Below are 56,362 nucleotides of genomic sequence, written 5' to 3' on the forward strand. Positions count from 1 at the left end.
AGGATGTTTACTTGACTGGCGTCGTCAGTTCTTTGTCAGTGCTATTAACGACAAATACCGCCAATAACTTTGCAGGTTTGGTTTTGCTCGCATTCCGACTTATAGAATGGCTAGCACCGGGAGCTTCTGACCAACTCTCACCAGCGCGATACACGTGTATTTCACCGTCATTGACCTTTGATTCGACTGAGCCCGATACCACGTACGCGTAAATGAACGCGGACTTCGCGTGCATGTGAGGTAACGAGCCTGCGCCAGGGGCATATTCAACTTCTACAGCCACAAGCGATTTACCCGGTAAATTGGGAATTGCTTGTTCAAAATTCGGTTTCACGATTTCGCCAGGACCATGGGCGTAAGAGCCAGCGCTGGAGAAGATTGCAACTGTTACACAAAATGCGGTCAAAATCGGGCGAGTCATCATATCGGGTGGCTCCGTTTGGTCTTTGCATCTTGTACCGTCGATGGTATGAATTGTAGAACCAAGATCCCCCACCTTTGTGTGTACCAAGAATATGAATTCAGATCTGCAGATTCAGCTTGATCGGACAGCAAAGCTTTCCCTTTCAGAACAAATTCGTATGAGTATCAGCAAGGCAATAGAGTCAGGCTTGCTCGCACCAGGCACTCGATTACCTTCGTGGCAGGACCTCGCCGCGCACCTCGGCGTGGCGCGCGGTACAGTTCAAGCAGCATATGAGCGGTTATCTGACGCCCAAATGATCGAAACATTCGGAGCCAAGGGCACACGCGTGGCACCACGCTCCCCTACAGCGATGGCTCAGCCGGAAGTACCGGAGCCTGGGGCTTTTATGAAAGCTTATGAGTGGATGAACTCTGGGCCGGCGATCTTTCAACTCGGCATTCCAGCGTTTGAAGGCCTACCAGAACAACTTTTCGCACGCGCTCGCTCGTCCAATCTGTTAAAGACCGGATCTTTCTCGTCATTGGTCTATCCCGATCCTAGGGGGGAGATTGAGCTGCGCCGAGAGATCGCGGGCTACCTCTCCATCGCCAGAAATCTCCATTGCTTCCCCGAGCAAGTTTTTATCACTTCGGGATACAGTTCTGGCTTAGGGCTTGCGCTGCGAGTGTTAGGTTTAGACGGTAAGAAGGTTTGGATGGAAGAGCCCGGATTCTTTCTTACCCGGAAGGGATTAGAGCTCGCACGTTTAAACATCATTCCGATTCCTGTAGATGCAGAAGGTCTCAACGTAAGCTACGGTATTGAGCACGCTGCGGATGCCGCGTTAGCCGTCCTGACGCCAGGTCAACAGGCGCCCTTGGGCTCGACTTTGTCTTTGAGGCGACGGCTTCAATTACTTGAATGGGCGGTCTCGAATGACGCCTGGATCATCGAAGATGACTACCTCAGCGAGCTCCAATTAGAAGGCCGGGCGGCCCCTGCCTTAGCGTCTTTGGACGAGAGTAAACGGGTTATCCACATAGGCTCTTTCAGCAAGACTGTTAGCCCGGGGTTGCGCCTAGGATTTGTTGTGGCACCAATCGAACTGATTACGACGTTCTCTGAGGTAGCCGCAACCCTTGCCCCCGCGCCCACACCTGTCATTCAACTGGCCACGGCTCAATTCATGCACGACGGTCACTACATTCGGCGCGTCCGTCGGCTCAAGCGATTATATTCTGCCCAGCGAGACACCTTATGCGAGCAGCTACGAGGGCGTGATGCCGAATGGGTTACGGCAGGCTTGGCGGTACTTCTCAAACTCCCCGACAGCATGCCTGACGTGCAAATCGTTCGCGAAGCGATGACCTTTGGCATGGCACCGTCGCCTTTGTCAGCGTGGTTCGCCACTCCTGCAGAGAACTCATCCGGCCTTTTGCTCGGGGTTGCCACAGCACCAGAACCGTACATGGCTAAATCGTGCCGTCAGTTGTTCGAGATCATCGAGCGATATCGCTAACCCGGTGTTCCAGGCGCCATATATGTGTACGAAGACGGATGCGCCACCGGACTCTCATGGATTGATATGAACGTTTTGGGTTTGCGCGACATTCAGCGCGTGTTAGTTGGGGGGCGCTTCATGCTGACTAGCTCCATCACCTCATGCCGATCATCTGCGGATGAGATCCCAACTGTCAGCCACTTCCCGTCAGTGTATGTGTGCGCCTCATCGTAGAGCTTGACCAATTGAGGGCGCCAGAAATAACGCCGCTCCTCAAACTTCTCTCGCTCTGCTCGCCCCAAGACCACTTGGACTGAAAGCAGCCTGTATCCCGGAATCACGGTGCAGAACGCTTTGGTTTTCTTGTAGCGCAAGACCCATCCACGTTTCTTGCCTCCATACAGCCACTCCGGCTCGAAAACGCCGGGGTAGGATAGGTCGATCCAGCTTAGCAGCTGCGTCCAATGCTCGAACGCCTCCGGCCCAACCCAGCCTCGAACAGTACTTTCATCTGGCGACGTCGATTTGCCGATGATCCTGTCACCAATCTCAGAAAACTGTTCAAGGTCACTCTCTTGCTGACTGCAATGCTGGTCTTGAAGTTTCATACATTTCCTGGTAGCGGAGTTCTGCGCAGATGTGCGCTTTCGCGTCGGACGAATGTCAATCGTGGATTGTTTCATTCATCTTTCTGTCGATTTTGAACCGCTAATGGTGCGGATTGAAGGACTAAGATCCTCCATTCCCATGTGTACCAAGGATATGAATTTAACCTGCAGATATCGCTCGACTGTTAAAGCATGCACCCGAGCACCGCAGCATGATGCTGGAGCACCGGGAGACATTGCTCACGTAACTCTTCAAGGGACAAGCGTGCCGAGAAAGTACTGATGCTCATCGCAGCGACCACCTTACCCTGGGCATTCCTCACTGGCACTGCCATGGAACGCATTCCCAACTCCAACTCTTCATCGGTAAATGCAACACCCTCGGTTCGAGCTCGCTGGACCCGCGTCATGATCACCGATGGGTCAACGATCATGTACGCAGTGGTCGGCGGCGGCGGATTCACCAGATAACGCTGGATGGCTTCATCGCTCAAACCTGCCAACAGTACTTGTCCTGTTGCCGAACCATACGCCGGCAAACGCGCACCAAGACGTACTCCAGTAGTCACGACTTTAGCTGTCTCTGCACGAGCAACAAATACAGACCAGCCATCCTCCAGCACTGCCAGGGAAATCGACTCTCCAAGAGCTTCGCGTGCCGACGCCAAATGGGGCTGAGCCAACTGCGGCAATGGCGCAGCATCGAGATAAGCCGCACCCAGACGCAAGAATCTCGGCGTGGGCCAGAAATGCTTGCCGTCATGGCTCAGGTAGCCAAGTTCCACCAGTGTGAGTAGGCAACGTCGAGCTGCAGCGCGGGTGGTATCGGTCAATCGAGCGGCATCCGTCACCGTTAATTGCGAGTGCTCCATTCCAAACACTTCGATGATCGCCAGACCTTTCGCCAGGCCCGACATGCCTTCCGGCGCGCGCACAGGCGCATCACCTGCCGGCGCATTTTTCTTGACAACCATAATTCGCAGGGTCTCTAATTGTTCGAGAAATGACACCTTGTTCGCTATTCGAACAAAAATAAAACCTCACGTCAACATGCAATTGTGGAAAAAGGCGTTTTTTTCTGCACCCATGAAGACTTGATCGGGAGAGAAGATGAACATTGTTACCGACCGCGAACCCGTAAAACTGACCTGGCCGGATGGCTTGACCCGCGTACCTTATTGGGCGTTCCAGAGCGACACTGTTTACAAGGAAGAGCAAACCAGACTGTTCCAGGGACCGCACTGGAATTACTTGTGCCTAGAAGCGGAAGTTCCTGAGATTGGTGATTACAAGACCAGTTTCATTGGCGAAACTTCGATCATCGTCACCCGCGACACCGACGGAGAACTCTACGCCTTCGAGAATCGCTGCGCACACCGCGGCGCTCTGCTCGCTCTGGATGACAGTGGCAACGCAAAGGACTTCACCTGCGTCTATCACGCGTGGAGCTATAACCTGCAAGGCGACTTGACCGGAGTCGCATTCAAGGATGGCATAAAGGGCCGTAGCGGCATGGCACCTTCGTTTTGCATGGAAGAACACGGCCCGCGCAAATTGCGAGTGGCATCTGTTCACGGCCTGGTGTTCGGCAGCTTCTCGGATGACGTACCCGATATCGAAGAGTATTTGGGCGATGAAATTCTCAGTCGCGTGGAACGTGTGCTCGGTGGACGCAAACCGGTTGTCCTTGGGCGTTATACGCAAATGCTGCCCAACAATTGGAAACTGTACATCGAGAACGTAAAGGATTCATACCACGCCAGCATCCTGCACTTGTTCTTCACTACCTTCGAAATCAACCGGCTGTCTCAACGCGGCGCGATCATTGTCGACGAGAGCGGCGGGCATCACGTCAGCTATTCGGCCATCGATCGCGAGGCCGAGCGTCAGGCAGAACGTGACGCCTCCTATGCCCAACAAAGCATTCGTTCCGATAGCGAATATCAACTGCAAGATCCGTCACTTCTAGAGGGCTTCAGCGAAGTCGGCGATGACGTCACGCTACAAATCCTTTCGATCTTTCCTTGCTTCGTACTGCAACAAATCCAGAACTCGGTCGCAGTCCGCCAGGTACTTCCACGCGGTGTGGAAACCACTCAACTCAATTGGACGTACCTGGGCTTCGAAGACGATACCCCTGAACAACACCTGACTCGCCTCAAGCAAGCCAATCTCATCGGGCCGGCAGGATACATCTCCATGGAGGACGGCTGTGTCGGAGGCTTCGTCCAGCGCGGCATCGCCGGCGCCAGCAACCATACCGCAGTGCTGGAAATGGGTGGGATAGACGCCGAGTCAAGTGATAGCCGAATTACCGAGGCCTCTATTCGCGGCTTCTGGAAAGCTTATCGCGCGGCCATGGATCTATAAGAGGGAATCGTTTGTGACTCAGAATATTTTTACTCTGATTAGTCAGAGCCAAGCTTTATATGCTCGTTGCATAGATGAAGGTCAACTTGAAGCGTGGCCTGAGTTTTTCCTGGAGAACTGTTTGTACACCGTAACCACCGCCGACAATTATCGGCAGGGTCTGCCAGCCGGCATGATCTGGGCAAATAATCGCGGCATGTTAGTTGACCGGATTTCCGCCTTGCGCGAAGCCAACATCTACGAGCGCCACAGCTATCGCCATATGCTCAATCAACCAGTGATTCTGGAGCAAAAAGACAGTCTGGTCCGTAGTGAGACTGCCTTTATTGTGCTGCGCATCATGCGTGACGGTACTACTGATAATTTTGTTTCCGGTCGCTATATCGATTGCTACCGGGTCGAAGACGACACCGCGATGCTAGCTGAACGAATCGTCGTGTGCGACAGCTCGCGAATCCACACCCTGCTGGCGCTTCCACTATGAGCAGGCCAACTCAGCGAATTCTCCTGAGTATCGGCGACCCCAACGGCATAGGACCGGAAATTGCCGTCAAGGCAGTTGCCGCGCTACAGGATGATCCGGAACTCAACCCGGTCATCGTCGGTGATCGTTTTGTTGTCGAACATTATATGCGGGGCATAGGTCTTCGCATCGAAGAAAATGACGGTAGTGCATCAGCAGAAGCAGGCGTCCTCCACCTGCTGCCAGTGCAAAACCTGTCGCCCGACGCCTTCATGCCTGGACAGCTGAGCGCCGATGCAGGGACAGCTACTGTGGCTTATTTGTCCGCCGCTGTAGCGTGCCTCGGCCAAGGTCTGGCGCGCGGCATTGTTGCGTGCCCACATAACGAAACTGCGATAAACAACGCGGGCATTAAATTCTCGGGCTATCCAAACCTGCTTGCGCGACTCGTCGGGGTCGAACCCGACCGTGTGTTTCTGATGCTGGTTGGCGCAGGACTTCGCATCGCCCATGCCACCTTGCATGAACGACTGGCTGACTCACTTGCCAGGTTGACGCCCGATCTAGTAGTGGCGGCAGGCCTCGCAGCGGCAACTGCATTACAGGCACTGGGCATCGCTAACCCAAGGATCGGTGTGTTCGGCATCAATCCCCATGCTGGGGAAAACGGACTCTTCGGTCGGGATGACGAACTGATAAACGTCCCAGCTATAGAACGCCTACGTCAGGCGGGCGTCGACACTCATGGCCCGCTCGGCGCTGATCTCATGCTTGTGCAGCGTGGCTATGACGCCTTCATTGCCATGTATCACGATCAAGGTCATATCCCGATCAAACTGCTCGCCGGTCGCAGCGCTTCGGCCTTATCAATTGGCGCCGGCTTGATCTTTTCCAGCGTGGGTCACGGCTCAGCGTTTGACATCGCAGGTAAAAACATAGCTGACCCGGAAGCTGTGATCCGTGCGCTGCACCTGGTCGGCGGAACAACATTTTCCAGCCAGAAGGACTTGCCATGACATTCGATGTAACCGTCTCCGGGACAGACATTACCTTCCCATGTGAATCCGATGAAACAGTACTGGACGCAGCCGAGCGCGCCGGCTATTCCATCCCATACTCTTGCCGAAAAGGAGTGTGTTCAACTTGTGAAGGTGGCCTTGCTGCCGGAGAGTTACAAGTACGCGGCCAAGGACTCGCACGCGGGCCAGCCACCGGCGTTTTGCTGTGCCAGGCACGCCCGTGTACGTCAGTTGAGATCACACCAAAACGCATCGTTCAGCGAGCGGCTCCCGTACGCAAGGTGATCACCACCAAAGTCCATCGCATCACCCGCCCCAATGCCGATGTAGTCGTGCTGCATCTGCGTTTCCCATCGGGTGTGCGCGCAAAATTCCAGGCCGGCCAATACCTCAAAGTACTGATGGAGGATGGTGACAGCCGCAACTACTCCATGGCCAATCCGCCCCATGAAAGCGACGGTGTGCAATTGCATATCCGCCACGTACCCGGGGGACGATTTTCCGAGGGGGTGCTGGCAGGATTGGAAAAAGGCCACGCGCTCACGGTGGAGTTGCCCTATGGCGAGTTTTCGCTGGATGAAGAAGTCGACCATCCCGTCATTCTGCTGGGCACCGGCACGGGTATGGCACCGCTCAAATCCATTATCGAAGACCAGATCAAGCGAGGTGGATCCAGACCCATGCATCTGTATTGGGGCGCTCGCAACAGCCAGGACTTGTACCTTGCCGACCTGCCCGCACAGTGGGCCAAGCGCCTGCCAGCGTTCATCTTCACCCCTGTGCTTTCCGAGCCCGAACCGGGTTGGTCCGGGCGAACGGGCTGGGTACATCGGACAGTACTCGAGGACTACCCCGACCTGAGTGCCCATCAGGTGTATGCCTGTGGTAATCCGATCATGACGACCGCTGCGCTCAACGACCTGACCGCCGAAGGCCAGCTTTCGCCCGACGCATTTTACTGCGATGCATTTGTACCTTCGGGAGAAATCCAACCGAAAATCTAGACGATCTCTCACCAATGCCTGCGTGACATAAAAACAACAAGGCCAAATGGCCGTGAGGATAAAAAATGTTGCCTGAGTCAAAGCCCTTGCAGTTACCGCAATTCGTCGATGAACGCCGAGTCAGTCCGTTTCAATACGGGGTCATTATCCTGTGTGGACTCGTCATGTTTCTCGACGGATTCGATACCCAGGCCATTAGCTACATGGCCCCGTATATCGCTCAGGAATGGAGTCTGTCCAAGCAGATGCTGGGACCGATATTTTCATCATCACTCGCTGGCTTGATGGTCGGCTATCTAGTATTGACCCCGCTGTCCGAACGTTTCGGGCACAAAAAAGCCATCATTGTCAGCACCATTGTTTTCAGCCTGTGCACCTTGGCTTCGGTCTGGGCAACCAACGTGACAGAACTGATGGTTTTGCGTTTTATCACCGGGATCGGCCTGGGCACAGCCGCACCAAGCGCCATTGCCATGACCGGCGAATACAGCCCTAAACGCCTGCGCGCCACCTTCGTGTTGGCAATTTACTGCGGCTTCTCTCTTGGGTTCATCGCGGCGGGGCTAGCAGCAGGTTGGTTCATTCCCCATTACGGATGGCGCTCGATGTTCTGGGTCGGTGCCCTGGCACCCTTGATACTGGTTCCCGTCCTGTTCCGCTTCTTGCCTGAATCCATGGTGTTCATGATCAAAAACAAGGTGCCACCGCAACAGATCCTGAATGTGTTTCGCAAAATAGATGCCAGCGTTAGTCAACAAAGCAAACCGGTCTTCGTGGTCGAGGCACTCGAACAAGGACAACACGGTGCGCTCGCAAGTCTGTTCACCCGGGATCGAATCATGGGCACCGTGCTGTTATGGCTAGTGTTCGCCATTAACCTCGGCGAGTTTTATGCGCTGCAAAGCTGGCTGCCCTCGATCATGACCGGCCTCAACTACCCGATGAGTACCGTAGTCATGGCCACCACGTTGACAACTGTCGGCGGTATTGCAGCGGCTTTCATCACCGGACCTTCGATGGATCGATTGGGGGCCTACAAAACCGTCGGCATTCTTTATCTGGTCGGTTTCGTGTTTGTCGCATTGACCGGGATGGCCTTCAATAGCCCCCTCTGGGTACTACTGAGTGCCAACTTTCTTGCCGGATGCTGCATCAGCGGCGGACAAAAAAGCCTCATCGCCCTGGCGGCGGTTTTCTATCCAGCGCCGATGCGATCAACAGGTGTCGGTTGGGCATTAGGTATCGGGCGAATCGGAGGGATCGCAGGCCCCATCGTGGTCGGCGCAGCACTAGGCATCGGCTGGTCACCCTCGGCAGTCTTTTATGGCATGGCGATCCCGATGTTGATTGCGGGACTCATCGTACTGTTTCTCGGTCGCCGTTATGGCAACAGCGATAAGGTTTAAACACCGCGATTAAGATAACCCGTTTCAACTGAAATCTACTCAAGGATGAGTACGTACTTAACTCACTAAAACAGCAGCAGCTGATTCAAAGCCAAGGCCGACATTTTTTCCAAGGCATCAATACGCCTTGTCCGGAATAACACCGTACAACTTCAACTTTATGTTGAGGCTTCACTGCGCGTACCCGCCTGCTTTATGAACAATAAAAATAGGAGCCAACCCGATGTCCCATCCCGCGATAAAGCGTTACTCACTACCGCTGACGATCATTATGGCCCTTGGCCAAATGTCCACATCAAGCGCACAGGCTACAGAGACTCAGGTCGCCCCCCCCTCCCCGCTGGAGAAGCTCCGCCCGCCTCGCCCCGGGCCGACCCGGTCACAAGAGGACTATCGTTTTCTCGATAATCCAGCGAAACGTACGGACCCGTTCGACGAATTGCGTTATCAGCGCCTGTCAGATTCTGCCTGGTTGCAGACAGGCGCCGAACTACGTTATCGCGCCGATGCCGTGGACCAACCGGTTTTTGGCTTGAAAGGCGTGAAGGATGACTCCTACTTAATGCAGCGCGCGGAAGTTCATGCCGATTTGCATGTATTCGATGACAGTCTGCGTACTTTTATCCAACTGGGAAATACCCGTGTTTTTGGCAAAGACTTGCCCAGCAAGTCCGATCAAAGTCGCAATGAAGTGCAACAAGCATTTATCGATGGCAATCTGCAATATCAAAGCGGCAAGTTGACAACACGTGTCGGCCGTCAGGAAATGGCCTACGGCAATCAGGTGCTGGTCACCTATAGGGAAACCCCCAACATCCGGCAAGCATTCGATGGCGTGCGTATGGGCTGGGCTGGAAGCAACGGCTTTAAGCTGGACGCGTTCTCCATGAAGCCTGTCCTTATAAGGGATGCTGGTTCGTTCAACGACGCCAGTGATCACAAAAAGAAATTCTACGGCCTCTACGGCACCTTACCCCTGTCTAGCGAGTTGAAGGTCGACCTTTATGCATTCGGTCTAGAAACAGAGCAACGCACGCTCGATGGTTTTACCGGGGAAGACAATCGCTACACTTTCGGCACGCGGTTGTTCGGTGGATGGGACAAGTTTGATTGGACCTGGGATTTGATGAAACAGACAGGGCACATCGCCGATGCCGACATCGACGCGTGGGCAGTGTCCAGTGATAGCGGCTATACCTTCGCAGGACCATGGAAGGCTCGACTGGGCTTTCGCATAGATGCCGCCAGCGGCGACAAGGATGGCGATCACAAGGCCGGGACATTCGACCCGTTATTCCCCAAAAACGCCTTCTATGGGCAGGCTAGCCTGACAACGCTATCAAACATCATTCTATTAGGCCCCACGCTACGGTTCACGCCATTCGACAAAGTTCGTTTCGAGCCCGGAGTGTTTGCCGCATGGCGCCAGAACAGTGATGACGGGGTGTACTTGCCCGGAATGGTGACCGTTCCTGGTACTACCTCTAGCAGCGGCAAACGCTTGGGCACCTTATATAAAGCCAACGCAAATTGGACACCTACCTCCAACATTACAGTTGATCTCGACTATCTGTTTTATGACATCGGTTCAGCAATCAAGAATGCCGGAGGCAGTAACTCCCAAATCGTGGTTCTACGTACCTCGTTTCGTTATTGAAAAGAATACAACTAGCAGTAAAACTCAAGAAGAAATAGCAAAAGCCGCAAAGAGCGGCTTTTGCCTTTCATCGTTAGCGCTCCTCACCGAGAAAACGCAACAGGTACTACGGTACAGAAAGAAGGATTCGACACAACGGGTTAAGCAGTTACTGCGACTGCGGTACCCTGTCGAACGTATCTGTTCGACAAGGCGTGTGGCAAACAAATTCGACGCCTATTGAATCTTTACATCTACAACGGCATAGTGTAATGAAGTGCATAGCTCTCCACCCCATCATTATTACTTGTAATTCCAGCATTAGAATAATGAGTCGCACGAATTCCAACCTCATGTCCGCCAGCAAAACGCACCCCCATACCCAACCGGTCCTCAAATTGAAAGGCACTACCGAGTTTGTTGTTTTCAATTTCGGTGCCGGAAAAGAAAGCCACGCCTACGCCTAACTCCATATAAGGTTTGATACTTTGCCCCGAAAATTCATAAACCAGTACAGGTGAGGCCGACAAGCTATTGTTACCAGCGGTCTCATCACCTTCCCAATAGGTGTACGCACCACTCCAATAGCCAGTTAAACGACCGACGTCGCTCTGCCACCAACTCTTGTCCCAATCGATTTGCAATCCCAAACGATAGGTCATGGTGGATTCGCCAGTTTGACCGACTGCGAACTCTAATCCAGCGGCTTGTGTGGCAATACTGTGTCCTATCAATGTGGCCGCAACCGCAGCCAGGTAAAACGAACGAGTCATTCGAAACCTCTTTTTTTTTTGGGATTTTATCCGATCTTATCGACTATCTGGCCGCCGAAGTCTTCTTGACACCAGTTACCCAACCGCAAGCGACACGAATGCAATCGTATTTGACACTCTCATTAAGGTATTTCAGAAACGTGCCAGATCGTGATTGCTCGCGACGGTTGCCATAAGGGAGAAATTTTCAGCACGCGTGCTTTTTTGGAAGAAGAAGCAGGTATATATAGCTGAAAGATAGTCTCATCAAACAACAACAAACGACAGGCCATTGTCCAGGCCAAGCATAGTCATATTGGAGATATAATAGCCCACCTACAAGGTATATGATTTATGTTTAGTTTTTTGTTAAATATAGATCAAATGCCCCTTCGCCACCACGACTACGAAATTCATAGTTAGCAAACATAAATTGAACACTCAAACTGATGATGGACAATACTTCCCCATCGGTGAAGCCTACTTCGCGAACGTGTATTAATTCCGCTTCAGTTACATGTCCGAAGGTATCAATAATTTGTTTTAAAAATCGCCCCCCCTGCACAAGACCAATAGCTGGCGAATACCGGGCGCTTTCCACTCGAAGTTCTCCGCGACTGTGTGTACCGAGGCACACTATGGCCAAGGCGATTGATTACTGACTCGCTTCTAGCAGGCGCACCACGTTGTTACTTAGCAGTCTGGGTATCGCTTTATCCTGGCAGCCGTCAGTCCTGAAGAGCAGTGTCAACTGGCATAAGCATTGCAACAAGTTGCCCATGAATTTTTACCACAAGCTTTGGGTCATTTAGGCTTTTTACTGAATCAGTTCAACGACTTTTCAAGAGCAGGCTAAACGGACAGTAAGTAGATCGGACACGGGCACTCAATCAACTGCCGCAGGCGACGTTGAAATAGTAAAAAAACACTGGCCACCTCACCTCTGACTAGCTTTAATGCCACCAACGCCTGAACCTTGCGAGCGCCAGCGATGAATTATGTAGAGCTGATTCAGCACCAAGCCGAAAGAGTTTTCGGTAACAAAGCAAAGGCTCAAGCTTGGCTGAATGAACCCAAGACAGCTTTCGGTGGCAGCTCAGCGGTCGAGCTTGCTCGCAGTGAAGCCGGCTATGCACAGGTGAAAGACGCGCTCGAACGAATCGCTCAGGGGTATGCGGGCTAGACGATGCAAGTGGCATCTACGAGCAGACGCCACAGCACTCATCTACTAAGGCTGCGTGAGGTCTGTCAAAGTGGATAATTCCCCGTGTACTCAGGTCATTATTTTGCTGTAAATGGGGGCGCAGGCGACATCATGCCCCGTCCCTGATAATCCAAGTTCCCAGCCCAGAAAGTCCTCTTGGTCGGCGTCATCCCCGCAACCATCCTGCAGCAGCCTGGATTGTATTGCGCGCAGCAGATGGACACTCACCCCTTGGCGCAAACTCACAAATCGCGAAGCGTCCTCTAACGAACTGAGTTCCCACGCCCTGTTGTGCAGTGACGCCCATAGCATCTGTATCGCTTCGCTTCCGACGCTCAATGCATGTACTCGTACCGGGGCGTCCAACCCGGGTTTGCGTCTGAAGTCATCGAGCGCATCACTCACCACAATACGGAGGTCGTCAGACGCGTAATGCTGCTGATCAAGCGACCAAACTGCCGCCTCAATGTCATCCAAAAACGAGAGCTCCGAACAGACAATGCAAGTGGTTGCCTAGGAGTGATTGATCCGTCAAAAACTTCGTCCTCCGCATTTTTCAAACGTGCCCTTCCATTTTATTTTAAATTTTAACCTCTGATCGGCTCTCCCAACATGGCTCACGCACCATTAGAATCATACGAACCTAATGTTTTTTTCACACATTGCCAAATTTTAAATAGTTGCGTTATCCGCTCAGCCAAGCCACACGCCAGTCCAACCAACTTGTATAACTTAGTTTTGAATTACGTCAACCCAAAAAAGTTTGCAAACAAAAAAATATCGTGCTAAATTTTTCATATAAATCAATAAAGGAGCTGGCAATGTCCTCTTACATAATTCACATCGAACATCGCGAAGAGCAAGATTTGGCTTGGGTTGAAATTAACGCACTAAGCCAAGAGTCTAAGTCGGCACGCCGCTGCCGCTTCCAAACCATCGGTTGGATTCTAAGCATTGTAGATACCGTGAACAAAAAAGTTGACCCAAGAATAATTGAAGACGTGGACTACGCTAAAAAAGCATTAACTAATTTCGCTAAAATGGACGAGGCCTCAGCAGATTTGCTTTTGAGCGCTCGTGACTGGAGACGGAGATTCGAAGCAGTTTGGCCGACACTCGATGACAAGGAGCGTGAACATGCTCTGCGTTATGACTACGATGACTGGGACAACTATTGGCCTGGATTCGACACGTTCAATCGCACTCTTTACGAACAATATTACATGCCACAGCCAAACGGTGCTGAAGAAACCACTACACCCTTATCTCTCTAGTGGCGGCTATCAACGGATACCTGAGGAGGGGAGCATCTCCAATTCGACGCCAGGAGCCAAGTCCCCCACTCAGTCCCGATACACCCCTTAGCTATAAAGGCTGAAGCAAACGGTTCAGCCTCGATTTAAGCCATGTTTAGCATAGGCCCAGCTCCAAGCAAGACTTTGCGATACCTCCCCGCCTCATAACGCCCCGCTTGTGCAGTACTGACAAGTGCGGCCGTTGCGGCCAAGCGATTACTCATTAAATTCGAATATCTGTTATTCGCAAATAGCGGATACCAAACACTCTACGACCGACTAAGTATGGTGATCACTTTTAGCGCCTTTCGATCAGGTGAAGTTGAGTCCTCGCTTAGGAAATCTCGTGACGTCGTCGTTCCGATCCTATAGCAATTGTCCACACCCGAAGCAGGCACTCAACTGCGCAGCGCCTCGCGCAATCAAGGCGGTCTGAAAATGAGCATTCATCAACAAGCGCTAGTCGTCGGAGCCAGCGGTATCATCGGTAACGCGGTGGTGGAGTCTTTGGTGGCAGATTCACAATGGATTGTCCGCGCACTGCGTCACAGTCTGAACCCGAGTGTTGGGTCAATCGACTGCGACCTGACTGACGCAGCAGCCACCTCGGCCGCACAGGCAGACGTTAGCGATATCACCCATGTGTTTTTCGCTGCCTACCAGCCCAACAGCAATGCCCTCATCGAGGCACAGACCAATGCGGCGATGTTGCGCAATGTGCTCGACGGTTTGAAATCCGCCGTCGCCAAAGTCCAGCGTTCAGCGTCCCTAGCAATGGTTGGTAAAAAACAGTGTATGGGTTTAGAACGGTCAGGAGTGAGTGCTGACCGGACGGTTACGTTCGTTTGATATGACAGTTCTCAATACACCGTGTATTTGGGTGCCTCCCGATTGGAAATGCCAAAGCGAATGCTCACCCGTTTTTTTGCACATCGACTGCTGGACCCGACTTACAACCCAATATCACGACTCAACTGATCCTCCTTCATTTCATCAGTACCTTGACCAGCGCTCACGAGGTGCCATTGAAGCTGGTATCTCAAATGCGCTCTTAGACGAGACCTGATTTCGACGTAGCTACCAGGAGGGCCTGCACAATATCCGTGACGTTCGAGCACATCGCGTAACACCTCAAAGCCAGTCAGACCGATGTCAGCCGCGTGCAGTCGATCGGATGGGTCAAATCCAGGAGCTCTCTTATAGAGGCTGACGGCATCTTCAATCAGCTTACGGAATACAGCTCCAGCACCTTGCAGCTGCGCCATTCGCCAGACAGTCGACTCCAAATCCCTGTTCATAACGTTTTCCAGCCACTATCGCGTGGTCGCTTGTGGGCCATAGTTGTCCGACGTGGGTATTTTTTAAAAAAAAATTAGTTGTTTGAAATCAAACCTGAAAGCAGCGGCTGTCGCCGCACAGTGACGATTTTGCCATGCCCAAGGGACAGCCATGCGCCTGTGTTCGACTCAATAAAGGGCAGGAAAGGCAAAAGCACAAACACCGTCAAAAGCGAAAAACCACACCCATTGCTCAACCTGATCGCCAAAAGCGGGGTCTTCGAGATCGCTGCTTTTTTGTTGTCCTCAAATATAAAGATCCGTCGCACAAAAAAAATTTCAAGGGGGCGAAACAAAATATTTTTTCTTCAAGCAAAAAATCGAAGGCGATATAGCCCTTATCAGGCTTTCGGCTTGGGCACTTCTTAGCCTCAGGAATGCAAAAAGCTGGGCATTTCGTTGGTACCAGCCCGATAAAAATTCTAGTCCCTTTTTTCGTCGCGCAAGTGCCAAGGGCGTGGTTACGTCGAGGGGGTGGGACGTAATCCCCGCCACTGGCGTCAAGGTTTATGGCTTTGATTCGGTGGGTTGCACCAGTGTCTCCTTATCATTGGAGAGCAACCAGGCGACGAGGGACGCGGGCTGGGAGGTGCTCGGATTGCGCGTTACCCGATGCAACTGACCTGGTTCCTCATACCACGCTTGTCCAGCTTTGTAGAGCTGCGGCGGCTGGCCGTCGAGCGCCGACTCAACTTCACCGCTCAGTACAGCAACAAACACATGCCCTGGATGTCGATGGGGAGTGGAAGTGGCACCGGGCGCGAAGTCGACACGAACGGCAGTGGCCTTCGCAAAAGTCTGTGGAGGCAACACAGCTTGAGCGATCGGAGTAACGATTTCATCTCCCGCGCCACCGCCATGAGCCAGGGCAACTGTACTGAACATGCCTACGAACGTTGCACCGATGACCTTCAACAGCAAGTTCATGATGTTTATTCCGGCTGCATTGCGAAGCCAACGCCAAAGCGATTCCAGGCGTTGATCGTGGCAATCACAAAGGTCAATTCCGCCAGCTCCTGGTCGTTGAAAGCGGCGGCGACTTCTTCGTAGATGTCATCTGGTGCATGAGTCGTTGCGACCAGCGTCAGCGTCTCGGTCCATAACAGGGCGGCGCGTTCCTGCTGATTGAAAAAAGGTGTTTCCTTCCAGGTACTCAAAGCTGCTAGGCGACGTAATGTTTCACCTTGGTTAACGGCATCGGTGGTATGCATATCAACGCAGTAGGCACAGCCGTTGATTTGGGATGCCCGGATCCGTACTAACTCCCGCAAAGCGAGAGGAAGCACCGATTCCGAAATGGCTTTTTCCAGCCCCATCATGGCCTTCATCGCCTGTGGAGCAGCTGCGTAATAGTTAAGGCGTTTTGAAGTCATTTCTTTATCTCCAGTCAACCGAAGGTTTCGGCTCTGAAGCAACTGTATTGGCTGAAACTAACGAGATAAACTGGGGCAAATCGACTTCATTGTGCGAGAACTCGGATAATCATGGCTTTTGATCGATTGGAGGCGATGCGTGCGTTCTGCCGAATCGTCGAAACAGGAAGCTTTACACGCGCGGCGCACGCATTGAACGTGGCGAAAACAACCATATCCGGTCAGATACAGGGCCTTGAGTCGCTGTTGTCGGTAAAGCTGTTGCATAGGACCACTCGAAGGGTAACTCCTACCACAGATGGTGCCGCTTACTATCAGCGTGCCCGCGCCGTGCTCGATGATATCGACGAACTGGAAGTGTCCATTTCGCAGAGTCGTACTGAGGCGCGCGGGAGGGTGCGAGTGGAGATGCCTTCTCCAGTCGGGACATGCCTCATCATTCCATCCCTACCTGACTTTTCGAAGTCGCATCCGAATATTCAACTGGACATCGGCTGTAGCGAACGCGTGGTCGATCTCGTGCAAGAGGGTATTGATTGTGCATTTCGAGGCGGGCCGATCACGGATGACGGACTGGTGTGCCGGCCGGTGGGGCAGATGCGCTTCTGCTTGTGTGCATCATCCACGTACCTCAGAAACACTCCCCCAATATTGAGACCTGAGGATTTAATGCATCACCGGTACCTTGGTTTCACATTTCCAGGTTCGGGGAAACAGCTGGCCCCAGTGCTGCGGAACGGGGGTAGAACGTTCGCGATTGATCAACTTCCGACAATGCGTTTTAACCATGGGGACGCTTACATGACCGCAGGCCTGTCAGGACTTGGAATTATTTCCGTGCCTCTGGCGCAAGCAAACCCGCACCTTCAGTCAGGACAGTTGGTATCGGTTCTACCTGATTGGATTTTAGGCGGCATGCCCATCAGTCTCGTCTATCCCTACTCGCGGCATTTATCAGCCAGGGTGAGGGTCTTTGCAGACTGGGCAGCAGCGCTGATGGCAAACGATCCTCATTGGAAGATAAACACATGACCGCCCAGTAGTTAGATGCAGCTCTAATCGGGCTCAAGCTTCGAACAGATGAACTTGCGCGGTAACTTGCCCCTGACAGGCTTGAGGTATGCACCAGATACAGCGCCGCCGCATCCAGCGATCCAACGTGTTTATTTAGCGGACGACGAGCCTTATCTATCGATCATTTAGCGCAGAGGCTTGCGAGAGTGAACGGGCGACTTCGCCGTAGTCGTTACACCATAATCCTAAAAGCAAGCTCGCCGAACGACCGCTATGGGTCCAGGCTGTATGAAAACACATTTTTATAACGATTCGGCCATGGGGGCATTTTGCGCAGGTTTTGAGGCACCATATGGTCTCTAGGAATCCAGCAGCACAATGCAGCTCGCAAACAAAATCAGGAAGAATGAATGCCTTCCCTTCGCGGCCTCGGTAGTATCTGCCAAAGTATTGCGCACCACTCTGCGAGCCGTCTGCCGTACGTTCACCTAAATCTGTTGCAAGCGCTCAAAGTAACCGGGGAGCCGATCGCGACGGTGGATCTACTGAATGCGCCCCCATACCCGACGGAGCTTCGCAGTCATCCCCACCTTCCCACCGCCCTCTCTTCATTACGTGATCGTTTTGAAACCGCTCTTGGCCGGCTCCCACCTGTCGTGAGCGGCAGAGGCTGGCCGAATTCTGCCGGTGCTGATCGGTAGCTAAGGGTCGACAGCTGCCCGCAATGATAGGCGGCAGATGAAAACGCTGACACTCGCCGGTATCTGCTGGCCCTTGCCACTTGAGGTCTCACCCCAGCGACGCTTTACAACAGAGTCTGGTCATCCTGATAGAATCGATCAGGTTATAGATAACACCCTTCTGAGAAATGGCATGAATACAGAATTGATGGAAGATGAGATGCGCCGGGCGCTATTCGGTGATCCTGAGCCCTCTGCGCCGGCAATTCACTCAGACGTGCAGGACACAGTCCCGGATGTTGTGATCGTGCAACCGGTGAAGGCAGCGAAGAAAAAGACAGTCTCAAAAGGCTTCACACCTAGGTTGAGAGTCACGCTCCGTGTGGGAAATGAATTTGAAGGCGAAATGTACGAGATGGTACATGAGGCTGATACGCTGAGCTCCCTAGTTGCAGAACAAGAAGCTATTAAGACAGCCAGAAAAAAATTCAGGTTTGTGGAAGTGGTATCGGTCAAGTCGATGTAAGGGTTACTTCCCCTTGGCTCACCCGCCTGGGCATTAAACCGCATTCGGTTACCGCGGATCACCCAACAGGTTCGTGTCGAATGAAGCCTCAAAGATTGGGGGGCGGTAGTCGTATCCCGGACTGGATTTAGCATCATCACTCCATACCGCTCTCAATGTTAATTGGTCGCCAGCCCAAGCCACATAACTGAGGGTAGTGGACGTATGTAGCTGGGAATCCCGACTCCCCGGTCTTCGTCCTACAAAACAGCTGATCCAGGTGATGTGTTCGAGTGGCTGCTCAGCCGATTGCTGCCTGTCGTGAGGGGCAGCAAACGGCCGATTCTGTTGAAAAAGTCGGCGTTGGTTTGCGCATCAGAAAAGTAAGTGTCCGAGATTAAAATCTTTACTTCTGGCAGAGGCTTCCGGGCTCGGATTTCACGTAGCGGCGCGACAAAACGGCGTTTTCACCAGTCAATGATCAGGCAATTTGGGCCGGCCGACTTTTTCAACAGAATCGACCCAAAGCTGACGGTCGCAAATGCCAACGAAACACGTGCAAATTCATCCTGCGGACACGTGAAGGAAAGACTCATAAAAAACTTATGAGGCTCCCATCATCAATGTTTAGATTTAAGTATTAGTGAGAGGCCACCGGCGCCGTGATCACCTGACCACCCAAGCACACAGCTACTTACCACCTATTTGCATTCGACCGGACCAGTCATTTGTATTGAATTTGGCCAGGTTAGCTGTACTGATCTCAAACTTGCGACGATAGTTAGTGGTGGAATCGCTGGATAGGCATTATCAACCATTATTGCTACCAGCGAAGCCATCGCGACCCTAGTAATGCGCCTAACGCAGTCGGAACTAACATACCCAGCAAATACCAGGCCCCCCAAAATGGAGCCTCCATTTCAGGGCAATGCAGGCAATAGGCAATCGTAGCCATCGCACTCGCCAATAATCCACCACAGGCACCTGTCAGTGACAGTCGCGTCGGGGCCATCCCGCGTAGGGCCCAGAAAACAGCAATAAACCCAGGAATCGAAAGCAAGGTGATGTTCATCGCGCATACCCGCCAAGTCTTACCCAGAATGATCGCGACGCGCGTATCGGGAACTGCAGTCATGAGGACATAGAGGGTACCGGCCCACACCGCTGCCACCGCTGCACCGATCAGGAGGCTTCCGGTGCCCGGAGTTACTCCAGGTCTTGCCAGTCGCGTCACCACGCTCAGAGCGCCGATCATCAGACTCAGCGGGAAGGCGATCTTCGCCCAGAAGATAGGGGTTGTTGCAACTGTGGCCAGGTCTGGACGGACACCCAATATGATCGTCACCAGCAAGGTGGCAACTACAAGCCCTGCCAGCACCGCAACACTGAAGCGTTTGGCAAGCGCATGCCGGTCTACCGGGGTGATCCCGGAGGCGAGCATGCCAATAAAATCATCAGTTTTCATAGTGCACCTCTAATCTTAAGTGCCAGCGCTTTAAGCCCGCGATGGACGCCGATCTTAACGGCTGACTCCGACAATCCTGTCATTTGCGCAGTTTCTGTGACGGACAATCCCTCAAGCTTCACGTGCATGATCGGCAGACGCTGGCGCTCAGGTAATTGCTCAAGTAACTTGCCCAGGTCGCGACTGGCCTGCGCCGGTTCAAGGTGAGGCTCGGCAAACAGTTCCGCCGCATCGTCGAGGGTGTCGTTGAAGACCTCATGGCGCGACCGTCCTCGGAAAAAATCTGTGAGTTTGTAGCGGGTGATGGCAAAAACCCACGCCGTCAGGGGTTGATCCGTCTGATACGTATGGCGACCGTTATGCACGGCCAGCAGCACCTCTTGCAGCAAGTCCTCGATTTCACTGGGCTGGCGTTGCAGCCGGGCGCGCAAAAAGCCGCGTACATGACCACTTAACACCGACAGGAACGAGCGATAAGCCCGCTCGTCGCCCTCAAGGCCTGCGAGGAACAGAGCCTGAAGCTGCATCTCTCGGCTGCGCAACGCGTCGTTACATGTAGTTCGTTCCATCGTCCGCCCTGGTTACACGAAGAGTAAAAATTTTTTTGTACCTATACAACGCCAGCCCTGACGACAGGCAACGGATGATGCTTGCGCTCAAGGACGTAAGGCAACAATCGACCTTGTTTGCGGCTTATGAAAAGTTTTTGAAAAATATTTTGTGATGGCTGTAACCGGAAAGGAGAAGCCAGCGAACTACTTATCGGATCGCAAGTACAGAGCATCCTGCACTGATACGACGACCCATCCCCATGATCCCGGAGTAACAGCCATGAACAATCTGAAACTTGCCGCCCTCGCCGTTGCCTTTTCTTCCTTCGCCGCTGGCGCCATTGCCGCAGAGACCCCAACCGCAGCCGGTTCCATGGAAAAATGTTACGGCGTTGCCATGGCTGGTCACAACGATTGCAAAGCCGGCGCCGGCACCACCTGTGCAGGCACTGCCAAAATGGACTACCAGCCTAACGCCTGGAAAAACGTTCCAGAGGGTACTTGCACCAGCATCAAGACGCCAAAAGGCACCGGCACCCTCACACCTATGTAATACCGTCACCATGGGGCACACGCCAATCATGAATAAGCCATTCCAGATCGGGGCCGGACTCGGTCTCAAACCGAACCATTATGAGGACGCCCTCGAGTGTACCGTCGAGGGTCTCTGGTTCGAAGTTCATCCGGAAAACTATATGGTTGGCGGTGGCCCCCGTTTGGCATGGCTGGAAGCCATTGGTGAGCGATACCCACTGTCGTTGCATGGTGTATCGCTATCACTGGCCGCCGATTGCCCGCCGGACGAAGAGCATTTGAAACGTCTAAAAATGCTCGCGGATCGCGTTCAACCGGCCTTAATCTCCGAGCATCTGGCGTGGTCAACCTGGCGCGGAAAGTACCATCCTGACCTACTGCCCTTTCCCCGTACCGGAGAAGCCTTGCAGCGCATCGCAGGCAATATTCAACGCACACAAGATATCCTCGGACGTCGCATTGCGATCGAAAATCCGACCCACTATTTGCACTTCGATGGACATGACTACAGCGAGCTCGACTTTCTCACCGAGCTGAGTCGGCGAACGGGCTGCGGTTTGCTGCTGGATGTGAATAACGTGCACATCAGCGCCCATAACCTGGGGTTCGATGCGTCTACCTATCTGGATGCGTTTCCGGCGAAAGCGATCATGGAGATTCATCTAGCAGGATTCGCCGAAGATCCTGGCAACTCCACGTTACTGATTGATACCCACGATGCCCCTATCGCCGAGGACGTCTGGTCTTTGTATCGACGTCTGATCGAGAGGATCGGCCTGCGCCCTACACTGATTGAACGTGATGATCATATCCCTGACTTCGACGTTTTACTGGCCGAACGCAACCGGGCACAGACCGTGTTGAACCTTGGGCAAAACCAGCGATTGCAGGTGGCGATATGAAACCATCCCTTGCGAGTTTTCAGGATGCATTCGTGGATGCGTTGTATGGCAGCGAATCATCCCTCATGGACTCACTTACCACTCAGCCTGGTTTTACGGTGTATCGCAATACAGTACTCAAGGGTTCGACTGATGCGCTGCTCGCCAACTTTCCAACTGTTGAGCGCCTGGTGGGCACTGACTGGCTCAGAAGTGCGGTGGCGATATACGCACGCCTTTCGCCGCCAACGGATGCCCGGTTGCTGCACTACGGCACCGACTTCCCCCGCTTTCTCGACGAATTTGAGCCTGCGCGAGAAATGCCTTACTTAGGCGGTGTCGCCCGGCTGGATTTGCTCTGGACACACGTTCATTGCGCCATTGATGAACCGGGTCTGGAGCTGAGCGACTTGTCGCAGTTTACCGAGACAGAACTTGGCAATCTGTGGCTGACACCAAGGGCCGCAGCCGGTTGGCTCTGGTTACCTGACTGCCCGGCCTACACGATATGGCGTGTCAATCGCGAACAACTGGAAATGCCAGAGGAACTCGAATGGCAAGGCGAAGGCGCGCTGCTGACACGTAAAGCCGGTCGCGTGCATTGGCAACCCGCCAGTGCTGCTGATTGTGCCTTTCTCGACGCCTGTACAGCGCACCTGCCCCTCGATCTCGCGGCAGATAAAGCCATTGAAGCCGAACCAGACCTGAATCTGGAGAATCTCATTATCCGCCTGGTGAGTGCCGATGCATTCGTTTCTATGGACTTGGGTCTTTCCTCCTGAAAAACCGGTTACTGACATCATTAAAGGAGCACGACATGGACACTCTCCAAACCCGCTCACCCGCCGCTGACCACTCCCTGCGCGGACTCTGGAATCTCGTCGCGAACCGGCTGAGCACACTCATCGGCGATTCGTTTTTGGTTCTGGTGGCGCGCATTGCTATTGCCGCCATTTTCTTCATGTCCGGACGCACCAAAGTCTCGGACTTTATGACAATCACTCCGAGCACATACGAGCTTTTCCGTACGGAGTACGCATTGCCGTTGATCTCTCCAGAACTGGCGGCGCACCTCTCGACGTACAGCGAGCATCTGTTTCCTGTGCTTCTGGTGCTGGGTCTGTTTACCCGTCTATCAGCATTGGCATTGCTGGGCATGACCTTTGTAATCGAAGTGTTTGTGTACCCCGATGCCTGGCCAACTCACCTCTCTTGGGCAGGCCTACTGCTGCTCATAGTCGCGCGCGGGGCTGGATCACTTTCACTTGATCGGCGGCTGGGCATCCGATGAAACCTTCACCATTGAGCATGGTTTCAGAAAGCAACCTTGTTCATGGTTTTCGGCAACCCGTGTACCGCTTTCGCTGTCATTCCAAGAGCACGCCTTTGTACTAGTTAACAATCCTGAGGCTGCTTCATGTGGGCAAGCGCAGGGCGCGCACGCGCATTGCGTAGGCAATAACCTTGTTCATGGTTTTCGGCAACCCGTGTACCGCTAAACGCTTCGTTCTCCGTGCGCCGCAAATCACGCCATTACAACGCCCGCCTTCCGTAGGGCTGCAACTTCCAGGTAATTCACATGCAAAGTAATGCCGTCCGATTTTCCTGTGTAGGCTGCGGTATTTGCTGCAAAGGCAGACTGATACCGTTGACGTTAGCTGAGGCACAACAGTGGCTGACTCGGGGGGATGAAGTCGCAGTGATTGTCGAAGCCTTCGACGAATCGAACTGGCCTCGTTCATCAGAGGAATTCGCCCACGCCAAAGGTCGGTCGGTAAGCGTTCGTTGTGGCGATGCACGGATAAACGTCATCGCCGTATTTGCTGGCAAAGCCCTCGAGCAATGTCCCAACCTCAGAGCGGATAATCTGTGCGGTATCTACGACGAGCGCCCGTTGGTTTGTCGAATTTATCCAATGGAAATCAACCCATTTATCCCGTTACGCCAAGACAACAAGGTGTGCCCGCCAGAAGCGTGGGAGAGCAACGATATTCTATGTACAGATGGACGAGCCAATCCAGCGCTGGAAGCACTCGTCAATCAATCTCGACAAGCAGACAGAGCCGATGCATCAAGCAAAATCGCCATCTGCGCTCAACTGGGCCTGAATGTGGCGAGTTGGAAAGACAACGCGCTGGCCGTTTACTTTCCACCACGGGGAAAACTGCTCGAAGCGATACACAGCGTTACTGGCACTCCAGAGGACTATCCTGACTTAGAGTGGCAAGTTCGGGTTGATGAACCAGTGCTGCGCGAGCGATTGGCCGCATCGAAGGTGTCTCTGGCTGCCAACGAGTCCGCTGACTACATCTTTCATGTTTTTTAACGCCCAAAGGTCCTCGCTGGACACATGCGCGGCCTCGGCGAGCCGTTGACGCATTTGAGTGGCTGCAATTGGCCCAGAGTGTGTAAAAAAGCTCCGCCAAAATTGAAGTGTGCGTGTCTGCGTTAAATCCGAAATTTATCGGCATGTCAGTAGATGCCGATTTCGCGTAGAAGTGCGATTTACAGTCCGGTTTTGAGTACCAGTCGCGCTCAAAAACGTTCTTACACAGCCTCGGACAGGAACAGTCATTCAACCTCTACGAAACCAGAGGGCGATACAAAGCGACCGTCAGCTTACGACTGTGTCCGATACACAGGTAGCCTAATCGAGGGCTACGCTGATGCCTGGTGAGGCCCGGTCCATCCAAATCAGCAGTGGCGCACGAACATGGTTTTCTCTTTATTGATGGCGTTGGTATTAGCGTTCCTGATTGGCTGGGTTTCGCAGCGCATGGGCATGTGCCTTGTCAAAGCGAGCAAACAATTGCTGGCGGGGCGCCCGACGTTGTTTGTGGCACTGACATCGTGTGGATTGTTCGGGTTGCTGCTGGCCCAGCTCTATCGTTTCTCCGAGGTCAGCCTGCCGCTGTACTCGCCGGGTATTTCCTATCCTTTACTGGTTTCGGGAGGCATGTTGTTCGGGGTGGCATCGGTGCTGAACAACGGTTGCAGCGTAGGTACGCTGACCAGGTTTGCCAGTGGCAATTTCAATAAACTGTTCACCATGATCGGCTGGGTCCTGGGGATCGTGCTCTGGTATGACATGCGCATGATGCCCGACAGAAGACCCTTCTGATGCCCGAAATTTCCAGCCGCCATTACTGGCTGTTGATCGGTGTAGTGGCGCTGGTGCTGATTTTTTTGGTCGCCATACATGGTAATAAACACCTGGTTTTCTCCAGTATGCTGCTGGGGGCGTTGACGAGTGCGCTCTATACGTTCGAGCCGTTATGGACACCGAGTGTGTTCTTTTACAATGTTTCGCAGTTGTTCTGGCAAGCCGATATGGCAATCAGCGCCCGGCGTATTGCTGTGTTTGTCATGTTGCTGGCAGGCATGCTGAGTTTTACCGTGTACGGGAAAATGTTTCGTTTCGAGGCCTTTACCCCATCAAAGGCAGGCGTTCATTTGTTGGCGGGTATTTTGATGGGGATTGGGGCTTCGATGATGCTCGGCGGTAACGACTCGCAAATACTGTTGGTGTTTCCAACGCTGAGCGTTGCTTCAAGCATTCCAATGGTGTCGATTGCCACAGGCATTCTGGTGTCATTGTGGTGCAAAAAACGCTTTACGAATTGAACACCCTCAAGATGGTTCCGCTTTCGACTCAATCATAATGATAGAGATGACAGACAGAGATCGACCCATAGCTGCCCGTCGTGGAATGCTGCTTACGGCCGATTCTGTTGAAAAAGCCGGCCATGGTTTCCACGGTAGAAAAGTATGCGCTTGAGATTGAAATCTTTACATTGAGCAGAGGATTCCAGGCTCAGATTTCGCGTAGCGGCGCGCAAAAAAGGCGTTTTCAGTGATCAGTATGCGGGCAGTCTGGAAGAATCGACTTTTTCAACAGAATCGGCCAAAAGCTGTCAGTCAGAGTCGAAAACTGGGGGTTCTAGCCCACCTGATTTTTGAAAGGCAAGCCACCGCTAGCTGCGCGCGTTTGTGTCAGCCAAAAAAATTTGGACGGAGTGACATCATATTGCTTTCTTTCGTCGAGATTTGAGTTCAGAGTAAAAAAGTAATGTTGGAATTGGTCTCATCGGCAGATCACGTCAGCATGCAATCAGCTCTTTGGAAATGGAGCCAATGTATAATAGCAAATCAATGGAATGTTGCTCGTGACGAATATCAATCTCATCTATCCTGAGTCATCTCCGGGCAAGCTTTGGGTGGATATCAACCGCCCTTTATCGCTTGCTCTTCAAGCTGAATTGATTCATAGAGGGTACGAGTTGCGGCAGGTGGACACGGGCCTTCAGGCCTTTTGTTCAGTAAAATCGAACATTCCTACGCTCAATGGGCTTTTGACGCAATTATTGGATGACGAAGTTACTCGTAGGAAAATCCCACCAAATACATTAGTACGATTGGATATGTTTATGAGTGCTTCTGAATGAACGCTAACTTCGTTGCGGGAAGCCTGCTGCCATTCGGATTTCATCGACTCGACGATCAGTCCGTTGTAGCAGTTAGTGCTGCAGGTGACCATACATTTTTGACGCAACAGGAATTGTTGGCTCTAATCCAAACACCTGAAACATTAGAGCTCAAAAAGCGCGCGGAACTACAATCTAAGTATTTTTTAACCGGAAATAGTTCTATCGGAACTCTAGAGCTATTACGATCGCGAATAGCAGCCCGGAAAGAAACTGTATTGGCAGGTCAGTCTTTGCACATAATTGTGCCTACCCTTCAATGCGAACATTCTTGTCAATACTGCCAAGTCAGCAGACGCCTTGAAGATGTGGGTCACTCAATGAGTCCATCTCAGATTGATGCTTCCTGCGCGACTATTTTTCAAAGTCAGGCCAATGCTCTGACAATTGAGTTTCAAGGTGGCGATCCGCTGCTCCGTTTCGATCTTATCCAACGAGCAATTGATCTTATTCAAAAGATGAATCTGGAGCACAAGCGCCGTATTCGTTTCGTGGTTGCATCAACATTGCACCAATTAACCTCTGGAATGTGTGAGTATTTTAGAAGTAACCAGGTCTACCTTTCAACGAGCCTTGATGGCCCGGCGTTGTTGCACAATAAAAACCGCCCAATACCATCGCGTGATTCGCACGCCCGGACTTTGGCAGGAATCGAACTGGCACGGAGTATCATGGGCCCACAAGCGGTAGCAGCATTGATGACCACAACTAAAGCCTCTCTTGCGTACCCTGAGGCCATTGTGGACGAGTACGTGAAAAATGGATTCACCGAAATTTTCATGCGACCGTTAAGCTTATATGGATTTGCCAGACGCAACATCAAGCATTTGGGATACACTCTTCCAGAATTCACAAACTTCTATCAGAAAGCTTTGCAACGTGTCTTAGAATGGAACGCCAGAGGTACTGAGTTACGTGAAGGTACCGCCGCATTAATTTTTAACAAGCTTTTATCACCCTTCGATGCGGGTTACGTCGACTTGCAAAGCCCGACAGGGTCTGGCCTTGCTGTTCTGGTCTACAACTACGACGGTTATGTCTATCCAAGCGACGAGGCACGGATGCTCGCCGAAACGGGAGATGGTTCTTTGCGTTTAGGTTCTATTGGTGACTCCCTTGCACAGTTAATGGCGTCTCCTGTCATGAGGCAGCTGATAGAAACAAGTATTTCTACTCAAGCAGTAGGCTGTGAAACTTGCGCGTTCAATAGCTTTTGCGGGCCTGATCCAGTTGGGGCGCAAGCCGAGTTTGGCGACATGAGGACTGTTGCTTTGCTTACTGAACACTGCAAACGACATAAGTGGCTCTTCGAATACTTTTTTCGCAAGTTACGAACTGCCGACGACGATTTTCTCGATATTGCCTATCGCTGGGCTCACCCCGCTGGATACTCTAATGCGTAAGGTCCGTGTACGAACGCATGGCGTTGAATATCGAACAGTAGCTAGAGTGATTTCGCTCGAGAATTTGAGCGCGCAGTGGCGACCCGAATTGAGATTTTTAGTGAGGGCCGCAGATGCGGAGGGGATTACCAAAGTTGCGCAACTGCGTAGTGCTGGGCTAACCAACCTGATTTCACTGACATCTAGTCTCCATGTCGCAGACCAATGGCAGGCAGAGCCTGTGGTTGAAACCGGCGGCATTCTGATGGACGAAGACGTAGTAGCCTTCGCCGACCACATGAATCACGCGCATGTCCTATATCGGTATACAGACCAGCACCACACTGTTTTCCTCACCAATCGGTGCAATAGCTATTGCCTAATGTGCTCGCAGCCCCCGACAAAACAAGACGATAGCTGGTTGGTGAACGAGGCGGTAGAAGTCGCCAATCATATAGCTAGCTCTCCGCATACATTGGGATTTTCCGGAGGGGAGCCTTTGTTGCTGGGTGAGCATCTGCGTCTTGTGCTTGATACCTTTGCTCATCAACATCCTAGCACTCGGTACGACGTGCTGAGCAATGGCAGGCTGTTAGCTAATCCGATCTATGCTGAGCACATGTTAAAGGGGTTGAGTGAGCGCGTAACATGGATGGTGCCGCTCTATGGACATGCCGACTTTCTACATGACTTCGTCGTTCAGAGCCCGGGGGCATTTGAGGAGACACTGGCTGGTCTATTGAATCTTCGTCGATTTGGGCAAGCCGTCCAGCTGAGAATTGTGCTCATTCGCCCTGTTTTGGAAAACCTTGCAGCGCTTTGCGAATTCATTGGTCGTAATTTGCCTTTCGTACGTGAGGTCGCATTAATGGCATGCGAACCCATTGGCTTTGCTTTGGCAAACCCTGAACTGACCGACATTGACCTTCGAGAATGGAGCGCTGAGCTCAGTCACGGCATCAGAACACTGAAGCGAGCGAAAATACCTGCCATTTTGATGAATGCCCCACTCTGCGCTTTGCCACAAATTCTGTGGCCGTATGCACACAAAAGCATCTCCGATTGGAAACGTACGTTTGCGGAGGACTGTGCTACTTGCAGAGTGAAAACAGAGTGTGCAGGTCTTTTCTCATGGCATCACCCAGGTAAATTTTCGATGAAAATCCAAAAAATTGAAGGGATTATCAATGTCTAAATTCATCACGTCGCTGTCAGCGTTCGTTGCCGGAACTTCTTTGGTGAACACTGACGTGCAAGCCCTGGAGCAGGGACTGAAGAACCCTTTCGCCAGCAGATTTGACCCGGTCAGCTTACGACCGCTGAACATGCCCGGCGATAATTTATACGCAGCCCATCGATCCCACTCGTCACATTCCTCGCATTCATCTCACAGTTCAGGAAGCGGTTCCTACTCTGCTCCAAGCCGGACTTACACGGCACCAAGTAAAACTTATCCCCCCCCCAGCCCTGCCTATTCAGCACCAAAAACACCTTACTCAAGCAACTTTGGAGCGAGCGGTTCGAACAGTCTTGGTGGTTCCACCGGTAGCCGCAATCCTGTAGATGCAGGAAGGCCTTCGACAGTCAGCCCCATCGGCTCAGATTTTGATCCTAATAATAAAAAACTCATGGAGTTAATTAGGCGCGTACAGATGGGTTTGATTATCAAAGGTTATGAACCTGGCACCATAGACGGCGTAATGGGAGAGCAAACTCGTTTGGCACTGAAATTGTTCCAGTCTCATAACAGCTTGCCTGCAGATGGCATGATGGGTACGCAAACACTGAACGCCTTAGGCGTGATTGTTCCCAAATGAATCGCAGGGTCTATAGATATCTTCGACTTTGGGCTCCCGTGATATCCGTGATCGGACTGGGCTTCATTGTTTTCCAAGATTATGTTCGACCGCTTATCGCCGAATATAGTCACGGTGATGAGTACAAGCGACTCGCTTTAGAGTGCGACTTGGCAATGCATGAGGAAGCTGCGCTACGGGGATTAATCGGAAATGATCCACAGTCCGAGCGTCTCAGGTTAAGTGCAGACGTTGGGATGATGGTCTGTCACGACTACGACATACTTCGTAAGCAGCTATTAATTCAGGGACTATCAGAAGACCAACTGGCGATGTTAGGCCTGGAGGTTCTTGAAGTCGAACAAATCACGGTACAGCAGATGGTCGATGCTCATCGCATGGATAGATTTTAATATGAGGAAGCTGATTCTTACGTATTTTATTCTCCTATCGTGGATTAGCCATCTGCAGGCATCGCAACTTAACCATGAAGATCAACTTCTGAGGAAAGTGCTCACTGCCTATCGGGTTGAGCCCATGACTATCAGGCCGTTGTTCATGGGCCCGAAGGAAAAATTAGGGCAGATGCTGTTTTTTGATCCCATCATGGGGGGGCCAAACAACACGACTTGCGCGACTTGTCACGTCCGTAGCAAAGGCAGTGTTGACGGATTACCTATGGCCGTGGGTATCGGCTCAAGCGGAGTGGGAGAGCAAAGGCTTCAATCTCCAGAAGCTTTTGTAATACCCAGGAATGTGCTCCCGTTTTTTAATCGTGGAGAAAGCGATTTTACCGCTTTATTTTGGGACGGACGAGTACAGATTGGCAAAAATGGCAGTTTTGAATCGCCTATGGGTAATAAAATGCCAAAGGGATTCGAAAATCTACTTGCCGTCGCAGCAACCTTCCCCCAAGTGGAACCTGATGAGATGCTGGGCCGATCTGTACGCCGCGGAGGTGAGAACCAAGCCACCTACCATGCGGATCTAGTTGACATGACAGTCGACCCTGATAACTTTCAAGAGCGCACATTGAATGTTTATGGTAATTTACTTAAACGCTTGCTAGGCACTTCGACCGCCTCGACCCCTATGCAGTCCGAATATAGAAGACTTTTCCAGTCAGCTTATCCGGCTACAAGCAAGTTTGATATCACTCATATTGGCAATGCCTTGGCAGCTTACATTTCCTTAGCGTTTCAGCTTAAACCAGCAGCTTGGGATAGCTATGTAAGTGGAGAAATCTCAGCTTTATCCCCGCAGCAAAAAAAAGGGGCGATGATTTTCTTCGGGAAAGGGCGCTGTGCGGTTTGTCATACAGGAGAGGAATTCTCGGACTTTAAATATCACGGACTTGCCGTTCCGCAACTCGACGTTGGCAAGCACGGAGGTTATTTAGATTATGGAAGGGCAAAAGCGACGGGATTGGCCATAGATCGCTTTCAATTTCGTACTCCACCGCTACGTAATGTTACGCGCACTGGGCCATGGGGGCACAACGGTGTATTCAAATCCTTGGAAGAAGTCATTAGTCATCACTTTAACCCCATTCCATTAATGTTTGCCGCACAGAAAGGCCGACCTCGCGAAGCGGAACTCGCGGGGCGGCTATTGAGGTACCGCTCCCCCATCCTTGCCGAGATCTACCCGATGGCGCCAAACGACGTGGGGGCAGTCGTCGCGTTTCTAGAGGCACTGCAATCAGATCCTATTTTGTCAACTGATGAAGCTCTGCCTAAATCAGTCCCCTCAGGGATGAACCAGTTCATTGTTGAATGAATCGCGCTACTTTCGTGCACACATAGACTGACCGCTTTTGGCCGATTGCCGTCTATCACGACGGTACGCAATCGGCCCCCTGCAGACATTCATAGCGATTAAGCTAAAGGGCCGGCTGAGCCGATCCCGGTGAACGAAGCGAACTATTTGAGCCCATTGTTAGGGGGCGCTTTTTTGTGGCACTGATCCTTGGAGCCGCTCGAGTCTACTTAGCTTATGGACTAGCAGCCTAGCCCCACTATCATCCACGAATTGCTCATACAAAACGGTGCTGTCTCGGAAGTGATTGTCTAGGCGATTCAGGACATCTCTTAGTGCTGCGAGCATATCCTCGACTGCAGCTCTGCTGATGCCGCTGAGAGGATTGGAGTTTCGGTTACTAAAGTAGTTGTGATCTTGATGAGCTATACGTTTGTTGCGATGCTCGCGGGCGAACTCTGCTGCCGTTACCGCCTTAGTGCAGAGATCCTGAGCCTCCGCCCTTAGCGCGGAATCAGTGATAAGTGGTGAAAGCGACAGCACGGTTAGGTTCTTTTTTTTTCCTGTACTAGGTGGGTCCGTCATTCGTGACACGCCCAGGAGTACGCTATCCCAAAGCTCATCTTGCACGATTTTAAAGAATAAACCAGCCGTTCTATTGAGCAGCTGAACCGTGTCAGTTGAATCTCCGAAAAGCTGCCGATACTGCTGCCAGAGAACATGAAGCTCTACGAGTTCTCTATAAAGTTCGTAGAAATTAGCACCGAGCTCTTGTCCCATCGTGGAAATATAATCGGCACGTACTTCGTCCATGGATCGCGTTACCATTGAGTGCCCTCTCACTACCATTTGGTGACATCACTCCCGCGCTTGAGCGCGGCAGTGATGCTCTATAACGTTTCTTGTCGTCCTGCTAGCCGTTTTCTAGCCTGGTGGGAATCGCAGCGCGACATAGCCCAAGGAGAAACGCGACACGGATGACGCCAAGCTTAGCTGCGCTAAAGTTTCAGTGCTGAAGGTTGACGCTACCTATTTGCCACTAGTCTGTCCAGCGGCTGCTTCTGGCCGATTTCTGTCTGTCGTGAGGGACAAAAATCGACCCAAAACGGCCCATCTTGGAGGTCCGCAGTCGGAAAAAAGCGCTCTTCGAGCATCCTCCTGACCCACCTCTTTTCCCATTGAGTGAATTAACCGAAAGTGACTAGCGTCAGAAAGCGTAATTCTCGTCGTTACAGTCTTATTTTTTAATGGAAACAATTGCGGCTTTACCACCCTCGGGCCTAAAGGAAAACGATACACGGTCTCCGACTATCAGCCCTGCCAGCTGTTTCTCCGTTACGGAAAAAGCCATTGTCATTGGCGGCCACTGTAAGGCTGGAACAGCTCCGTGGGAGATGGTCACCGTATGCTTCGTAGTATCTATAGACTTGATCGTTCCCTCGGCATTGGCAACTTGAGCCTGTTTTGTATCCTGCTTCATCTCCATGCCCTCCATACCGTCCATTTTCATGCCAGGCATGTCCTCCGCATGGACAGAAAGTGAAAGCGCAAATACGGTGCTTGCAACTGCAATCATGGTCAGTTTCATACGACTTTTCCTTGAGGCTTGATGGGTTCAACTATGAGGTGCCGGCGACGCATCAGGCGATAGGCTGCCGGAATGACAAACAGGGAAAGCAAGGGTGCCGTGATCATGCCGCCGACCATAGGCGCGGCGATGCGGCTCATCACTTCGCTACCAGTACCGCTGCCCAACAAAATGGGTAAAAGGCCGGCAATGATCACGGCAACGGTCATGGCCTTGGGTCGAACGCGCTGCACAGCGCCTTCGCGAATGGCCGCAACCAGCCCACGCTCAGTGTTGTCGCCGAGGTCTTCACGCTCGGCCCAGGCGTTCTTCAGGTAGAGCAGCATGATTACGCCGAACTCGGCAGACACCCCGGCCAAGGCGATAAAGCCGACTCCGGTGGCGACCGACAGGTTGTATCCCAGCAGATAGAGAAACCATGCTCCGCCAGTCAGTGCGAATGGCAGAGTGGCCATGATCAGCAACGCCTCATCGAAGCGGGCGAAAGTCAGGTAGAGCAGCACAAAGATGATCAACAGCGTGGCAGGCACCACCAGTTTGAGGCGTGCGTTGGCTCTTTCTAGAAACTCGAACTGTCCTGAGTAACTCAGGCTCATGCCGGGCTGCAACTTGACCTGCTCATTGACGACCTGGCGTAGATCGGCGACCACCGAGGCAATGTCTCGCCCCCGCACGTCGATGTATACCCAGCCAGAAGGCCGTGCGTCCTCGCTCTTGAGCATTGGCGGCCCGTCGCTGACCTTGACCTTCGCCACAGTGCCGAGGGTGATCTGGCTGCCTAACGGAGTGTAAATCGGTAATCGCTCCAGGCTGCCGACCGAGTCACGCCACTCACGTGGGTAACGCACGTTAATCGGAAAGCGTGCGAGACCTTCAATGGTCTCCCCGACGTTTTCCCCGCCAATGGCCCCCGACACAATCGACTGCACATCAGCGATGTTCAGACCGTATTGCGCGGCTGCCGCGCGGTCGATATCCACATCGATATAGCGCCCGCCGGTCAGGCGCTCGGCCAATGCCGAACTGACACCGGGCACACCCTTGGCCACCCGCTCGACCGCCTGAGTAGCGGCATCGATCTCCGTCAGGTTGGTGCCGGCAACTTTCACTCCGATGGGACTCTTGATCCCCGTGGCAAGCATGTCTATACGGTTGCGAATCGGTGGTATCCAGATATTCGTCAGCCCAGGGACTCGTACCACTCGATCCAGTTCTTCCACCAACTTTTCCTGGGTCATGCCTGGACGCCATTGCTTGTGCGGCTTGAACTCGATCGTGGTTTCGAACATCTCCAGCGGCGCCGGGTCGGTGGCGGTTTCGGCGCGGCCGGCCTTGCCAAANACGTGTTCGACCTCGGGCACCGTTTTTATAAGGCGGTCGGTCTGTTGCAGCAGTTGCGCCGCTTTCTGCGCCGACAGCCCCGGCAGAGCTGAAGGCATATAGAGCAGATCGCCCTCGTCCAACGGGGGGAGAAACTCGCCACCCAAACGAGACATTGGCCATAGCGCACTGACAAAAACCAATAGCGCCACGAACAGCGTGATCTTTGGTCGACGCAAGACTGCGTCCAGGGCTGGCTGATAGATCCGGATCAGCCAACGATTTAGCGGGTTCTGTTGCTCATTGGGGATTCGTCCGCGAATCCAATAGCCCATCAGCACCGGGATCAACGTCACCGACAACCCGGCCGCTGCCGCCATGGCGTAGGTCTTGGTGTAAGCCAGCGGGCCGAACAAGCGGCCTTCCTGGGCCTGCAAGGTGAACACCGGGATAAACGACAGGGTGATGATCAGCAAACAGAAGAACAGCGCCGGGCCTACCTCTGCCGCCGCTTCGGTCATTACATGCCAATGACGCTCACCCTTCAGTTCTTCCCCCGGATTGGCCGCGTGCCATGCCTCAATCTTCTTGTGGGCGTTCTCGATCATCACCACGGCGGCATCGACCATGGCGCCGATGGCGATGGCTATCCCGCCCAAGGACATGATGTTGGCGTTGATGCCCTGGTAACGCATGACGATGAAGGCAATCAACACACCAACAGGCAAGGAGATGATCGCCACCAGGGATGAGCGCAGGTGCCAGAGGAAGATCCCACACACCAACGCGACGACGATGAACTCTTCGATGAGCTTGTGGCTGAGATTTTCAACAGCGCGGTCGATCAGCTTGCTGCGGTCGTAGGTGGTGACGATTTCCACCCCGGCCGGCAGGCTGTTTTTCAGTTCGTCGAGTTTGGTCTTGACCGCCGCAATGGTCTCGCGAGCATTCTTGCCGCTGCGCAAAATGACCACGCCGCCGACGGTCTCGCCTTCGCCGTCGAGTTCAGTAATGCCACGCCGCATTTCCGGCCCCAACTGGATCGTGGCGACATCGCCAAGGGTCACCGGTATGCCACCCGCACCCAGCTTGAGCGGGATCGCCCGAAAGTCATTGAGCGTCTTCAAGTATCCGGAAGCGCGCACGATGAACTCGGTCTCTGCCATCTCCAGCACCGCGCCACCAGTTTCCTGATTGGCCTTGCCGATAGCTTCAGTCACCTCAGACTGAGTGATACCGAGGCTGGCCAGTTTGAGCGGATCAAGCTGCACCTGGTACTGCTTGACCATGCCGCCCACGGTGGCCACTTCGGCTACGTTGGGCAGGGTCTTGAGTTCGAACTTGAGGAACCAATCCTGAAGTGCGCGTAGCTGCGCCAGATCGTGTCCTCCGCTGCGATCCACCAGTGCATACTGGAAAATCCAGCCCACGCCCGTGGCGTCCGGCCCCAACGCCGGTTTGGCGCTGGCCGGCAACCGACTTTGTATTTGGCTCAGATACTCCAACACCCGCGAGCGAGCCCAGTACAAGTCAGTGCCGTCTTCGAACAGCACGTAAACGAAGCTGTCGCCGAAGAAGGAATAGCCGCGCACCGTCTTGGCGCCCGGCACCGAGAGCATGGTGGTGGCCAACGGATAGGTCACCTGGTTCTCGACAATCTGCGGCGCTTGTCCCGGATAAGGGGTGCGGATGATTACCTGAACATCAGAGAGATCCGGCAGCGCATCGATGGGCGTGCTCTGCACCGACCAAATACCCCACGCCGTGACAAACAGCGTCGCCAGTAGCACCAGAAATCGGTTGGCCACTGACCAACGAATCAGGGCAGCGATCATGGCTGGCTCCCCGATTTATCCAGACGCTCAACACGCAAACCATCGTCGGTCTGGCTCACTGCGATCCTAACCTTATCGCCCGTTTTCAGGCCCTGCATCAGCGCCGGACTAGCGAGTGGGAACGTCATCGTCATACCAGGCATGCCCAGCGTCTTGAAGGGGCCATGGGCGAGTGTGACTTCTTTGTCGTTGATCTCAACGATCTGCCCATCCGCCTCATGAAAACTGGAAGTTGCTGCGCTGGGCAGTGACGCTTCCTCCGAGTTTGCAACGATTCCCTTAAGACTGGCCTCCGAATCGAGCAGGAACTGGCCAGACGTAACCACCTTCTGGCCTTCTTCCAGACCTTTCACTATCGCCGTCTTGCCATCGCTTTCCTGCCCGAGGTGCACTTCCACTGGACGGTAGCGGCCCGCGTCTTCGGCGAGCATCACCAAGGCGCGTCGGCCAGTGCGGATGACGGCCTCGCTCGGCACCCACAACACACTTTGCCCGGTCGAGCGATTCAAGCGTACCTGCGCCGTCAAACCCGGTCTGAGGCGCCCGTCGGGATTGGGGAGTTCCACCCGCACGCGAAGCGTGCGGCTGTCCGGGTTGGTCTCGGGCAAAATCGCGCTGACTTTGCCACTGAGCATTGTCCCTGGGAAGGCTGGCAGACGCGCTTCGACCACCTGCCCCACGGTGATCGATCCGGCATCCGATTCTGGAACGGCCACGGCGAGCCAGACACTTCTCAAGCCATTGACGCGTGCCAAAGTATCGCCAGTAGCCACAGTCATACCCGCACGTACATTCAATTCTTGCAGCACACCACCAATTGGGCTGGTGAGAGTCAGGTAGGGTTGAACCTTGCCGCCACGCTCTACCTGAGCAATCAATGCTGCTGGCATACCGGTGAGCCGCAGTCGCTGACGGGCCGCAGCCAACAGGTCAGCATCCCCGCTGCGCTTCAGTGCAAGAAACTCTGTCTGGGCAGCGGCCCATTCCGGCACCAGGATATCCGCTAACGCCGCGTTGGCTTTGAGCACATCACCGGGAGCGTGGGCATAGACCCGCTCCACAAAGCCCGTGGTGCGTGCCTGAATCACCGCCACATCGCGTTCGTTGAATCCCAAAACACCCGTCACATCGAGGCTGGAGTCAAGGATTCCACGGGTGACTGTTGCAAAACGCAGACCGAGATTCTGGGTCAGACTCGGATCGATACTGACGGTCGCACGATCCCCTGCGCCACCGGCGTACTTAGGAACCAGTTGCATGTCCATGAAGGGGGACTTACCCGGCTTATCGAATTTTTGCTGCGGGTACATGGGGTCATACCAATACAGAGCCTTGCGTTGGTCAGGTGAATCGAGGCTCTGCTCCTGGGCAGAACTGGATACCCCATTCATGCGCTGTTGAGCGAACCAGTAACCACCGGCAATACCGAACGCCAGCGAGATGCCTACCAACAATGCCCCGTTCCCTTTTTTAAGGATCATTGGCTGGACTCCCCATAAGCAAAATACAACCGCGCACTGGTCAGCGCTCGCTGCTCTTCCACGTCGATCTGTTTGAGGCGGGCCTCGATGAGTTCACGACGGGCGGCAACAACGGCGTTTAAATCGACTTTTCCCGAGCGATAACTGGCCATGCTGAGTTCGACCTTTTCCTTAGCCAGCGGCAACAGGCTTTCCTGGTTACGGCGTACCGCACGATTCAGGCGCTCATAGTCAGCCAGTTCGTTTTCCAGTTGCTGGGTATGCTCGCGTGACAGGGCTTCGCGCTCGGCCTCAAGCTGACTGAGTTCCGCCTGTTTGGCTGCGATTTTAGGGTTTTGGCGAGAGTCAGGAAACAGCGGTAGATCCCAGGAAAATTGCACGCTGACCATATCGCCGAACTCACGGCCACGGCGCTGGTAATCCAGTTCCCAGCTCCAGTCTGACTGCTTCTCCGACACAGCTTCACGAACCTTGGCTTGCGCTTCGCGGGTCATCGGTGCAAACGCTGCCAACTCGGGATGGTGTTGCAGTTTATGAGAGTAACTTGAGGTGTCGACGGGCCATTCAGGCAAGCTGCCCACAGGCTTATCGTTGGCGGCGGAGCCAATCCAGCGTTTGAGGGCCGCTCGAGCCTGTGCTCTCTGGAGAATCAGATCGTCCTGCTGCTCCGCCAGTTGAGCTGCTTCCTGCTTGGGTGTCACCGCATCGGCGGGTTGAGCGCGGCCACCGGCAATTTGGGCCCGGACGGTATCGCTCAGCAGGCGGTTTTCTTTGTAGAAGTCCTGGAACAGCACATCTTTGCGCTCAACCGAGTAGCTGCTGATCCAGGCCAACGCCGTGGACTGGCGCACTTTCAGACGTTCGACTCGACGCTCCGCAGAGGCACGATCAATAGCTGCATCGGCGACTTCGATACGCGCTTTGCGCTTGTCGCTATTGGGCATCTCCTGCCTGACCCCGACCATCCGCATAGTCATGAAGTCTTGGTCGATACTCCAACGATCCGGGCCGCCGATGGGGTAGTTCTGCACGCCCACCAGGAGCTTGGGATCAGGTAATTCACCAGCAGGGATGGCTGCATTGCTGGCAGCCTGAATTTTCGCGTCTTGTGCGGTCAGCGACGGAGCATTGTTTTCTGCCAGTCGCAACGCTTCATCGAGCGTTAAGCCGGCAGCGAGGCTCGGCAATGCCAGCATGCATGCCGCCAGGCCGGCCACGAGTGACCAACCTGTGCAATAGCACTTAGGGTTCATGTTTACGATTCCTGTGATCGTCCACTGCACACGAAAAAAGACATGCGCGCAGCTAGTCCATCCCGCTAATGCGGAATGACGCTCAATGTGGGACAGGAATCAAACGCGAGGCGGTCGCCAAACCCCGGACGAGGTCTTTACAGGTAAGGAATCGCTTAAGAATGACAGCACTACAGGGCTGAATACGGTTACAGGAGGCTTGAAGATCGAGACTTGCAGCATGCCGCCTGTCTTGCATTCCTGGCCCGGCTTACAAGGTTTGCCGTGCTCGGAAGGGCTTTTCATATCGTTGCAGCAGTCCATCCCCATGTCGTCCATCATCGCCATGCCCATCGTCTTCATTGGGCACGGTTCTGTCGGTGCCTGAACGCCCGCCATCCCGCTGAGGGGAAGCGCCAAGCTGATCATGAAGATGATGCAAAACCGCAGATAGCGTTTCATGGTCTGGAGTCTAGTCGCTGCAAATGGCTCTTACAATTGAACACGTCACCATCGACCTGTAGTCAAAGTTTCTCGAAAGCTATGACGCCGGATAGGAGTTAAGCCGGCATTACGCATCGAAAATAGTTAACAGACCAGTGTTGCTGGTGAGCTCGAACACAGGCTACTCGATCCGCGAACTAGCTACGTATACCGTGATAAGGAAACACCGATGCATACCGGCCTAAAGACTTTGTGGTTGCGCGAGAATCAACGACGCAGGCTTCTCTGGGCGCTCGAACGATTACGCCCTGGTTCTGAGGAGGCAAAACCGTTGCTCGCAGAGCTTAAAGACATAGAGCCCCAGGATCTCGAAAACCCGATCGGTAACGCCTATTCGATGACGGTCGATGAATTGCGCGAGCGTGTTCCAGAAACAGAACTCCAAGGAAGCGATGGCCACCTTTTCGTTATCGTGATCGACCAGCAAATCCCACAGCCATGGCACGCGAGGTTCGAAGCAGCGAGCGCGCGCTCTTCACGGCTACCGCAAGGAAGTTATGCAATTGACTGGCGACGGTTTCTTCGATGCTGGATGCGAGATATGCAGCATGTTGCCGCTCATAGAGAGAGCTGCAAGACCGATTGTGTGTGTGTGTGTGATTTGAACACAAGCAACTATGAGGCGTTGATCAGGCATTGCGAGAGCTCTGTGCCGGCAGGAGATGATTAGAGGGAAATGCGACGCTTACCTAGAATTGGATCAGTCAAATCAACTTCCAATTACGAAACGCATCTTCCAGACGACTCAACGGAACAAGTGGCGAGCGCCAAGCTTGCTCCGGTAGCCCTATATCCAGTAGCAAATCCGGCAACGCCAGCAACAACCGAGCGTCCGCCTTTAAGCGATCGAATAGCCATTCCGGATTTACCCTATGAGCAAAGTGAGCACAAACGGCCGCCCAATCGACCGACCCTAATCGTTCCATTGCTGTTGGCCACCGAGTGCTTCGCACAATACCTTCAACATCCAACACCATGGGAGCAAGATCGTAAATAGGTGCAAAGCTCACTCGTTCTTTACTCCGGAGGATCGAGAGGTTTCCACCATGGTTGTCGGTGTTCCCGACAATCAAGTTGATCAAATCCCGCCGCAGGTATTCGCTAATCATGTCGGGTATTTCAGATTCTTGGTCTGCGGCAATCCATGTTTTCGCTAGACGATCCACGACATCGATATGATCCATACGAATAACCGAATGGGTGACGCCACATAGTGAGTACATTGACTCTACTGCGATACGCTCAATCCCCCCCGAAGAGACTTTGCGATCGAATCTTTGCATCCAAATACTGGGCATTTTCGCCGCTTCGTATGTCAGCCCCTCAGCGGCGATCGTGTCGATCCCCAACTGGCCCAACGCGCGGTAAAAGCAGTATTCGGAATGCAGGACGTCTCGGTCTAATTTGGTTGCGTTGTTACGCGGGAATTTAACGAACCAATGTCGGCACACATCTGCGTCGTCTAGCGCTCCGTTGGGATAAATCTGCCCCGAAGCATCCTCAACAAGCAGCATTTTTTGAGCTACGCCCCCAGCCCCGAGCGCGCCGATTATTGGCCATCCCGATTCCCTGGCCTGATCCAGAAAGCCCATTCCTTCCTGAACAACCTCTGATCGCGTAGCCCCACCAGTCACTTTGTTTGTCGGATACAGCGTTTCGGCGGCGCTTTTTATGCGCATGTGTCCAACGGGAGCAGCAGTGAGTTGCTGCAACAGAAAGAGATCAATCGACATCTTTGGCGGTACTACCATTCTCGACAGAATGTACCGACGTGCAGCACCGGCCGGGATTATGTCGTGCAGAAAAGCTGGGGCGAGCTCTCGCCGAATATCCCATTCCAATGGGATATTCGCACTGATGGCTGGCGCTTTAACCGTACCCAGCTGAATGTACTGATCCGCAAGATATTCGGGCAGGTAGTGAGTGATGCACCGGCTGCGCAGGCTATCTTTAAGCGAATCGAAGCTGACGACCAGTACGTCGTGCCAATGGCCATCCGAGTGAATTTGAAGAGTGATGGACTCCATACGTCTCGGCGAATTACCGAAGCCTCCCTGTGCCGTGATAAATACGAGTCCCCAGCGTTTCTGGGGGGGGTTGGGTGCGCTGGACAGCGAAGAATAGTTTCTCGATCAGCGTTTCTAATTCAATCGAAAGGCGAGCAAGGCATTCCGCATAAAAAGGGAATCCCCCCCCAATCTCCCGAAAAATTACGAGCCAAGCCTTGGCAAACGCTCATGCAACGCTGCTCTCGCCACTCGTTTATTAATATCAGTATTTTTTAAAGCACGTCACGCTTCAACAGCAGGCACACTCACTCGCCTTCTCGCTTCACAACCGGGTTCTTAAAACTTCGAGAAAGAGGGTTGCGACCGTCATCGCTCCATTTTTATAATTAACTCACAACAAGAACAAGGAGAGCGCCATGAACTACAATTCTGCGGAATACATCAAGCAGTACAACAAAACGCTGAATGAGCATTGTGATTGGGAAATTCAGCTATCGACCGACGAAGAACATAAGGATTCTTTTGCGGTATTTCATTTAAACACACATCCCGCAGAACAAGACACGGCGGTATTCGTTGGTTATATTCCTATCGTTACACCAGTGGAGTCGCTGATTTGCTCAGAATCATTCTGCTTCGACTATTGTCGATTAGGGATAGGTATTGGACGAAAGATTAGAATTTTCTTATCGACAGAATCTGGAAAACTCTTCTTTGATGAGCAGTGCCAGGAGCTTCTGAATAAACTCCAAGCTCAAGCTACTGAAGGCTCAGAGCCCCAATAAACCGCCGCATCAGTTGACGCTCGTTTTCCAGAAGAAGGATAACGGGTCTTCAATCAAGCCCCCCAACGCTTTGACCGCAGGCAAGCTGGCATGCTTGCGGGCTCCACGACCAGCCAGGATGTAAAGTTTATCTTTGCTTTCAAAAAAGCACCCTTCGAAGTCGCTCTGAAAATCGCTGAGGATGCTGTCGCCTGGCTGGTGCTTGTTATTGCTGTCGAACACCATTGTTTGGGCATATAAAATCGTTGCCTCAAGGCCTTGTGCTTTGATTTCCTTATCCCGAGAATCCGGGAGCATGACGTCCAACAACATCCACTGCCGAACGATGCAGAATGGCTTGTCGGAGAAGATTTCTGTGGCCAGTTCGATCAACTCACTGTCGTCAAGCCCTGAGCCACCCAAGACGCGTGCTGACCCGAATAGCAACTCACCTAGTAGCTCTGTATCTGAAACAACCATATTTTCTCAATACCACCCTTATCTGCTCGTCCTTTCGATAGTCCAAGCAGATATTAATTTTCCTGCGAAGTTTCGCCGCAATGTAAAAGGTTCAACGGCCATCCAGAAACGAATCCCTTACTGATCGATCAGTGGTAAACACGATTCATGTAAACGTTGTTTCCGGGCGGCACCCAACTCACTACAACGTATAGACTCCCACCGACAGTTTTGAACAACGAGTAGCCCTCGATGAAGAACGCCTTTTGTATCCTTGATGTTCTGATACTGGTGCCTTCCCTAAATCGCCCCTTCGTATCGCCAAACACCGTTCCCATAAGTATCGGAGGGGTATCTACGGCGGCCACCAGATAAGCCGTGACAGACATCCCGAAATCGATCGCCATCGCCGCTGCTACAGCAGCCGGAACGCTCAGTGGAAAATCATTCATGCCGGGGTTACACCTAAGCGCTGAACCAGAGACTTCATGGAGCAATGTTTTGTGTGCACGTGCCTCCCACGCGTGTTCGCCGCGCTGCCACTGGCTGCACTTGCGCAGCACAATGGGAGCAACCGCTTGAACGGTGTGAGCGTCAAAAACCGTGAGCATTTTGATAGAAGCCTTAAGTTGACGGCCATTTCAGTGAGCTCAAGAAAGGCTGATTACAAGGCCTGGATCGAAACCCGTTTGTTCACCTGGATAACCACGAGGATTTGAGACCACACGGCATCGCCCAAACGTGACGCCGACTGAGCGGTGGGTATGTCCAAAAATCCAAAGATCCGCTTTATCCAGAAGCTCGTGCCAACTGTTTGAGTAAGCAGCACTCAAATGCCCCTCATGTTTGTCACCCATTACTTCGGGGATGGGTGCGTGATGCGTAACGACTACGGTTTTGCCATCGAATGGCTCATCGAGCTCCTTGGAGAGCCAAGCAAACGACGCGTGGTTTCGACTGATGAGGTCGGACGGACGCAAGCGTCGGTAGTTTTCTTCAGTCCGAATGACTCGAAAATCATTCATCCAATCCCATGCTGTTTGGGATGCCGCAACAACGTTTCCGGTCGACGAAAAATCAGTCCACCCAGTGGCGCAAAGAAACCGTGTTTGATTCCAAACAAAGGTCTCGTTTTCTAAAACGTGGACGTGCTGCAGAGCTTGCTCCTTCATTTTTTGCAGCGTTGAATCGATATGCCCGCCATAAAATTCGTGGTTACCGCACACGTAAATCACCGGGCGCTCAAAGACCTCATTGGCCCACCTCACTCCTTTCGCCTTGACATCAATATCACCCACCAGCACGACAAGGTCGTAGTCCCCGGGCACAGGCTCGAACAGAGAAAACTCGTTGTGCAGATCTGAAAGCACGTAAAGCTTCATCTGTATCCCGATCTCGATTTACAGCTAAATTGATGGAGCGAATGAAGGGGCGAGACGAATCTCTCGCCGACTCCCGATCCGCGAACGAGCCGACAGATCCACTCGTATGAATATATACATTTGAGTGGATCATAGCAATCACGGCATACAGATCTGTTTTAACGGAACGGAAAAAATGTCTGTGCGCACCGCATTCGCCGTAGCACTGAAGCTTTTGCGAACAAAGCGTGGCCTCACACAGCATGAGCTAAGCAAAAAGGTCACTCAGTCGCATGTAAGCCGCATCGAAAATGAAATGACCTCCCCCAGCCTTGAAGCCATCATTGAACTTGCCAGAGTTCTGGAGCTTAGCCCTGTTGCCCTCATGGCACTGGTGTGTGGTGCACAAGACGCACTGAGCGCCGGCGATGTCCTGAAAATCGCGGAAAAAGATCTTCAGGATATGGCGCTACTGCAGGATTCGATTCCGCTGGAAATTGAAGAGACGCCTCACCCTCGCATTACCGCTGCAGCAAAAATGCGAGAGGAAGTTCAAGCACTCAAAGAGCAAGGGTTTTCGCAGGCTGAGATCGCGAGGAAGCTGGGGATGGCAAAGACCACGGTTCAGCGTCATTGGCATCGTTCGATCTGAGCTTTTTTCTGTCTTGATTACGCCCTCACCCGCCAACCGCTCCAGGCCATTTTTCGAACCACTGCTATGCTTTGCTCTCCATCCGAACGGAGTCGAGTCATGGTCGAGCAATATTCCCTTCCCGACGTACTGGCAAAAATGTACGAAAACCAACTGGCGATTGAGGCTGCACTGATGGAGCTCGTCCTTTTGGAGGAGCAACGCGGATCATCTGAGGCTTGTGGGAATGCGCGCGGAGCACTTGAAAGGATTGGAGAGAACGCCGGGCATATCAAGCAGGGGATCGCTAGGTTGGGCGGGGCTGTGGACTCTTCCGCATATTGAAGTCTTCATTTGAATCGACTGGTCACTGCATTGGCGCAGGTCGTCAGCCACGTCCCTGTAACATGGGACTTCAAAAATTTCATGGAATGAAGCCGAAATACTTTCTATTCACTCTGCCACGCCACCGCTATAAATCGGCTGACGCTCTCATCTGGTTCCCTCGCCCTTAGCGCAGCAGAGCTCTACTTACAATTGGCTCACTCGTGAGATGACAATTTGTCAGACCTGGTTTACTTCCAGTCCAAGTCTGCCGTGAAGAACTTCAACGCCTGGTTGCCCGCCTGATAGAAGCTCGCCTCGATGACCACTTCGTCGACCTTACGCAGCTGACTCATAAATTTGCTGTAGTCGGAAATGAAGAGGTACGTAGTACTGGGGTATGACTCCTACTTCATCGGCTGGGACAAGCATGGCAACGAAGTCCGTGTCCCAAGACTTGGGCACGATAAGCTTGCAATCACGGATTTTCGTACTTACTTCGAACTGCCGCTTTACGTCATCGAAACCAGCAGGGAGTTGCTGTCATGGCAATTCGGTTGGGGATCCTTTGCTGCTATTCCTGAAGGAGTGGCCAGGGAACACTTCCCCTCCCTATTCAACAAAAAACATCTCGTGGTAGAAGACCCACCGATCAAAAAAATCAAACGCAAAGCTCGTGAAGACCTCAAGCGTCGAGGGTTCATCTAAGTCCATACGATCGGGCTTGAAACGCCTCTCACCCGCTCTCAAGCACCACGTTCAGAAAAGGGAAGCCATTGTTTCCCTTATCTGAGCTGGCCTGAGCATTCGGTTGAACGGCCTGCATTACAGCCCCAAGTCCTCAGCCAAGGTTAACTCCCAGATGACTCCATTCCCCTCAGTGGCAAGGAGCTCTCTCACCTTATCTGTCAAATCGGCCCAACCCAAACCAGAACGATCGCCCCAGGGGTAGTCCAAATTCGCCAAGCACTCTCTGCCGTGCTCTCGTATCAGTCGAGACAAGATTTTCATCACGGGGTGATCTTCTTCGGGGCACTCTTCTCGACAGCCTTCACCGCCGTCAGAGAGGACAAGATCGTCATACATCTGCCTCAGGGCAAACTTATTCGCGAGTAAGATTGCTCGCAGCCTTGCCTCCATCACCGACTCACTGAAGAAGTCCCTCGCAGCGTTCCAAATGACACAGACTTTTTCATCTCCGAAAGCGGAAGCGCAAGCCAAACATGCGTATATCCGGTCAGCCTCGGCTCGCATCAAAAAGTCGAAGCCATAGACCCTTGCATCTTTGTACGGAAAAAATGCAGGCCAGCGCCCCACATTCAACCTTACATACCGTTTCTTAGCTTTCACTGGGCCAGCCTCATCACCATACCATTGACGCGGGATCGCGGGCGCAGCCTAAGGGATTCAGAGATTGGGGGATAGGTGACTGGATAACGCAATGGGCACGCCAGGTAGCGTAGCCACGAATCCGCCTTTCAAATAACGACCAGACGATGGATAACGTAAGAGCAGAGACCATCACCTCCCCCTCATCTAGCTCTCGTAAACCTTTTCTTAGCTTACTGCTCCCAGGCGTAATTCAGACCACCCAACGAGCACTATTGCCAAATGCGCAATCCACTAGAGATATTTCAATGCCTTTTCGATCGCATCAATGGTTCCTGGTTTAAGTACCTTCTGCCCATTCTCATCAATGATGTCACCAACCTTTCCTCGCTTGAAATGCCACATGCTCATGAAATCATCTGACAGGATGTACTCCAGCGCCCGACGCTCGGAAGCATTCAGCTTGAAGCTTCCCTTTGGCGCACTCCTGTCATCGACGTAAATCTCCAAGTTTGGTGGCACAACCTCACGTACCAGCCGGCGCGACTCCGCCAGTTCGGAAAGGAGAATATTCACGAGCATACGATGCCGTGGAGAAGGCAGCTCTTCGATCCACGCCTCTGACTCAGGGTTGTTCTTCTTCTTTCTTTTGACGGGTGCACCCGCAGCAAAAGACTCGATCAACGCACGGTAATGAACACCCGAGGCGTTACGAATGCTCTGCGCCTGAGGCACTCCACGTTTCTCGCCCAAACGTGCGATGGTCGAAAAAGAAAAGTCCGAAATGCCCCGCCCTGCCTGTTCCTGGCACACCTCATAAATGGCCTCCAATGTTCGGTGCGTTCGCGGCGAAGCAATCGTCTTAAGGTGTTCCAGTGTGGCTTTGGGATCCATCATAGTGCGCTCGCTTCAAGTGCAGCTGATTGGCGGCCCGCCAAAATGGCCTGGATGTCAGTCGGCGCGATGCATTCCTGATCGCCAAGATCCTGCAGCAACAGTTTGCCCTCAATGAGCTTGTCCACCCTGTCCCAGGACTTGACCCGAGCCAATAGGAAATTGGTCATTTGGTTACCGATAACCAGCTGCTGTTTTTTGTCCAGTGCATACATCTTGGGCATCATGTTATTGAAGGCAATCATCTTGTCGATCATCTGTGAGCGAGGTGCCAGCGCAAGTTCAGCCGAGGCCGATTCATAGATTTCCGCGTTCTCACAAACCTCGTGCAGCTGATGAAATCTCGATGTTTCCTCCATCGCCACATGAAGCTCATGCCCCGTATGAACAATGAGCTGCGGTAGGTTTGTATCCGATCCACTGGAAGCTTGCTCGTTGAGCAGCGCCTGACTTTGGTTGATCAATCGTGCAACCGCCTGAATGTCACACAGGTAAAGATCCGCTTTTTTCGACGCGCTTTCCGACTCAGAACGCGTTTTACGGATTTTCATTTCAAGCCAATTGCGCTCGCTCTCATCAAACTTTCGACCCTCTTTGATGGCGAGGTACTGCTCTACGTCCAACGCATCAATGCTCTTGGTCATTTCTTGAATTGACGATTCAAGATCAGCAATGTGCTCGAACTGGATGGAGGCTTGCAGAGAAATTTCATTAGCGATGGCCAACAAGCCTCCAATAAACACAGGCCCGGATACAAAATGGCGGCATCGCAGGCAATTTTGCATTCCAAGGTAACCCGCAGCCACGGGCTGACGAACCTGGGTCTTGCCAATCAATGGCCCACCATCCTCGCAACGCGCCCCAGCGAACGGACAAAAACCATAGTCTCGGAACAAGATGCTACCCGCCGCACTGTTCCCCATGTACCGCTGTAAAGCTTCCTCATTGTTAGTGATGAGCTGACTACGAACCTCTTCGATCCGACCCTGCTCAATCATTTGCATGGCCATGTAAGCCTGATTCGAAAGCGCTCGTTTCTCGCCCTCGCTAAACTTTTGACGCATACCCTCAGCATTGAGCTTGACGTAGTAAATCGTCATCACGATGGCGCTGTGGCCCGCAATTTTCATGACGACTTCAAGCGGAAGACCAAACTCCATCACATAAGCAGTGATCAGACTCACCCGCATGCTATGAGGCGTGTACTTGGATTGGTAACCCGAAAGCGCCGACATACTCCCGTTGCATTCGGCCAGAGCCAGGCTTGACGGCTGGCTGTAGAACAATGCAGCAGCCAAGCGATCTTTCAGACGATGGGCAAAATGGGCGCACTCCTCTCCCCCAAAATCTCGGAACAAGAAGCAGTTTGCTCCCCTCGCTTTTCTCTGCTTCTCATTCAGATCCGTCCGCACACACTCAAGCCACGGCATAGGTCGACTGATCGGATTGTATTTCGCCTGCCATTTACGCAAGCGGATCATCCAAATCGCGAGCTTCTCGGGCATCCAGGCAACGTTGTACCCAAGACCATCAGAGGAGGTTTTGTTGGAAGTGAAGTGCATGCCGATCTGGTCGTCAGGGTAGCGCTTGATAAACCCCTGATCCTCGGTCGTTCCAGCCAACACAGAGGTGTTAGGCACCCAAACAATCTTGCCATCGACAACGTCGGGAATTTCACGATCACCTTCACCCGAATCGTTGTATCCGAGTTGTTTGCCTCGCGCTGGCACCGAAGCCAGTGCAAAGGTATGCATCCAGGAGACTGGGTTCCACATCTTGGTTTTTCCATGCTCCTGCTTGAACACACAATCAGGATCATCCAGATCCACGATGGATGGATCGACTTCGACCCAGTCGGCGTCAAAGACCTGCAGGTGTCCGAGATCGGCATAGGTTTGCGCGGTGTCAGGAACCATCCACTCACCCATCGCATGCACAAACTGGTAAGCCAATGCAGGCTTGCTGCTTTCACCCAGATTGCCGCCACTCGCGCTGCCTTCATATTGAACTGCCGCAAAAGGATTGCGGGCATTCGGAACCAATACGAGCTCACTGGTATCCTCATCCTCCACCGTCAACTTGCGTAGCAGGATGTGATCGCAAAACTCCTTGACCGCCGCAATGATGTAGCGCGCATTGTTCTCAGATTGCTCCGATGTGAACGCGTCAAAAAGCTTCAAATCAATCTTGGGGGATGTCAGAAACGCTTCGGGTGACGTGCCCAATGCATACTTCTGAATGTAGTAGCGTACAAACCGGCAAAGGCTTGCGATCTTGGTGTCAGCCCCCCGGGAGCTCTTCATGAACTCATCAATCGCGTCCTTCCACGGAAGGTAAGGTGCGCGGATGTTTCCTGTATTCAGAGGCTCCTGCTTGCCAACAAACCTATGCCAGTTGACCCACTTGTCCTTATACGTGCTTGCGGGATTTTGAGGCAGGCGAGGATCATTCTGCGCAGCACGAAATGCACGATAAGCCATCCCCCCTGCCACGCCATTATCGATGACGATGCTGCTGCATTCTTCATAGCTGTAAGGCCGTGCAATATCACAGAGGTCATACCAATCCACAAATTCGTGATTGAAGACTCGATCGGGGTTCGCAGGGAGGCAGGAGTAGTTCCCGTACTCTTCACGGTACTCGACACTGTTCTTGATTTTCACGACCTTGATGACGAACTTTACGTCCGCTAATGTCAGGCAGGTTTCAGGCAATAGAAAATCAACCCAACCCTTCCATTGCGACCGGTAGTAATCGATCGGATCAGCCGGCAACCTAGGATCGCCCCTGCTCAGACGAAGGTATTCAGAAGAACCGGTGATACCCAGGGCTCGGGCAGCTGCTCCAGCCTCATAAATATCCCTGTACTTCTCCACTCCAAGATAGGCATCCCAGCCCCAGGCCTCCCATTTATCGGCATACATCACCTGCGGAGACGCCGGAAGCCTCGGATCCTCCTTGTATCCCTCCAGATACTGCTCCTTCGTCCTGAACCCAAGGCGTTGTGCTGCCGTGCTGGCCTCAGTAACCGTCGCGTACTTGGGAACATAGTCGCCTAGCAGATCGGGGAATCCAATCCACTCATTGGCGTACTTGATGTTGGGATTTGAAGGCAGCCGAGGGTCTTCGCTGTGACGAATTTTGTACTCGATCGAGGAAGTGATATCCAAGCGTCTGACGGCTTCTTTGGCCTGTGCCAACGTCTCGTAAAAAGCTACGACTGCTCGTGTAATGACGAATCGCCCCCAACCCTCCCAGTAATCCGCATACGTTTTGTCAGGTACAGAAGGAAGCATCGGGTCTTTGCGGTAATCCTGGGCGTATTGTTTGGCAGAGTAAATCTCAAGCTCGGCAACACGCCGCTTCGCCTCTTCGTATGAATAAAAGACTTTCCCTCTGCGCGATCCAAGGTAATCAGCCCATCCCATCCAGTCCTTTTTATAGAACTGGGCTGGTGATCCTGGAAGTCTTGGATCAAGAGCTTTGTAGGTACGCCCGTAGTTTGTATTGGAACCAAAATTCAACGCCCGAGCTGCCGCGCGCGCCTCGTCATACGTCGCGTATTTTTCCGCGTGACTGACCGTACCGAGGTAATCGTTCCAGCCTTTCCATTCCTTGGCATAGGTTTTATCCGGGAATGGTGAGAGCTTTTCATCCTGGACAACCTTGCTGCGATAATCACCACCGCTCACTGCCCCTAGCTTTTGGGCAGCCTCCTTGGATTCGGCGTACGTGGCGTAATAGCTTTCGTGTTTTTCGCGATAGACATGTCCCGTAAAGTCTCCCCACCCTGTCCACTCACTCGCATAATATTGCGCCGGGGAAAAAGGCAGTTTTTCATCAGCCTTGTGACGCGCTATGTACTCACGCTGCGTTCGAATACCGAGTTTTTTTACGACTGCAGACGCCTGCGCCAAGGTGGCGTACTTACCCTTGCGCTTATCCGGATAGGGCGGCAGAAAATCCGGCCAGTTCGTCCACTCGCGGCGATAGACATCTTGCGGACTCGTTGGCAGCCTCGGATCGTTGACGTGAAGTGTTTTGTACTGCGGCGTTGTGTAGGCCCCCAGAGCCTTGGCCGCTTCCTTGGCCTCAGCATAGGTAGCGTAATAATCTACCCGTAGGCCAAAAAAATCCTTGAAGCCATTCCACTCGTTCTTGTAGACGGTGTTCGGATTAGCAGGCAGTCGGGAGTCTTCCCGGTAACGCTTTTTGTACTCAATGCTCGTTTTGATACCCAGTTTCTGAACGGCAAAGACGGCTTCTTTGAATGTGTAAAATCTGGAGTCCGGACTAGGAGGCAGAAAATCGCGAGCACCCTTGAAGTCTTTGCCATAAAACTCTTCTGGGTACGCGGGCAGCTTATGGTCAATATTACAAAGCAGACGATACTGCTGCATCGTATAGGCACCCAGGGACTTCGTGGCCTCCTTGGCCTCCTCATAGGTCTCGTAGCGATGAACTAAACGATCGAAAAAATCTGGAAAACCAACCCACTCATTCTCGTAGATGGCATTAGGGTTAGAGGCAAGCTTGGGATCCTCTCGATACCGAACATTGTATTCAGCCTTGGTAGTGATACCCAATCGTTTAACAGCCTCGGCAGCCTCAGCCATCGTTGCATAAAACTTCGGGTCAGGGTTGGCCGGGAGAAAATCAACCCAACCCGCCCATTCATCGCCGTAGTATTTTTCAGGGGTGGCCGGCAATTTGGGGTCTTGGTCGCAAGACTGCTTATATTGCGACATGGTATAGATTTTCAGTTTCTTAACTGCGGCACTGCCCTCAGCATAGGTCGCGTAGCGCTCTACATGAGCATCAAAAAAATCAGCAAACCCAATCCACTCTTTTTCGTAGACGCTATTCGGATTCGAGGGAAGACGCGAATCCTCTTTGTACCGTTTTTTATACTCCTCTGTGCTAGTAATCCCGATAGCCACGGCAGCCTGGCCCGCCTCTTTCAAGGAAGGATAAAATCTATGGTCTGGATTCGGTGGAAGAAAATCGTTCCACCCCATCCAAAGATCGACATAAACCTCTTCAGGCCAACCTGGTAGTAGAGGGTCTTTTTTATAAAACTTCCTATACTGCTTCGCTGTATAAACATGAAGCGCCTTCACGGCCTCCTTGGCTTCTGCGTAGGTGGCGTACCGTCGATTAACCCAACTAAAAAAGCGTGAAGGTCCTTCCCATTCAAGTGGGTAGTACCTTCCAGGGCTCGACGGAAGCATTTCATCTTCGCGATAGCGAGCCTTGTACTCGACCATATTATTAATGCCTAATGCTTGTGCAGCATCGGCAGCCTCTTGCAGGGTCTTATAGAGATTATTGTTGGCCATAGTTTTCGACGGTACTTTCCATTTTTTCACGGAGTTCTTTGTTGGTCATCTGAATGTAAACAAGACACGAATCAGGTGACTGATGATGCATGGACTTCTGGATTTCATGTTGAGCAAATCCATTTGAGGCCAAACGATACCCATAGGCATGCCGATGACCATGTTCGGTAGTACCCAGATATTTTTCGTGATTTAGACCAATTCGATTTACAGCAGCTTTATGTAACCGCTGAAAATTCTTAATCGTCTCAGGCTCACCTTTAGAATTAGTAAATGCGTACGGATGATCCTGGCCATGCGGCTCAACACGCTGGTATTGCAAGTATTTCCTAAAGGTGAGTAGAAACTCCGTCGCCTTATGCGGCGGATAAAATTCCACTTTGAAAAACTTCTCCCTGGTCAGCACCGGATCCTTCCAACCCAGGTGCAGTCGTTCACTCTTCAGATAATCCGTTCTAGGTACGAGCAAGTACTTTTTGGCGAGATACTCTCTACGAGTGCTGTACGCTTTATCCGGAGAAGCACCATTAGAAGGATGATAAATGCGAACAATGGCCTCCGACCGCTTTCTATCTATATCAATGTCCGTCAGGTAGAGATGCAGTGCTTCGCTCTTTCTCACACCACCGTAGTGCATCAATAACGTAATGGCCCGCGACTTGAAGTCTGCAGCTCGATCAGGATTGGTCTCCCTGCGCCGATCCGCCCGAATGAATCCGAAGTCCAGCAGTGGGAGAATTTTATCGTCAGGAAACCGCTTCACCTCTTCCTCGTAAAACGGTTTCTGACGCCTTGCAATCTCCCGGACAAAACGATTTTTTTCTCTTGCGTCTTCCCTACTATCCAGGTGATTCAGGAAGACTCGGTCATGCTTGTTATAGTAAGCAGCCCAGTTCAACCGCTGCTCTGTCGAGGTTGCCAGACGAAAAGGATTCGCACGCTTGATCTCGTGATCCGACTCCTTGGTAAGCCAGTCGGTGTACCCCGTAAGGCACACCGTGAGGTAATCGGCATCCTCAGCTGTACGAGGACTCCAATAAAGGCCCGAAGGGTCGCTCAGGTCTGAGGGGTTGATCGTACCCATCCGCAGACATTCATCAAACGCTCGAAAGAGCTCTGTGCTCTGTTCAAACCGCCCCTCGTTGGCGTTGATGTACTCAATCAAAAGCTTGACCGCCTGGGTCACCTTGTCACGCCAGGACTGCCCTCTAGACAGCTTGCTCGCCAGGTATCTCAGGTGGGAAATCAACAACCCGCTCTCTGTAACAAGCGCAGGCAATCTCACCTCTCGACCTGTGTTGTCGTTCCGGTACCTCGCCTTCACCTTCAATACGTAGGCCATTTCCGCATACTAACTATTATGTAGTTAGGGGTACTATCCCAAGCTGCTAAGAAAAAAGGAAGGGGGTTTTGTAGGTTCGGTCAGCGAGGCGGCGGCCCAGGGGGATCGTTCGGAAAACGCCGAGTACACCTACGGTAAAAAGATGCTGCGCGAAATCGACAGTCGCGTGCGCTTTCTCACCAAGCGTCTCGAAGCACTGAAGGTTGTCAGCGAGAAGCCCAGCGACCCGAATAAGGTCTACTTCGGCGCCTGGGTCACCATCGAAGATGAAGACGGCAAAGAGTCACGCTACCGCATTGTCGGGCCGGATGAACTGGACCTGAAACTGGGCCTGATCAGCATCGACTCGCCGCTCGCTCGTGCGCTCATTGGCAAGGCGCTGGACGCCGAGGTTCGGGTCCAGACACCGACCGGTGAGCAGTGCGTGTATATCGTGGCGATCGAGTATCTCTAAAGCTTCAGCGGCGCGTGATCAAACCTTGCCGGGCAACCCGGGTCAGTTGCTTGATCACTTCAGGTGCGTCCTCAATGCTGGGCGATTGAATCACCGCCAGATCAAAACTGTCGCTGGCAAATCGCGCCAGTGATTCACCGTCTTCGACAAACTGGATCAGGAACGCCGCAGGGCCGCCGGTACGACGTGGCCAGCCATCGAGATAACGCAGGAGCGTCGGCTGATGTTTCCCGCCAAGCAGGATTTTTGGATTGCGCTGGGTGAGGTGTGCCGTGATCGGCGCGGGGCGTACAACAGGGCTTAGTGCATTCATTGGGTCGTGTCTCTGCCTCAAAAGTCTGCATGGCAGGTGAGAGGCAACACCGAACCAGCGCTTTAGCGGTATTTCGAAGCCTGTTTCAAGCTTCTATCGGGAACTGNATGAGTCCCAGTGGCGCCCCGCAATTAGCTGTTTAAATCGGCGCATGAGCAGCATCCTAGAGAAGCCGATGGGGCGGTGTCAAGAATGACGCACAACAAAAAAGGCCCGCGCAATGCGGGCCTTTTCGTTGAGCCAGAGCGGTCAGTCAGCGATCGCGCGGTCTACCGACAGTTTGCCGGCACCCTCGATCAGTACAGCGATGCTGCCGCCGAGCAAGGCCAGAGCGAATTCATAACCGTTGTTGGACATGAACAGGCCGTGGCTGATATGCACGGTAAAAATGGCGACCAGCGAAAGAAAGGTCAGCCCCAGTGCTGCCGGGCGTACCAGCAGACCGATGATCAGGGCCAGACCGCCGAAGAACTCGGTACCACCGGACAGGATCGCCATCAGGTGACCCGGTGCCAGACCCAGGCTTTCCATGTACTGCGCGGTGCCGGCAATGCCGTAACCACCGAACATGCCGAAGAGTTTCTGCGCGCCGTGAGCGGCAAAGATGATACCGACGAAGATCCGCAGAACGGTCAAGCCGTAGCCAGCGCGGGTAAACAGTACCTTGTTGATCAGTGTGCTCATGCTGTGTCATCCATTGTGATTGTGTGTTGGTTGGCCGCTATAATAATCGACAAACCAAATGTTAAAAGCGCGATTTTTGCGACATAACAATCAGTTTAGTCGATCATTTTCGTGAGGCAACTTTCTGCCCCTGGGGCTCCAACGATTCCCTCTCACGATCGAACGCCAAGTAATACTTGTTCACGCTATTAACATAGCTGACGCCACCCATTCCCACCTGCTCCATGGCAATACGTTCAACCTGGAAGAACCACTGATTGGGGTTCAACCCCCGGCGGCGTGCCTCCGCACGCATGCCCTGCACACGCTCCGGCCCCATGTTGTAAGCCGCCAGCACAAAGGCCATGCGTTCACGCTCGTTGAGTTTGGGGCTTGCGAAGAACTTGCGTCGGATCATCGCCAGGTACTTGGCCCCGGCCTGCACATTGGCGTCGAGGTTCTGAATGTTGTTAACCCCGACGCGCTGGGCGGCGGACGGAGTGATCTGCATCAGGCCGGTGGGGCCGCTGCCGCTGCGGGCGTTGGGTTGCAGGGCAGACTCCTTGAAGGCCAGCGCTGCCAGGTTCAGCCAATCCATGCCCTGGGCATCCGCGTGCTTTTGCAGCACCGGGCGAAGTTTTTCCAGACGCTGGCGATCAGCCTTGGCCAAGGGATAGTGCACTTGATACAGACGTCGATAAATGCGCAGGAACGCCGCATCCTGGTCCGACGGTTTCTTGTAGGTGGTCAGGAAGCGATCGATGCTCGCGCGCAGCATCGAGGCGTCGCGGCGCACGAACCAGAACTCTTCGCCCGGGTCGCTGATCGACACCTGCTTATCAAAACGTAATTTGGGCAGGATCTTGCCCCAGCGCTCGGCAATCGGTTGCTCGACAATGGTCAGGTGAAAGATCCCGCCCTGGACCATTTCCAGAACGTCCTCGACCGCCAGACTGGGGTCGACCCATTCGATTTTCACCGGTGCCAGCTTGTGCAGTGCAAGCTTTGAATTGATCTGACTGACCGCATCCCCAGCCGCGCTGCCAGTGGGCAGCGCCAGGGTTTTACCCGAGAGTTGTTCGACGCGGGTGTAACG

59 protein-coding genes (1 of these 59 only partly in view) are annotated in these 56,362 nt (G+C 52.9%); 31 read left to right on the top strand and 28 right to left on the bottom strand.

The window, feature by feature from the left end:
* Window positions 1-7: 7 nt before the first annotated feature.
* Window positions 8-424, bottom strand: a complete 417-nt coding sequence (locus tag B7L09_RS07960) for a cupin domain-containing protein (protein WP_010461538.1) — start codon at window positions 422-424, stop codon at window positions 8-10.
* Window positions 425-515: 91 nt separating this feature from the next.
* Between B7L09_RS07960 and pdxR the strand changes: the two genes are divergently transcribed.
* On the top strand, window positions 516-1,925 hold the full coding sequence (gene pdxR, locus B7L09_RS07965; protein WP_042932261.1) for a MocR-like pyridoxine biosynthesis transcription factor PdxR: 1,410 nt from the start codon (window positions 516-518) through the stop codon (window positions 1,923-1,925).
* A 92-nt stretch (window positions 1,926-2,017) separates the two neighbouring features.
* Here pdxR and B7L09_RS07970 read toward each other — a convergent pair whose 3' ends face one another.
* Both B7L09_RS07970 and B7L09_RS07975 read right to left on the bottom strand, forming a co-directional pair.
* On the bottom strand, window positions 2,018-2,515 hold the full coding sequence (locus B7L09_RS07970) for a DUF3788 domain-containing protein (RefSeq protein ID WP_010461541.1): 498 nt from the start codon (window positions 2,513-2,515) through the stop codon (window positions 2,018-2,020).
* A 185-nt stretch (window positions 2,516-2,700) separates the two neighbouring features.
* The gene (locus tag B7L09_RS07975; protein WP_238547519.1) at window positions 2,701-3,525 is read right to left on the bottom strand and encodes an IclR family transcriptional regulator domain-containing protein; all 825 of its coding nucleotides are present in this window, start codon (window positions 3,523-3,525) and stop codon (window positions 2,701-2,703) included.
* A gap of 100 nt (window positions 3,526-3,625) precedes the next feature.
* On the opposite strand from B7L09_RS07975, the gene B7L09_RS07980 reads away from it, so the two are divergent.
* From B7L09_RS07980 to B7L09_RS08005, 6 genes are all read left to right on the top strand, one after another.
* Window positions 3,626-4,885 carry an aromatic ring-hydroxylating dioxygenase subunit alpha gene (locus tag B7L09_RS07980; RefSeq protein ID WP_010461545.1) on the top strand — a complete coding sequence of 420 codons (1,260 nt, stop codon included), beginning with the start codon at window positions 3,626-3,628 and terminating at the stop codon, window positions 4,883-4,885.
* A 13-nt stretch (window positions 4,886-4,898) separates the two neighbouring features.
* Window positions 4,899-5,369 (top strand): aromatic-ring-hydroxylating dioxygenase subunit beta, encoded by a 471-nt coding sequence (locus tag B7L09_RS07985; RefSeq protein WP_042932262.1) that lies wholly within the window; start codon window positions 4,899-4,901, stop codon window positions 5,367-5,369.
* Window positions 5,366-6,364, top strand: coding sequence for a PdxA family dehydrogenase (locus B7L09_RS07990; RefSeq protein WP_010461548.1), 999 nt, complete (start codon window positions 5,366-5,368; stop codon window positions 6,362-6,364). Before B7L09_RS07985 ends, B7L09_RS07990 begins: the two co-directional genes overlap by 4 nt.
* The gene (locus B7L09_RS07995) at window positions 6,361-7,371 is read left to right on the top strand and encodes a 2Fe-2S iron-sulfur cluster-binding protein (RefSeq protein WP_042932263.1); all 1,011 of its coding nucleotides are present in this window, start codon (window positions 6,361-6,363) and stop codon (window positions 7,369-7,371) included. Before B7L09_RS07990 ends, B7L09_RS07995 begins: the two co-directional genes overlap by 4 nt.
* A 65-nt stretch (window positions 7,372-7,436) precedes the next feature.
* Window positions 7,437-8,777 (top strand): MFS transporter, encoded by a 1,341-nt coding sequence (locus B7L09_RS08000; RefSeq protein WP_010461552.1) that lies wholly within the window; start codon window positions 7,437-7,439, stop codon window positions 8,775-8,777.
* Between the two features lie 223 nt (window positions 8,778-9,000).
* On the top strand, window positions 9,001-10,434 hold the full coding sequence (locus B7L09_RS08005) for an alginate export family protein (RefSeq protein WP_010461553.1): 1,434 nt from the start codon (window positions 9,001-9,003) through the stop codon (window positions 10,432-10,434).
* A 233-nt stretch (window positions 10,435-10,667) separates the two neighbouring features.
* Here the strand turns inward: B7L09_RS08005 and B7L09_RS08010 are convergent, their stop codons facing one another.
* The gene (locus tag B7L09_RS08010) at window positions 10,668-11,186 is read right to left on the bottom strand and encodes an acyloxyacyl hydrolase (protein ID WP_010461554.1); all 519 of its coding nucleotides are present in this window, start codon (window positions 11,184-11,186) and stop codon (window positions 10,668-10,670) included.
* Window positions 11,187-11,523: 337 nt separating this feature from the next.
* Complete coding sequence (locus B7L09_RS31960; RefSeq protein WP_162179683.1) at window positions 11,524-11,766, bottom strand: hypothetical protein; 243 nt, start codon at window positions 11,764-11,766, stop codon at window positions 11,524-11,526.
* Window positions 11,767-12,156: 390 nt separating this feature from the next.
* Between B7L09_RS31960 and B7L09_RS08020 the strand changes: the two genes are divergently transcribed.
* The 3 genes from B7L09_RS08020 (at window position 12,157) to B7L09_RS08035 (ending at window position 14,513) form a co-directional block, all read left to right on the top strand.
* Complete coding sequence (locus B7L09_RS08020; RefSeq protein ID WP_010461555.1) at window positions 12,157-12,348, top strand: MbcA/ParS/Xre antitoxin family protein; 192 nt, start codon at window positions 12,157-12,159, stop codon at window positions 12,346-12,348.
* Window positions 12,349-13,190: 842 nt separating this feature from the next.
* Window positions 13,191-13,643, top strand: a complete 453-nt coding sequence (locus B7L09_RS08030) for a hypothetical protein (RefSeq protein ID WP_010461557.1) — start codon at window positions 13,191-13,193, stop codon at window positions 13,641-13,643.
* A gap of 459 nt (window positions 13,644-14,102) precedes the next feature.
* A complete protein-coding gene (locus tag B7L09_RS08035) occupies window positions 14,103-14,513 on the top strand; it encodes an NAD-dependent epimerase/dehydratase family protein (RefSeq protein ID WP_010461558.1) in 411 nt (136 codons plus the stop codon).
* 101 nt (window positions 14,514-14,614) lie between these two features.
* Here the strand turns inward: B7L09_RS08035 and B7L09_RS08040 are convergent, their stop codons facing one another.
* From B7L09_RS08040 to B7L09_RS08055, 4 genes are all read right to left on the bottom strand, one after another.
* Window positions 14,615-14,962 (bottom strand): hypothetical protein, encoded by a 348-nt coding sequence (locus B7L09_RS08040; protein ID WP_010461559.1) that lies wholly within the window; start codon window positions 14,960-14,962, stop codon window positions 14,615-14,617.
* Window positions 14,963-15,036: 74 nt separating this feature from the next.
* Window positions 15,037-15,297: a hypothetical protein gene (locus B7L09_RS08045; RefSeq protein ID WP_010461560.1), complete on the bottom strand. Its 261-nt coding sequence runs from the start codon at window positions 15,295-15,297 to the stop codon at window positions 15,037-15,039.
* Window positions 15,298-15,508: 211 nt separating this feature from the next.
* Window positions 15,509-15,928 (bottom strand): cupin domain-containing protein, encoded by a 420-nt coding sequence (locus B7L09_RS08050; RefSeq protein WP_010461562.1) that lies wholly within the window; start codon window positions 15,926-15,928, stop codon window positions 15,509-15,511.
* Window positions 15,929-15,933: 5 nt separating this feature from the next.
* Window positions 15,934-16,374 (bottom strand): carboxymuconolactone decarboxylase family protein, encoded by a 441-nt coding sequence (locus B7L09_RS08055; RefSeq protein ID WP_010461563.1) that lies wholly within the window; start codon window positions 16,372-16,374, stop codon window positions 15,934-15,936.
* 111 nt (window positions 16,375-16,485) lie between these two features.
* On the opposite strand from B7L09_RS08055, the gene B7L09_RS08060 reads away from it, so the two are divergent.
* Window positions 16,486-17,406 (top strand): LysR family transcriptional regulator, encoded by a 921-nt coding sequence (locus B7L09_RS08060; RefSeq protein WP_042932265.1) that lies wholly within the window; start codon window positions 16,486-16,488, stop codon window positions 17,404-17,406.
* Window positions 17,407-18,261: 855 nt separating this feature from the next.
* Window positions 18,262-18,594, top strand: coding sequence for a hypothetical protein (locus tag B7L09_RS08065; RefSeq protein WP_094468418.1), 333 nt, complete (start codon window positions 18,262-18,264; stop codon window positions 18,592-18,594).
* An 802-nt stretch (window positions 18,595-19,396) separates the two neighbouring features.
* Here the strand turns inward: B7L09_RS08065 and B7L09_RS08075 are convergent.
* Together B7L09_RS08075 and B7L09_RS08080 are read right to left on the bottom strand one after the other, a co-directional pair.
* Entirely contained in the window at window positions 19,397-20,038 is a 642-nt protein-coding gene (locus B7L09_RS08075; protein WP_094468392.1) for a DUF1109 domain-containing protein, read from the bottom strand.
* A complete protein-coding gene (locus B7L09_RS08080) occupies window positions 20,035-20,607 on the bottom strand; it encodes a sigma-70 family RNA polymerase sigma factor (RefSeq protein ID WP_094468393.1) in 573 nt (190 codons plus the stop codon). Before B7L09_RS08080 ends, B7L09_RS08075 begins: the two co-directional genes overlap by 4 nt.
* A gap of 262 nt (window positions 20,608-20,869) precedes the next feature.
* On the opposite strand from B7L09_RS08080, the gene B7L09_RS08085 reads away from it, so the two are divergent.
* The 13 genes from B7L09_RS08085 (at window position 20,870) to B7L09_RS08140 (ending at window position 31,445) form a co-directional block, all read left to right on the top strand.
* Window positions 20,870-21,142: a BufA1 family periplasmic bufferin-type metallophore gene (locus tag B7L09_RS08085; RefSeq protein ID WP_094468394.1), complete on the top strand. Its 273-nt coding sequence runs from the start codon at window positions 20,870-20,872 to the stop codon at window positions 21,140-21,142.
* A gap of 28 nt (window positions 21,143-21,170) precedes the next feature.
* Entirely contained in the window at window positions 21,171-22,025 is an 855-nt protein-coding gene (gene bufB, locus B7L09_RS08090; protein WP_094468419.1) for an MNIO family bufferin maturase, read from the top strand.
* The gene (locus B7L09_RS08095; protein WP_094468395.1) at window positions 22,022-22,786 is read left to right on the top strand and encodes an HvfC/BufC N-terminal domain-containing protein; all 765 of its coding nucleotides are present in this window, start codon (window positions 22,022-22,024) and stop codon (window positions 22,784-22,786) included. The genes bufB and B7L09_RS08095 overlap by 4 nt, the downstream gene beginning before the upstream one ends.
* A 35-nt stretch (window positions 22,787-22,821) precedes the next feature.
* Window positions 22,822-23,295, top strand: coding sequence for a DoxX family protein (locus tag B7L09_RS08100; protein WP_094468396.1), 474 nt, complete (start codon window positions 22,822-22,824; stop codon window positions 23,293-23,295).
* A gap of 288 nt (window positions 23,296-23,583) precedes the next feature.
* Window positions 23,584-24,330: a YkgJ family cysteine cluster protein gene (locus B7L09_RS08105; protein WP_094468397.1), complete on the top strand. Its 747-nt coding sequence runs from the start codon at window positions 23,584-23,586 to the stop codon at window positions 24,328-24,330.
* A 387-nt stretch (window positions 24,331-24,717) separates the two neighbouring features.
* A complete protein-coding gene (locus B7L09_RS32335; protein WP_238547520.1) occupies window positions 24,718-25,125 on the top strand; it encodes a YeeE/YedE thiosulfate transporter family protein in 408 nt (135 codons plus the stop codon).
* Window positions 25,125-25,628, top strand: coding sequence for a YeeE/YedE thiosulfate transporter family protein (locus tag B7L09_RS32340; RefSeq protein WP_238547521.1), 504 nt, complete (start codon window positions 25,125-25,127; stop codon window positions 25,626-25,628). The genes B7L09_RS32335 and B7L09_RS32340 overlap by 1 nt, the downstream gene beginning before the upstream one ends.
* Window positions 25,629-26,170: 542 nt before the next feature.
* Complete coding sequence (locus B7L09_RS08115; RefSeq protein WP_141213436.1) at window positions 26,171-26,449, top strand: hypothetical protein; 279 nt, start codon at window positions 26,171-26,173, stop codon at window positions 26,447-26,449.
* Window positions 26,446-27,891: a His-Xaa-Ser system radical SAM maturase HxsB gene (gene hxsB / locus B7L09_RS08120; RefSeq protein WP_042932268.1), complete on the top strand. Its 1,446-nt coding sequence runs from the start codon at window positions 26,446-26,448 to the stop codon at window positions 27,889-27,891. Before B7L09_RS08115 ends, hxsB begins: the two co-directional genes overlap by 4 nt.
* Window positions 27,884-29,065 carry a His-Xaa-Ser system radical SAM maturase HxsC gene (gene hxsC, locus B7L09_RS08125; RefSeq protein WP_042932270.1) on the top strand — a complete coding sequence of 394 codons (1,182 nt, stop codon included), beginning with the start codon at window positions 27,884-27,886 and terminating at the stop codon, window positions 29,063-29,065. The genes hxsB and hxsC overlap by 8 nt, the downstream gene beginning before the upstream one ends.
* Window positions 29,058-29,687 (top strand): His-Xaa-Ser repeat protein HxsA, encoded by a 630-nt coding sequence (hxsA, locus tag B7L09_RS08130; protein WP_081853960.1) that lies wholly within the window; start codon window positions 29,058-29,060, stop codon window positions 29,685-29,687. The genes hxsC and hxsA overlap by 8 nt, the downstream gene beginning before the upstream one ends.
* 47 nt (window positions 29,688-29,734) lie before the next feature.
* Entirely contained in the window at window positions 29,735-30,079 is a 345-nt protein-coding gene (locus B7L09_RS08135; RefSeq protein ID WP_141213437.1) for a TIGR03982 family His-Xaa-Ser system protein, read from the top strand.
* 1 nt (window position 30,080) lies between these two features.
* A complete protein-coding gene (locus B7L09_RS08140) occupies window positions 30,081-31,445 on the top strand; it encodes a His-Xaa-Ser system-associated MauG-like protein (RefSeq protein WP_010461578.1) in 1,365 nt (454 codons plus the stop codon).
* 159 nt (window positions 31,446-31,604) lie between these two features.
* On the opposite strand, the gene B7L09_RS08145 is transcribed toward B7L09_RS08140, so the two are convergent.
* From B7L09_RS08145 to B7L09_RS08170, 6 genes are all read right to left on the bottom strand, one after another.
* Window positions 31,605-32,237 carry an AbiU2 domain-containing protein gene (locus tag B7L09_RS08145; protein WP_010461579.1) on the bottom strand — a complete coding sequence of 211 codons (633 nt, stop codon included), beginning with the start codon at window positions 32,235-32,237 and terminating at the stop codon, window positions 31,605-31,607.
* 424 nt (window positions 32,238-32,661) lie between these two features.
* Window positions 32,662-33,012, bottom strand: a complete 351-nt coding sequence (locus B7L09_RS08150; RefSeq protein ID WP_094468398.1) for a copper-binding protein — start codon at window positions 33,010-33,012, stop codon at window positions 32,662-32,664.
* A complete protein-coding gene (locus B7L09_RS08155; protein WP_094468399.1) occupies window positions 33,009-36,167 on the bottom strand; it encodes an efflux RND transporter permease subunit in 3,159 nt (1,052 codons plus the stop codon). The genes B7L09_RS08150 and B7L09_RS08155 overlap by 4 nt, the downstream gene beginning before the upstream one ends.
* On the bottom strand, window positions 36,164-37,648 hold the full coding sequence (locus tag B7L09_RS08160; RefSeq protein ID WP_094468400.1) for an efflux RND transporter periplasmic adaptor subunit: 1,485 nt from the start codon (window positions 37,646-37,648) through the stop codon (window positions 36,164-36,166). Before B7L09_RS08160 ends, B7L09_RS08155 begins: the two co-directional genes overlap by 4 nt.
* A complete protein-coding gene (locus B7L09_RS08165) occupies window positions 37,645-38,901 on the bottom strand; it encodes a TolC family protein (protein ID WP_094468401.1) in 1,257 nt (418 codons plus the stop codon). Before B7L09_RS08165 ends, B7L09_RS08160 begins: the two co-directional genes overlap by 4 nt.
* Window positions 38,902-39,000: 99 nt before the next feature.
* Window positions 39,001-39,342 (bottom strand): hypothetical protein, encoded by a 342-nt coding sequence (locus B7L09_RS08170; protein ID WP_094468402.1) that lies wholly within the window; start codon window positions 39,340-39,342, stop codon window positions 39,001-39,003.
* A gap of 211 nt (window positions 39,343-39,553) precedes the next feature.
* Here B7L09_RS08170 and B7L09_RS08175 point away from each other — a divergent pair, with 211 nt between their 5' ends.
* Complete coding sequence (locus B7L09_RS08175) at window positions 39,554-40,054, top strand: hypothetical protein (RefSeq protein ID WP_010461590.1); 501 nt, start codon at window positions 39,554-39,556, stop codon at window positions 40,052-40,054.
* A 34-nt stretch (window positions 40,055-40,088) separates the two neighbouring features.
* Here B7L09_RS08175 and B7L09_RS08180 read toward each other — a convergent pair whose 3' ends face one another.
* A complete protein-coding gene (locus tag B7L09_RS08180) occupies window positions 40,089-41,411 on the bottom strand; it encodes a type II toxin-antitoxin system HipA family toxin (protein WP_010461591.1) in 1,323 nt (440 codons plus the stop codon).
* 398 nt (window positions 41,412-41,809) lie between these two features.
* Here B7L09_RS08180 and B7L09_RS08185 point away from each other — a divergent pair, with 398 nt between their 5' ends.
* Window positions 41,810-42,178 (top strand): hypothetical protein, encoded by a 369-nt coding sequence (locus tag B7L09_RS08185; protein ID WP_010461592.1) that lies wholly within the window; start codon window positions 41,810-41,812, stop codon window positions 42,176-42,178.
* Between the two features lie 9 nt (window positions 42,179-42,187).
* On the opposite strand, the gene B7L09_RS08190 is transcribed toward B7L09_RS08185, so the two are convergent.
* The 3 genes from B7L09_RS08190 to B7L09_RS08200 form a co-directional block, all read right to left on the bottom strand.
* The gene (locus B7L09_RS08190) at window positions 42,188-42,637 is read right to left on the bottom strand and encodes a DUF6957 family protein (protein ID WP_010461593.1); all 450 of its coding nucleotides are present in this window, start codon (window positions 42,635-42,637) and stop codon (window positions 42,188-42,190) included.
* A 128-nt stretch (window positions 42,638-42,765) separates the two neighbouring features.
* A complete protein-coding gene (locus B7L09_RS08195; protein WP_010461594.1) occupies window positions 42,766-43,227 on the bottom strand; it encodes a ricin-type beta-trefoil lectin domain protein in 462 nt (153 codons plus the stop codon).
* A gap of 39 nt (window positions 43,228-43,266) precedes the next feature.
* Entirely contained in the window at window positions 43,267-43,998 is a 732-nt protein-coding gene (locus tag B7L09_RS08200; protein ID WP_010461595.1) for a metallophosphoesterase, read from the bottom strand.
* 175 nt (window positions 43,999-44,173) lie between these two features.
* Here B7L09_RS08200 and B7L09_RS08205 point away from each other — a divergent pair, with 175 nt between their 5' ends.
* The 3 genes from B7L09_RS08205 to B7L09_RS08215 all read left to right on the top strand — a co-directional run bounded on the left by B7L09_RS08205 (window position 44,174) and on the right by B7L09_RS08215 (window position 45,640).
* A complete protein-coding gene (locus tag B7L09_RS08205) occupies window positions 44,174-44,629 on the top strand; it encodes a helix-turn-helix domain-containing protein (RefSeq protein ID WP_010461597.1) in 456 nt (151 codons plus the stop codon).
* A 99-nt stretch (window positions 44,630-44,728) separates the two neighbouring features.
* Complete coding sequence (locus B7L09_RS08210; protein WP_010461599.1) at window positions 44,729-44,953, top strand: hypothetical protein; 225 nt, start codon at window positions 44,729-44,731, stop codon at window positions 44,951-44,953.
* Between the two features lie 354 nt (window positions 44,954-45,307).
* Window positions 45,308-45,640, top strand: a complete 333-nt coding sequence (locus B7L09_RS08215; protein WP_010461601.1) for a hypothetical protein — start codon at window positions 45,308-45,310, stop codon at window positions 45,638-45,640.
* Window positions 45,641-45,757: 117 nt separating this feature from the next.
* Here B7L09_RS08215 and B7L09_RS08220 read toward each other — a convergent pair whose 3' ends face one another.
* The 4 genes from B7L09_RS08220 to gmtY all read right to left on the bottom strand — a co-directional run bounded on the left by B7L09_RS08220 (window position 45,758) and on the right by gmtY (window position 53,836).
* Window positions 45,758-46,282: a hypothetical protein gene (locus tag B7L09_RS08220; RefSeq protein ID WP_010461603.1), complete on the bottom strand. Its 525-nt coding sequence runs from the start codon at window positions 46,280-46,282 to the stop codon at window positions 45,758-45,760.
* Window positions 46,283-46,555: 273 nt separating this feature from the next.
* Window positions 46,556-47,158, bottom strand: coding sequence for a gamma-mobile-trio protein GmtX (gene gmtX, locus B7L09_RS08225; RefSeq protein WP_010461605.1), 603 nt, complete (start codon window positions 47,156-47,158; stop codon window positions 46,556-46,558).
* Complete coding sequence (gene gmtZ, locus B7L09_RS08230) at window positions 47,155-52,524, bottom strand: gamma-mobile-trio integrase GmtZ (RefSeq protein WP_141213438.1); 5,370 nt, start codon at window positions 52,522-52,524, stop codon at window positions 47,155-47,157. The genes gmtX and gmtZ overlap by 4 nt, the downstream gene beginning before the upstream one ends.
* Window positions 52,481-53,836 (bottom strand): gamma-mobile-trio recombinase GmtY, encoded by a 1,356-nt coding sequence (gene gmtY / locus B7L09_RS08235; protein ID WP_010461609.1) that lies wholly within the window; start codon window positions 53,834-53,836, stop codon window positions 52,481-52,483. Before gmtY ends, gmtZ begins: the two co-directional genes overlap by 44 nt.
* A 43-nt stretch (window positions 53,837-53,879) precedes the next feature.
* On the opposite strand from gmtY, the gene greB reads away from it, so the two are divergent.
* Window positions 53,880-54,290: a transcription elongation factor GreB gene (gene greB, locus B7L09_RS08240; RefSeq protein ID WP_255141772.1), complete on the top strand. Its 411-nt coding sequence runs from the start codon at window positions 53,880-53,882 to the stop codon at window positions 54,288-54,290.
* 4 nt (window positions 54,291-54,294) lie between these two features.
* On the opposite strand, the gene B7L09_RS08245 is transcribed toward greB, so the two are convergent.
* The 3 genes from B7L09_RS08245 to B7L09_RS08255 form a co-directional block, all read right to left on the bottom strand.
* Window positions 54,295-54,603: a hypothetical protein gene (locus tag B7L09_RS08245; protein WP_094468403.1), complete on the bottom strand. Its 309-nt coding sequence runs from the start codon at window positions 54,601-54,603 to the stop codon at window positions 54,295-54,297.
* 249 nt (window positions 54,604-54,852) lie between these two features.
* Window positions 54,853-55,287 carry a DoxX family protein gene (locus tag B7L09_RS08250; protein ID WP_094468404.1) on the bottom strand — a complete coding sequence of 145 codons (435 nt, stop codon included), beginning with the start codon at window positions 55,285-55,287 and terminating at the stop codon, window positions 54,853-54,855.
* Between the two features lie 103 nt (window positions 55,288-55,390).
* On the bottom strand, window positions 55,391-56,362 hold the 3' portion of the coding sequence (locus B7L09_RS08255; RefSeq protein ID WP_094468405.1) for an MltF family protein. The gene runs 450 nt beyond the window's last position; 972 of the gene's 1,422 nt are visible here — the last part of the coding sequence; the start codon falls outside the window, past its right edge; it ends in the stop codon at window positions 55,391-55,393.

This window comes from Pseudomonas mandelii (assembly GCF_002251635.1).
In the GTDB taxonomy this organism is placed as follows: Bacteria; Pseudomonadota; Gammaproteobacteria; order Pseudomonadales; family Pseudomonadaceae; genus Aquipseudomonas; species Aquipseudomonas mandelii_B.

Excerpts from the sequence above, each read along its gene's own strand:
- B7L09_RS08105 (WP_094468397.1), top strand. The coding sequence starts at position 23,584 with ATGCAAAGTAATGCCGTCCGATTTTCCTGTGTAGGCTGCGGTATTTGC.
- hxsC (WP_042932270.1), top strand. The coding sequence starts at position 27,884 with ATGCGTAAGGTCCGTGTACGAACGCATGGCGTTGAATATCGAACAGTA.
- B7L09_RS08040 (WP_010461559.1), bottom strand. The coding sequence starts at position 14,962 with ATGAACAGGGATTTGGAGTCGACTGTCTGGCGAATGGCGCAGCTGCAA.
- B7L09_RS08150 (WP_094468398.1), bottom strand. The coding sequence starts at position 33,012 with ATGAAACTGACCATGATTGCAGTTGCAAGCACCGTATTTGCGCTTTCA.
- B7L09_RS08165 (WP_094468401.1), bottom strand. The coding sequence starts at position 38,901 with ATGAACCCTAAGTGCTATTGCACAGGTTGGTCACTCGTGGCCGGCCTG.
- B7L09_RS07990 (WP_010461548.1), top strand. The coding sequence starts at position 5,366 with ATGAGCAGGCCAACTCAGCGAATTCTCCTGAGTATCGGCGACCCCAAC.
- B7L09_RS08085 (WP_094468394.1), top strand. The coding sequence starts at position 20,870 with ATGAACAATCTGAAACTTGCCGCCCTCGCCGTTGCCTTTTCTTCCTTC.
- B7L09_RS08250 (WP_094468404.1), bottom strand. The coding sequence starts at position 55,287 with ATGAGCACACTGATCAACAAGGTACTGTTTACCCGCGCTGGCTACGGC.
- bufB (WP_094468419.1), top strand. The coding sequence starts at position 21,171 with ATGAATAAGCCATTCCAGATCGGGGCCGGACTCGGTCTCAAACCGAAC.
- B7L09_RS07980 (WP_010461545.1), top strand. The coding sequence starts at position 3,626 with ATGAACATTGTTACCGACCGCGAACCCGTAAAACTGACCTGGCCGGAT.
- B7L09_RS08050 (WP_010461562.1), bottom strand. The coding sequence starts at position 15,928 with ATGAACTTGCTGTTGAAGGTCATCGGTGCAACGTTCGTAGGCATGTTC.
- B7L09_RS08185 (WP_010461592.1), top strand. The coding sequence starts at position 41,810 with ATGAACTACAATTCTGCGGAATACATCAAGCAGTACAACAAAACGCTG.
- B7L09_RS08190 (WP_010461593.1), bottom strand. The coding sequence starts at position 42,637 with ATGGTTGTTTCAGATACAGAGCTACTAGGTGAGTTGCTATTCGGGTCA.
- B7L09_RS07960 (WP_010461538.1), bottom strand. The coding sequence starts at position 424 with ATGATGACTCGCCCGATTTTGACCGCATTTTGTGTAACAGTTGCAATC.
- B7L09_RS08005 (WP_010461553.1), top strand. The coding sequence starts at position 9,001 with ATGTCCCATCCCGCGATAAAGCGTTACTCACTACCGCTGACGATCATT.
- B7L09_RS32335 (WP_238547520.1), top strand. The coding sequence starts at position 24,718 with ATGGTTTTCTCTTTATTGATGGCGTTGGTATTAGCGTTCCTGATTGGC.
- B7L09_RS08245 (WP_094468403.1), bottom strand. The coding sequence starts at position 54,603 with ATGAATGCACTAAGCCCTGTTGTACGCCCCGCGCCGATCACGGCACAC.
- B7L09_RS08180 (WP_010461591.1), bottom strand. The coding sequence starts at position 41,411 with ATGGAGTCCATCACTCTTCAAATTCACTCGGATGGCCATTGGCACGAC.
- hxsA (WP_081853960.1), top strand. The coding sequence starts at position 29,058 with ATGTCTAAATTCATCACGTCGCTGTCAGCGTTCGTTGCCGGAACTTCT.
- B7L09_RS08065 (WP_094468418.1), top strand. The coding sequence starts at position 18,262 with ATGAATACAGAATTGATGGAAGATGAGATGCGCCGGGCGCTATTCGGT.
- B7L09_RS08055 (WP_010461563.1), bottom strand. The coding sequence starts at position 16,374 with ATGACTTCAAAACGCCTTAACTATTACGCAGCTGCTCCACAGGCGATG.
- B7L09_RS07970 (WP_010461541.1), bottom strand. The coding sequence starts at position 2,515 with ATGAAACTTCAAGACCAGCATTGCAGTCAGCAAGAGAGTGACCTTGAA.
- B7L09_RS08080 (WP_094468393.1), bottom strand. The coding sequence starts at position 20,607 with ATGGAACGAACTACATGTAACGACGCGTTGCGCAGCCGAGAGATGCAG.
- B7L09_RS08100 (WP_094468396.1), top strand. The coding sequence starts at position 22,822 with ATGGACACTCTCCAAACCCGCTCACCCGCCGCTGACCACTCCCTGCGC.
- B7L09_RS08020 (WP_010461555.1), top strand. The coding sequence starts at position 12,157 with ATGAATTATGTAGAGCTGATTCAGCACCAAGCCGAAAGAGTTTTCGGT.
- B7L09_RS08000 (WP_010461552.1), top strand. The coding sequence starts at position 7,437 with ATGTTGCCTGAGTCAAAGCCCTTGCAGTTACCGCAATTCGTCGATGAA.
- hxsB (WP_042932268.1), top strand. The coding sequence starts at position 26,446 with ATGAACGCTAACTTCGTTGCGGGAAGCCTGCTGCCATTCGGATTTCAT.
- B7L09_RS08095 (WP_094468395.1), top strand. The coding sequence starts at position 22,022 with ATGAAACCATCCCTTGCGAGTTTTCAGGATGCATTCGTGGATGCGTTG.
- B7L09_RS08205 (WP_010461597.1), top strand. The coding sequence starts at position 44,174 with ATGTCTGTGCGCACCGCATTCGCCGTAGCACTGAAGCTTTTGCGAACA.
- B7L09_RS08060 (WP_042932265.1), top strand. The coding sequence starts at position 16,486 with ATGGCTTTTGATCGATTGGAGGCGATGCGTGCGTTCTGCCGAATCGTC.
- B7L09_RS08170 (WP_094468402.1), bottom strand. The coding sequence starts at position 39,342 with ATGAAACGCTATCTGCGGTTTTGCATCATCTTCATGATCAGCTTGGCG.
- B7L09_RS08160 (WP_094468400.1), bottom strand. The coding sequence starts at position 37,648 with ATGATCCTTAAAAAAGGGAACGGGGCATTGTTGGTAGGCATCTCGCTG.
- B7L09_RS08035 (WP_010461558.1), top strand. The coding sequence starts at position 14,103 with ATGAGCATTCATCAACAAGCGCTAGTCGTCGGAGCCAGCGGTATCATC.
- B7L09_RS07995 (WP_042932263.1), top strand. The coding sequence starts at position 6,361 with ATGACATTCGATGTAACCGTCTCCGGGACAGACATTACCTTCCCATGT.
- B7L09_RS08140 (WP_010461578.1), top strand. The coding sequence starts at position 30,081 with ATGAGGAAGCTGATTCTTACGTATTTTATTCTCCTATCGTGGATTAGC.
- B7L09_RS08030 (WP_010461557.1), top strand. The coding sequence starts at position 13,191 with ATGTCCTCTTACATAATTCACATCGAACATCGCGAAGAGCAAGATTTG.
- B7L09_RS08010 (WP_010461554.1), bottom strand. The coding sequence starts at position 11,186 with ATGACTCGTTCGTTTTACCTGGCTGCGGTTGCGGCCACATTGATAGGA.
- B7L09_RS08175 (WP_010461590.1), top strand. The coding sequence starts at position 39,554 with ATGCATACCGGCCTAAAGACTTTGTGGTTGCGCGAGAATCAACGACGC.
- pdxR (WP_042932261.1), top strand. The coding sequence starts at position 516 with ATGAATTCAGATCTGCAGATTCAGCTTGATCGGACAGCAAAGCTTTCC.
- B7L09_RS32340 (WP_238547521.1), top strand. The coding sequence starts at position 25,125 with ATGCCCGAAATTTCCAGCCGCCATTACTGGCTGTTGATCGGTGTAGTG.
- B7L09_RS08215 (WP_010461601.1), top strand. The coding sequence starts at position 45,308 with ATGAAGAGGTACGTAGTACTGGGGTATGACTCCTACTTCATCGGCTGG.
- B7L09_RS08145 (WP_010461579.1), bottom strand. The coding sequence starts at position 32,237 with ATGGACGAAGTACGTGCCGATTATATTTCCACGATGGGACAAGAGCTC.
- B7L09_RS08195 (WP_010461594.1), bottom strand. The coding sequence starts at position 43,227 with ATGCTCACGGTTTTTGACGCTCACACCGTTCAAGCGGTTGCTCCCATT.
- B7L09_RS08210 (WP_010461599.1), top strand. The coding sequence starts at position 44,729 with ATGGTCGAGCAATATTCCCTTCCCGACGTACTGGCAAAAATGTACGAA.
- gmtX (WP_010461605.1), bottom strand. The coding sequence starts at position 47,158 with ATGATGGATCCCAAAGCCACACTGGAACACCTTAAGACGATTGCTTCG.
- B7L09_RS08075 (WP_094468392.1), bottom strand. The coding sequence starts at position 20,038 with ATGAAAACTGATGATTTTATTGGCATGCTCGCCTCCGGGATCACCCCG.
- B7L09_RS08200 (WP_010461595.1), bottom strand. The coding sequence starts at position 43,998 with ATGAAGCTTTACGTGCTTTCAGATCTGCACAACGAGTTTTCTCTGTTC.
- gmtY (WP_010461609.1), bottom strand. The coding sequence starts at position 53,836 with ATGGCCTACGTATTGAAGGTGAAGGCGAGGTACCGGAACGACAACACA.